This window comes from Streptomyces sp. NBC_01089 (assembly GCF_045162975.1).
Lineage (GTDB): Bacteria > Actinomycetota > Actinomycetes > Streptomycetales > Streptomycetaceae > Streptomyces.
This window is the reverse complement of the sequence record NZ_CP108660.1, coordinates 5,647,568-5,705,238: the sequence shown is the minus strand read 5'-3', so window position 1 is coordinate 5,705,238 and position 57,671 is coordinate 5,647,568. Positions and strand designations below refer to the sequence as shown.

The following is a 57,671-nucleotide window of genomic DNA, read 5'->3' as shown; positions in this document are numbered from 1 at the left end:
CGACGGACGCCTGGCTGGAGGGACACCGGGACGCGGCGCCCGCGCTGCGCCGGCTCGTCCTGGAGGCCAGGGACGACCTGGCGCGTGCGCTGCGCGCCCAGGACTGCGACGCCGGAGCGAGCCGGGCTGCCGGCTGAGACCCGGAGCTACAGCCGGAGCGAACGCCGGACCGCGGCCGGGGACTCGGCCCCGTCGCGGCCGGGGACTCAGCCGGACCGCGGCCGGGGACTCAACCCCGGTCGCGGTCCGATAAAACGTCGGCTGCTCCATCGGCGGGCCGTTGCCTGGGCCATCCGGGCGACGGCCCGCTCGGCCGTTGAAGGCGCTTACTTTAGGACGGTGTTGTCCGGTTTTGCCGACAGTTGTGTAACAGGGGTTAGCGGGCGGCAGGAGCATGGGCATCTCCGGTGCATGAACCGCGATACCTCCCTCTGCGGGGAGACCTCGTCCCCGCACTCCCCCCGTTCCCTCTCCCACTCCGCCGGTGTGCACAGCCGGGTGCTCTCGGCACCGCAGCTGCGCGAGCACGGAGTGACGGCGGCCCGCACGGCCGCCCAGTGCCGGCCCGGAGGCCCCTGGCAGCAGCTGCTGCCAGGGGTCTTCGTACTGCACCCGGGTCCGCCGACCGGTGAGGAGCGGCTGCACGCCGCGCTGCTGTACGCCGGGCGGCCACCGGCGGAACGGTCGTCAGGCAAGGTGCCGTCCCAGCCGCGCCAGGGCATGGCGCACGGCGGCGCTGCCGGGCCCCTTCCGTACGGCAACACCATGGTCACCGGTCTCGCGGCGCTCGCGCTGCACCGCTTCTCGGCCGCTCCCCCGCTGATCTCCATCGACCGGATCGATGTGCTGGTGCCGCGCACCCGCAGGCTCCGCTCCACCGGCTGCGCCCGGATCATCCGCGCGCACACCCTGCCGGCCGCCCAGCCGGTCGCGGGGGTGCCGGTGGCGCCCGTGGAGCGGGCGCTGGCCGACGCGGTCGCCGAGCTGCCGGACGCGGACACCGTGCGCCGGCTGCTCACCGAAGCCGTGCGCGGCGGGCACTGCGAACCGGCCGCCCTGGTCAGGGAGCTGACGCTGGCCCGGCTGCTCTCGCGTGCCCAGGTGGCGGACGCGGTCGACTCGCTCCTCGCCGAGGGGCGTTCGCTCGCCGAGGACCGGCTCTACGGCCTGGTGCGCGACCACCGGCTGCCCGACCCGCTGTGGAATGTGGAGTTGCGGCTGCCGGGCGGTCCTTCGCTGGGCGGTGTGGACGTCTACTGGCCCGACGAGGCGGTGGCGGTGGAGCTGGACACCCGGGCGGCGCCCCACGGGCGTACCGGTCAGGGGGCCGGTGGGGCGGCCGGGCATGCGGCCCGCGGCGATGAGGACGTGCTCGATTCGCCGTACGCCCGTAAGCGCGACCATCTGGAGCGGCTCGGCATCACGGTGGTGCATCTGACGCCGGCCAAGCTGCGCGACGCACCCGCGCAGCAGGCGACGGTGGTGCGTACCGCCCTGATGGCCGCCGAGGACCGCGCGCCCGCGGCCCGTGTGGTGATCCTGCCCCGCTGAACCGGAGGCCGGCGGTAGCAGCGATGAGGGGTGAGGACGCGCCGGATCAGCGCTTCTTGAGGACCAGTTCGGTGTTCCGGTCGGCGGCCGCACCCGAGAGGTCCGTACGGGAGCCGGGGGCGTTGAAGGACAGTTCCCGGTAGAGCGCGGCGAGTCCGGTCTGCGAGAGGTCGGTGAAGTCGGTGCGGTGCGGGGCCGCCGACTCGACCAGGGTGGTGAAGAGCGAGAGGGTGCCGTCCTTGTTGTCGGTCAGCTCGAAGACCCGGGCGAGCTGCGGGAAGTCGATGTGCGACGCGGTGGTGACCTCCCAGAAGGAGCCGTGCGGCTGGATCTTGTTGCGGTGGCTGTGGCCGTTGATCCAGGCGATCGCGTTGCGGTGCCTGCCCAGCAGCGCGACGATCTCGGCACCGGAGTGGTTCCGCTCGCCGGGGCGGGCCGGGTCGGGGTGGGTGTTGGTGATGGTCCAGCTGTTGTGGTGGCTGAAGACCAGGGCGTGTTCGCCCGTGTGGGCGGTGAGCGTGCGGTCCAGCCAGTTCAGCTGTGCGGTGCCGACCGTGCCGGTGAAGTGGCCGCCCCTGCCGGTGGTGTCGAGGCTGATCCCGATGACGCCGGGCGCGATCCGGAAGGTGTAGTAGAGGGTGTCGTTGTCGAGGTTGGCCCGGGTGTAGCCGTGTCCCACCGGACCGGCGCCGGCGTGCGCGGGGTCGAGATGGGCGGTGAGGTACTCGCGCGGTGTGAAGGGGGCGCGGGCCGGGTCGGGGGTGATGGGGCGCAGGTCCTTGCCGTGCCTGCGGACCAGGGCGGCGAAGTGGCTGCCGTCGAAGTCCCCGTTCTTCTGGTCCGTGGCCAGCTGGGCGCGCGCCTCGGCGGCCGGGATCTCGTACAGCTTCCGTCCGCCGGCCGCGAAGTCGGCCAGGAAGTGGCCGCGGGCCGCCATGGATCCGCTGCTGAGCGAGTCGTGGTTGCCGACGGTCGAGTACCAGGGCATGCGCAGGCCGGGGCTGTTGACTGAGCGTACGGCCGCCGCGAGGAACCCCTCGATGTGCGGGAAGCCGCGCTGCTTGTCGGTGTCGCGCAGGGCCGAGTCCGGGTGCCAGAAGTGCTTGATGCCGGAGTCCTGGACCCCTTCGTAGCGGCGCGGGTCACCGGTGTTGGGGGTGATGCGTCCGCCACTCATCACCGTGAGGAACCAGCCGAGTTCGGCGTGGGAGTTGTTGTCGGTGTTGTCCCCTGTGGTCATCACGAAGGAGAGCGGCGCCCCGGTGGCGGGGCCGGTGCGCAGCGCGTTGACGCGTTCGACCAGGGAGACGGCGCCGGGCACGGTGAGCGCTTCGTGGGGGCGCCAGGCCGCGGTGTCTGCGGGGCGCAGGAACTCGCCGCGCACCGGGTGCTGGACGTCGGTGAGGTGCAGGTCGGTGAGTTGGACGAAGGCGGCGACGGTGGTGCGCCGGGTGGCGCGGCCGGAGCGGGCGGCGGCGAGCCGGTCCCGTACGACACGGTCCCAGCCGGGGCCTTCGCCCAGCCGCCGGTAGCCGCTGCCCGGGTGGCCGGTGCGGGGGGCCGCCGCGGTGAGCAGGGTGGTGCCGGCCGGTGAAGGGCCGGCGGGCCTGACGGGTGCGGCGGGCGCCGAGCGGAGTGCGGCGGGTACGGCGGCGCCGGGCGTGGCCGGTGCGGGCGCGGGTGCGGCGGAAGCGCCGCCGCCGGTGCCGACGGCTGTGCCGACACCGGCGGCCACGGCTGCGGCGCCTGCGGCGGCGAGAAGAGTGCGGCGGTCGAGTGCGCGGGCGGCGGAACGCATACGTGGCATGGCTCGGTCTCCCCGGTGGCAAGGGCGGCGGGGCTGTTTTCCCCGCTCCTCCGGATGGTTGGCAGCGGGCATGACCTGTGCGTGAACGAGACCGCAACAGGCAACACCGATCACCGCACAGGGATCACCCGCGGTCCGCGGAAGAGACGTACGGCCCGGCGGACCGGAGTTGAGCGGGTCCGTCCCGCTATGCGCGGGGTGGCGTATGGCGGAAGACCGCCAAGGAACATCCACCGGACGGACAACTCTCCCCAAGGGAGAGTCATTTAGGTAAAGATCTGGTCATCAGGCTCCGGATTCCGGACCTTTCCTTCCACATACCAGGGATGCAGATGAGCCTCGAATTCCCCAGCTCCATAACCCGGGCGAGACGCGCGGCGCGGGTCGTGTCCGCCGCAGGCGTGGTGCTCGCCCTCGCCGCGGCAGGCGCCGCGCCCGCGGTCGCCGCCGCGGGTCAGGACCGGCCCGCGCCCCCGGGGGTGAAGACCGTGAAGCCCGCCGATTCCGCCGCGGACAAGCTCGGCGCGTCCGACGCCCAGCTGCTCGGCCGGGCCGAGCAGGACGGCACCAAGTCCGTGACCGTCATGGTGGCGACCGCCCCGGGCGCGACCGGCCAGGTGCGCAAGCAGTTCGACGCCGTACCCGGTGCGATCGTCGGCAGGGCCGACGACAAGCTGGGGTACGTACGGGCCACCCTGCCGACGCCCAGGGCGGGTTCGGCCATCGAAGCGGCCGGGAAGCTGTCCTCCGTCCACGGCATCGACCTCAAGCAGGAGATCGAGCTGGACGACCCGACCCCCGCCGGTGACACCGCGAAGGGCGCCACGGCCCGGGCGTCCGCCGGCCCGTACGCCGCTCCTGGCCGGAAGACCCCGGCCAGGAACCCGTACAACCCGTCCTTCGAGACGGGCGCGGTCGACTTCGTGCGGCAGCACCCGAAGTCCGACGGCCGGGGGGTGACCATCGGCATCCTCGACTCCGGTGTCGACCTGGGCCACCCGGCGCTGCGCAGGACCAGCACCGGCGAACGGAAGATCGTCGACTGGGTGACCGCGACGGACCCGGTCGCCGACGGCGACGGGACCTGGCTGCGGATGAACACCGCCGTCAAGGGCCCGTCCTTCACCGCCGCCGGCCGTACCTGGAAGGCCCCGGCCGGCTCGTACCGCTTCCAGACCTTCGCCGAGAAGGTCACCACCGGCGGCGACGAGGCGGGCGACCTCAACCGGGACGGCGACACCACCGACGTGTGGGGCGTGCTGTACGACCCGGTCGCCGGGACCGTGCGGGTGGACCTCGACGGCGACGGGGACTTCACCGACGACACCGCGATGAAGCCGTACAAGGACAAGTTCCAGATCGGCTACTTCGGCAAGGACGACCCGAGGACCGAGGTGGCCGAGCGGGTCCCCTTCGTGGTCGAGAACCGGAAGAACGTCGTCTACGACGCGGCGGGCAACACGTCGGACTACGTCAACATCGGTGTCATCCAGGGTGAGCACGCCACCCATGTCGCTGGCATCACCGCGGCGAACGGCCTGTTCGGCGGCGCGATGAACGGCGCGGCGCCCGGCGCGAGGATCGTCTCCTCGCGCGCCTGCACCTGGAGCGGCGGCTGCACCAACGTCGCCCTCACCGAAGGCATGATGGACCTGGTCGTCAACCGCGGCGTGGACATCGTGAACATGTCGATCGGCGGGCTGCCCCCGCTCAACGACGGCAACAACGCGCGCGACGAGCTGTACAAGCGGCTCATCGACACCTACGGCGTCCAGCTCGTCATCTCGGCCGGCAACGAGGGCCCCGGTGTGAACACCATCGGCGACCCCGGCCTCGCCGACCATGTGATCTCCGTCGGCGCGACCATCTCCAAGGAGACCTGGGCCGCCGACTACGGGTCCGGTGTGACGAAGAAGAACGACATGATGCCGTTCTCCTCGCGCGGCCCGCGTGAGGACGGCGGCTTCACACCGACGCTCTCCGCGCCGGGCGCCGCCGTCAACTCCACTCAGACCTGGCTGCCCGGCGCTCCGGTGAAGGAGGCGGGTTACCCGCTGCCCGCCGGATACTCGATGCTCCAGGGCACATCGATGGCCGCCCCGCAGGCCGCCGGTGCGAGCGCGCTGCTCCTCTCGGCCGCGAAGCAGCAGCACATCGAGCTGCCCCCGGCCGATCTGCGGACCGCGCTCACCAGCACCGCCACCCACATCAAGGGCGTCCCGGCGCACGCCGAGGGCGCGGGCCTGATCAATATCGTCGGCGCCTGGAAGACCATCAGGAAGGCCGCGGACTCCCGGCAGGGCGCCGCGCACGAGTACACCGTCAAGGCGCCGGTCGACACCGCGATCGACGACGCCCTGAAGACCCCCGGCCACGGCACCGGCGTCTACGACCGCGAGGGCGGTCTCAGGGCCGGGCAGCAGAAGACGTACAAGGTCAGCGTCGTGCGCACCACCGGGCCCGACCGGGCCGTCGCGCACCGGCTGTCCTTCCGGAACAACGACGGCACGTTCTCGCTGGCCGGTCCGGCGCGGGTGTCTCTGCCGCTGGGCCGTGCGGTGACCGTGACCGTCCGCGCGAAGCCCGCTTCGGCGGGGGCGCACAGCGCCATCCTCCAGCTGGACGACCCGGGGACGGCGGGCACCGACCGGCAGATCATGGCCACCGTGGTCGTCTCGAAGCCGCTCGCCAAGCCCTCGTACACCGTCGAGCAGTCCGGCTCGGTGCAGCGCAACGGCACCAAGTCGTACTTCCTGACGGTGCCGGAAGGCGCCAAGGCGCTCGAAGTCGGGATGAGCGCGCTGCGGTCGGGCAGCCAGACCCGGTTCATCTCCATCCACCCGTACGGGGTGCCGGTGGACGACACGTCGACGCCCAGCTGCTACCCGAACTACGACAACCCGGCCAACACCTGCCGCCCGGATCTGCGGTCCTACCCGGACCCGGCGCCCGGTGTCTGGGAGATCGAGGTGGAGGCCCGCCGTACGTCGCCGTACCTCGACAACCCGTTCAAGCTGGACGTGGCGCTGCTGGGCGCCGCATTCGACCCGGCCGTCCAGACCCTCCCCGAGGCGAAGGCCGGCACTCCGGCGCCCGTCGAGTGGACGGTCCGCAACGGCTACGCCGCCATCGACGGCACACTGAAGGGCGGCCCGCTCGGCTCGTCCGCCGAGGCCACCCCGACGGTCGGGGAAGGCCAGAGCAGGACCACCACGGTCACCGTCCCCGAGGGCGTCGACCGGTTCGACGTCTCCATCGGCGGGACCTCGGACACCGGCGCCGACCTGGACCTCTACGTCTACCGGGACGGCGCCCAGGTCGGCTCGTCCGCGGCCGGCGGCTCCGACGAGTCGGTCAGCCTGCTCAAGCCGGCCGCCGGCACGTACACGGTCGAGGTGGACGCCTACGCGGTCCCGGCCGGGTCGACGACGTACAGCTACCGCGATGTGTACTTCGCGCCGTCGCTCGGCTCGGTGCAGGTCGACGCGGCCAAGAAGGTGAAGCTCGCCACCGGGGCCTCGGCGGAGCTCGGTGCCCGGATCGTCGCCGCGGGACCCGCGCCCGCCGGGCGTGAGCTCTTCGGCCAGGTCCAGCTGCTGAACGCCCGCGGCACGGTCGCGGGAACGGGCAGCGTCCGGATCGCGAAGGTCACACCGTAACTGTGCGAAACGCCGCAACCGTGCGGAATAAGGTGTGAACAACAGGGGAGCGGGGCAGGCGCCAGGATCGGCGCCCGCCCCGCTGTCCGTTCCCCGGACAATGGATTGGACAAGGCGCCGCCGGTCGTACGCATGATGGTGCGGCCAGCCGTGGCCGCCATGGCCAGCAATGACGCGCAGCAGGTGCGCAGTGAGTACGGAGGAGTCACCGTGAGGGTCGGAATCGTCGGAGCCACCGGTCAGGTCGGCACAGTCATGCGCAAGATCCTCGCTGAGCGGGAGTTCCCGGTCGACGAGCTGCGGCTGTTCGCCTCCGTGCGCTCCGCGGGCACCACCCTCGCCTGGCAGAGCAAGGGCGTCACCGTCGAGGACGCGGCCACGGCCGACTACTCCGGGCTGGACATCGTGCTCTTCTCGGCCGGCGGCGCCACCTCCAAGGCGCTCGCCGAGAAGGTCGCGGCGCAGGGCCCCGTCGTGATCGACAACTCCTCCGCCTGGCGCCGCGACCCCGAGGTCCCCCTGGTGGTCTCCGAGGTCAACCCGCACGCCATCGCCGACCGCCCCAAGGGCATCATCGCCAACCCGAACTGCACGACGATGGCCGCGATGCCGGTGCTGCGCCCGCTGCACGACGAGGCCGGTCTCGAAGCGCTGACCGTCGCCACCTACCAGGCCGTGTCCGGCTCGGGTGTGGCCGGTGTCGCCGAGCTGCACGACCAGGCGGCCAAGGTCGTCCCCGACGCCGACCGGCTGACCCACGACGGCGGCGCTGTGGACTTCCCCGAGCCCGGCGTCTACAAGCGCCCCATCGCCTTCAACGTGCTGCCGCTGGCCGGCTCGATCGTCGACGACGGCTCGTACGAGACGGACGAGGAGCAGAAGCTCCGCAACGAGTCCCGCAAGATCCTGGAGATCCCGGAGCTGAAGGTCTCCGGCACCTGCGTCCGGGTCCCGGTCTTCTCCGGCCACTCCCTCCAGATCAACGCCCGCTTCGCCCGCCCCCTCACGGTGGAGCGCGCCTACGAGCTGCTGAAGGCGGCCCCCGGCGTGGAGATCTCCGAGATCCCCACCCCCCTGCAGGCCGCCGGTACCGACCCGTCGTACGTGGGCCGTATCCGTAACGACGAGACCGTGGAGAACGGCCTGGCCCTCTTCGTCTCGAACGACAACCTCCGCAAGGGCGCCGCGCTGAACGCCGTCCAGATCGCGGAGCTGGTGGCGGCGGAGCTCAGCGCCTGAGCCCACCGCAGCACTTCCGGGGCCGTACGGGCCCCACAGCGAGCGCACAGCCCCGCAGCCCCGCCCCGCCGGGGCCGCTGGACTGTGCGCTCCGTCGTATCCGCCCGGTCCGGCCCACTCGTCCGCCTGCGGGCGTGGAAGGATGAGCGGAAACGTCACATACCGAGGAGATGACCCGGGTGCCCGGCACAAATCTGACCCGCGAAGAGGCACGGCAGCGTGCGAGCCTGCTCACCGTCGATTCGTACGGGATCGACCTCGACCTCAGCGGCGCGCAGGAGGGAGGCACCTACCGGTCCGTGACCACGGTGCGCTTCCGGAGCGCGGAGGCCGGGGCCGATACCTTCATCGACCTCATCGCGCCGGCCGTCCACGAGGCCGTCCTGAACGGCACGCCCCTGGACACCGACGCCGTGTTCAAGGACTCGCGCATCGCGCTCTCCGGGCTGCTCGCCGGGGAGAACGAGCTGCGGGTCGTCGCGGACTGCGCGTACACCAACACCGGTGAGGGCCTGCACCGCTTCGTCGACCCGGTCGACGACCAGGCTTATCTGTACACCCAGTTCGAGGTCGCCGACGCACGGCGGGTCTTCGCCAACTTCGAGCAGCCCGACCTGAAGGCGACCTTCCAGTTCACCGTGAAGGCCCCCGAGGGCTGGACCGTGATCTCCAACTCGCCGACGCCCGAACCCCGCGACCACGTCTGGGAGTTCGAGGCGACGCCGCGCATCTCGACGTACATCACGGCGCTCATCGTCGGCCCGTACCACTCGGTGCACAGCAGCTACGAGAAGGACGGCGTGTCCGTCCCGCTGGGGATCTACTGCCGTCCGTCGCTGGCCGAGTTCCTCGACTCGGACGCGATCTTCGACGTGACCCGGCAGGGCTTCGACTGGTTCCAGGAGAAGTTCGACTACGCGTACCCGTTCGCCAAGTACGACCAGCTGTTCGTGCCGGAGTTCAACGCGGGCGCCATGGAGAACGCGGGCGCGGTGACCATTCGCGACCAGTACGTCTTCCGCTCGAAGGTCACCGACGCCGCGTACGAGACGCGCGCCGAGACGATCCTGCACGAGCTGGCGCACATGTGGTTCGGCGACCTGGTCACGATGGAGTGGTGGAACGACCTCTGGCTGAACGAGTCGTTCGCCACGTACACCTCCATCGCCTGCCAGGCGTACGCGGACGGGTCCCGGTGGCCGCAGTCCTGGACGACCTTCGCCAACTCCATGAAGACCTGGGCCTACCGCCAGGACCAGCTGCCGTCCACGCACCCGATCATGGCCGACATCACCGACCTGGACGACGTCCTGGTCAACTTCGACGGCATCACGTACGCCAAGGGCGCGTCCGTCCTCAAGCAGCTCGTCGCCTATGTCGGCATGGACGAGTTCTTCCAGGGCGTGCAGGCGTACTTCAAGGAGCACGCCTTCGGCAACACCCGTCTCGCGGACCTGCTGGGCGCGCTGGAGAAGACCTCGGGGCGCGATCTGAAGGCGTGGTCGACGGCGTGGCTGCAGACCGCGGGGATCAACATCCTGCGCCCGGAGATCGAGGTCGACGGCGCCGGCCACATCACCTCCTTCGCCGTGCGCCAGGAGGCCCCCGAGCTGCCCGCGGGAGCGAAGGGCGAGCCGACGCTGCGCCCGCACCGCATCGCGATCGGCTGCTACGACCTGGACGAGGACGGCAGGCTCGTCCGGACGAACCGGATCGAGCTGGACATCGAGGGTGAGCGCACCGAGGTGCCGTTCCCGCAGGACACCCCGCGCCCCGCGGTGATCCTGCTCAACGACGACGACCTGTCGTACGCGAAGGTGCGCCTCGACGAGGAGTCGCTGCGCGTCGTCACCGAGCACCTCGGCGACTTCGCCGAGTCGCTGCCGCGCGCCCTGTCCTGGGCCTCCGCCTGGGACATGACGCGCGACGGCGAGCTGGCCACCCGTGACTACCTGGCACTCGTGCTCTCGGGCATCTCCAAGGAGTCGGACATCGGCGTGGTGCAGTCGCTGCACCGCCAGGTGAAGCTGGCGCTCGACCTGTACGCGGACCCGGCCTGGCGCGAGGCGGGGCTGAGCCAGTGGACCGAGGCGACGCTGGCGCATCTGCGGGCCGCCGAAGCGGGCAGCGACCACCAGCTGGCGTGGGCCCGCGCCTTCGCCACGACGGCGCGCACCCCGCTCCAGCTGGATCTGCTCAGCTCGCTGCTGGAGGGCGAGGAGTCGATCGAGGGTCTGGCCGTCGACACCGAGCTGCGCTGGGCGTTCGTGCACCGGCTGGCCGCTGTCGGCCGGTTCGACGAGGAGGAGATCGCGGCCGAGCTGCAGCGTGACCGGACGTCGGCGGGTGAGCGGCACGCGGCGAGCGCCCGTGCCGCGCGTCCGACGGAGGCCGCCAAGGCGGAGGCGTGGGCGTCGGTCGTGGAGTCGGACCAGCTCCCCAACGCCGTGCAGGAAGCGGTGATCGGCGGCTTCGTCCAGACCGACCAGCACGAGGTGCTCGCTCCGTACACGGAGAAGTACTTCGCCGCGGTCGAGGGTGTCTGGGAGTCCCGCAGCCACGAGATGGCCCAGCAGGTCGCGGTCGGCCTGTACCCGGCGCTCCAGGTGTCGCAGGAGACGCTGGACGCGACGGACGCCTGGCTGGAGTCCGCAGGGCCGAACGCCGCGCTGCGGCGGCTGGTGTCCGAGTCGCGCTCGGGCGTGGAGCGGGCGCTCAGGGCCCAGGCGGCGGACGCGGCCGCGGCGCGCGCCTAGGGCTGTCGCGCGCACCCGGGAATGAGTGCGGGGCGGGTGCTCGGGGTCCGGCAGGACCTCGACCACCCGCCCCTTCCCTCTGTGCGGGTTTCCCCCCGGCCTCCGGACAGAGGTGTCAGCGGTGTCGGCGGTGTCGGCGGTGTCGGCGGTGTCGGCGGTGTCGGCGGTGCGTGCGGGTCAGGACCCGTTGTACCGGCGGCGCAGCTCCGCCGTGCCCGCATCGGTGAACGTGCCGTGCAGGCGCATCCGCGCCACACCGCCGTCCGGGAAGGTGTCGAGGCGTACGTGTGTGACGACCGACTCGGCGGCGAGCTTGAAGCGGTGCAGGGTGTCGGGCTGGAGCTTGGTGCGCGGGATGATCTCGAACCACTCGCCGGACTCGCCGTCGCGGCCGCTCAGCGCGATCCAGCCGGCGGCGTTGCCCTTGAGGTAGGCCGTGTCGATCTCCACGGCGCGGACGGCGCCCTGGGCGGCCAGCCGGAACCGCACCCAGTCGTTGGTGTCGCGGACGCGGCGGCGGCGGTTCTCCCAGCCGTCGTCCATCTTGCGGGAGGTGCCGGGCAGGATGATCTGGGTCGGCGACGAGTAGAAGCGGTCCGAAGCGTCCTCGTACGCGGCGCCGTTGAGCACCGAGGCCAGGTCGACCGTGGAGAGCAGGCCGAGCCACTCGGGGTCGGGGACGACCTCGCCGTGCACGCGGAGGCGGGCGACGCCGCCGTCGGGGTGCTGGCAGAGCCTGACGTGGGTGTAGACGCGCTCACCGGTGATCTCGAAGGCGTTGGCCGCGTGGCCGAGCACGGGGGACCGCGGGATGATCTCCTCCCACTTCACGTCGTCGGCGAGCAGCTCGTCGGGGCTCGGGGAGCCTTCCACCGTGGCGCCCTGGACCGATATCTGCTGCGGGTAGTTGCCGCGGAAGTGGGCGGTGTCCACGATGATGCCGCGGATGATGCCGGGGGCACCGAGCCGGACGAGCGCCCAGTCGTGGTCGTCGGGGGTCGGGAAGGGCGTCTCGGCGGACGCTCCGCGCCGGCGGCGGGTCTCCCAGCCGTCCATGATCTTGCCCTTGTGACCGAAGTGCTCGGGGTCGAAGACGGCACGCTCACGGACGAGCAGGTTCTCGCGCTCGGCGAAGAACTCGTCATTGGCGGCGACGACACCGGCACCGAGGCGGCGGTCGGCCAGGTCGACCAGCTCGGTGAAGGCGTGGTCCCCCGAGCGGTAGTCGGCGTACGGGTCGCCACCGCCGTACGGGGCCGCGTCGTTGGCGTGGGGGTCCTGGGAGCTCGCTGCATCGGTGGAAGTCATGCTCCGACTCTCACCCAGAACCACCGATCACGTCCATCGAAAGTTTCCACAGGATCCATTCAGTGGAACTGAACGATGCTACGGGTGGCCGCCCCGGTCCCCCGCGACCTCGCGGAGCGCGTCCAGCACCCGCCCGACCGCAGTGCCCCCTTCGGCCCCGCGCCGCACCGCGGCGATCACATGGCGCTGCGGCTGGTCGGCGCTGAGTACCCGTGTCACCACCCCGGGACGGCGCTCCCCGCCCACCGCCATCCTGGGCACGAGCGCGACGCCCATCTCCGCCTCCACCATGGCCAGGATCGCCGTCCAGCCGGCCGCGCTGTGCGCCTGCTCGGGGACGAAACCGGCGGCCTCGCAGGCCGCCGTGGTGATCTCCGACCAGGGGCCGCTGCCGCCGAAGATCCATGCCTCGCCGGAGAGGTCGGCGAGCCGCAGCCCCTCGGCGGCGGCCAGCGGGTGCCCGGCGGGCAGCGCCACGTCCAGCGGGTCGGCCAGCAGGGGCAGACGGGTGAAGCGCGGATCGCGGGCGGTCGGGGCGTGGGCGGCGAGGGAGATCGCCAGATCGACGTCGCCGCCCGAGAGCAGTTCGTACGCCTCGGCCGCCTCGGCCTCCCGGATACGGACCTCGACGGCGGGGTGGCTGCGGCGCAGTGCGGCTACCGCGGGGACCACCAGGGCGGGAACGGCGGTGGAGAAGGCGCCCACCCTGACCTCGCCCGCCTCCCCCTGGAGGTAGCCGGCCAGTTCGGCGTCCGCGCGCTCCAGCTGGGCGAAGACCGCCTCGGCGTGCCGGAGCACCAGATGGGCCGCGTCGGTGAGCCTGACCCGTCTGCCGTGCGCCACGAGGAGCGGTACGCCGAGCTGCTTGGCCAGGTTGGAGAGCTGCTGGGAGACGGCCGACGGGGTCATCCGGAGCACCTCGGCGGTGGCCGTGACGGTGCCCCGCTCGCTCAGCGTGCGGAGGATCTGGAGCTTCCGGATGTCCCACTCGGTCATGCCCGCAACCTATCGCCGCCGGGCGGGGCACCGTCCCGGAGCGGGGCAGAACGCAGCGATGCCGCGGGGCCGGTCGGGCGGCTCCGCGGCACCTCAGGTGAAGAGGGCGGGTGTCACGCCTTCTTGCGGGACTTGTCGAGGACCATCACCAGTCCGGCGATGATCCCGAACAGGACGAGTGGTGTGATCACAAAGAGGCCGATCGTGTCGAAGACACTCAGGCCAGGACCGGGGTCGTCGCCGTCGTCGCGGGTCAGCGCGAGCGCGGGGGACGACATGAGCAGCATCATCAGCGTCGTACCGGCTGCTACGGCTCCGGCGCGCACGGCGTTCTTCTTGTCCACGGACCAAACGTAGCGAACGGCTATACGGTGTGCGCGCCCGGGGGTGCCGTACGCGGCCGGAACTCAGCCATCAGGCGGTGCAGACGGGGCGAAGCGGCCACTTCCTCCAGGGTCATGGGCCTGCCTGCCGGGTCGGCGACCGGCAGGCGCCAGTTGGGGTACTGGTCCCAGGTGCCCGGAAGGTTCTGCGGCCTGCGGTCCCCCACCGCGTCCGGCAGCCAGATGCCGGTCATCCGGGCCGGGGTGCGCAGCAGGAAGCGGTGCACCGCCCGGACTTCCCCCTCCTCGTCGCCCGAGCCCTCGGGCAGCAGCCCGAGCCGGGAGAGCAGGCCGAGCCACTCGGCGAGTTCGGCCTTGTCCTCGGCCTGTTCCTGGCCCAGTGGGCGGGTCAGCAGGCCCAGCCGGTGGCGGAGTTCGACGTGTTCGCCGGTCAGCCGGGCCGCGGTGGAGGGCAGATCGTGGGTGGTCGCGGTCGCCACGCACTCCTCGCGCCACTTCTCCGGCGGCAGCGGCCGGCCCGTACCGCTCCAGTCGCGCTCGAACCAGAGCACCGAAGTGCCCAGTACGCCGCGGCGCGAGAGGGATTCACGGACGCCGGGCTCGACCGTGCCGAGGTCCTCGCCGATGACGGCCGCGCCCGCGAGGTGCGCCTCCAGGGTGAGGACCGCCAGCATCGCGTCGGCGTCATAACGGACATATGTTCCGGTGGTGGGATCGCCGCCCTCCGGTACCCACCAGAGCCGGAAGAGCCCCATCACATGGTCGATCCGGATCGCGCCCGCGTTCCGCAGGATGCCCTTCAGCAGTCCGCGGTAGGGCGCGTAACCGGAGGCGGCGAGCGCGTCGGGGCGCCAGGGCGGCAGACCCCAGTCCTGGCCGCGGGCGTTGAAGGCGTCCGGCGGGGCGCCGACGGACATCCCCGGCGCGAAGGTGTCCTGCTGGGCCCAGGCGTCCGCGCCGTCCGGATGCACCCCGACGGCCAGATCGTGGACCAGGCCGGTCTCCATGCCCGCCGCACGGGCGGCGCGCTGGGCGTCGGCGAGCTGGCCGTCGGTCAGCCAGGCCAGCCACATGTGGAAGTCGACACGGTGCTGGAGCGCCGCGCGGGCGCGGGCCGTCCCGTGCGAGCGGGGGTCGCGGAGCGGCGTGGGCCAGGTGTGCCAGTCGGGCCCGTGCCGTTCGGCCAGCGCGCACCAGGTGGCGTGATCCTCCAGCGGGCGGCCCTGGTCCGCGAGGTAGTCGGCGTAGGCAGCGCGTCTGCCGGGGCCGAGCGGCACCTCGTACACCAGCTCCAGGGCTTCCTTCTTCAGCGCCCACACGGCGTCCCGGTCGATCAGGGCGCCCCCGTCGAGCACGGCTTCGCGCAGCGCGGCGGCCCGGCGCAGATGGCCGCGGTCCTCGATGTACGCGTACTCGGGCACCGCGTCGACCCGCAGATGTACGGGGTCGGGGAAGCGCCGGGACGAAGGCCGGTAGGGCGAGGGGTCGGTGGGCGTCCCGGGCGCCGCCGCGTGCAGCGGATTGACCTGGACGAATCCGGCGCCGTGCACCCGCCCCGACCAGGCGGCCAGCTCGGCGAGGTCGCCGAGGTCGCCCATGCCCCAGGAGCGCGCGGACAGCAGGGAGTAGAGCTGCACCAGGAAGCCGTGGCTGTGGCCCGGGGGCTGTGGCACCCGGTCGGGCGCGACCACGAGTGCGGCCCGCGCGGTGCGTCCGTCGGCCGCTTCGGCACGCAACCGGTGCACGCCGAGCGGCAGTTCCTGCCACTTGTCGAGGGTGCCGCCCTGCTCGGTCTCGATCCGCAGCCGGGTGCCCGGCGGGAGGTCCCGCACGACAGGGGGCCGCTCACCCGGCCTGGCCACCACGGTCGGTGGCAACAGCCGGTCGGCCAGGGCCGCCTCGTGACGGGCGAGCGCCGCGCCGGCCGCCTCCGGTGTCGACGCGTCGATGTCGAGCGCGGCGAGGACAGCGATGACGGTGGTGTCGGAGACCGGCACGGTGACGTCATCGGACGGTGCGTAGCTGGTGGCGACTCCATGCAGCGCGGCGAGCCTGGCAAGGCTCATGCGGACTCCCCGTTCAGGCTGCGGTCAGATCCCGGCAGCCGTTCCGTATGCGGTGGGCTCACTGGTCAACGGGGTGAAGTCGGCGAGCGGCGGCTCGCTGGTGAGGGGTGCGACATCGGAGAGCGGGGGCTCGCTCGTCAGCGGCAGCTCCATGGAGCTGGTGCTCGCGTCGGGGTCGGGCATCAGGTCCGGCACGAGCTCCGGAACGGTCTCCGGGACAGGTTTGGACAGGGCCGAGAGCAGAAGCTGCGCTGAAGCGGCCACGAGAATCTCCGTAAGGTCGGCGACGAGGTTGGACCCAAGCCCTACCCAGCGGGCGCGGCCCCATCCGTATTCGTCTCACCAACGTGCGCCGGGTCACATTCCGTTCCCCGCAGAGGAATTGTCCACACCACCACCGGATCGGGCAATTCCGGCACACCGACCGGGTATCAGCAGGTGAGCGGATGGACTGCTGAGCCGACGGTCCGCTAACCCGACGAACGGCTGAACCGACGAACCGGATAACCGACAACACACATAACCGACAAAGTGACAACGTGACGAAGTCATGAAGTCATGAACTGGTGAGGTGATGAACCGATGATTCGCACGACCCGATGATCCGCACGGCTGACCCGCATGGCCGCATCCGCCCCGCGGCACAGCCCCCGCAGGGCGGAACACAGCGCAGCGGACAGCCCGGAAACAGCCCGGCCCGTCAGGCGGACACGCCGTCGATCCGCGCCATGGCGTCCTCCGCCCCGAACGGCTGCAGATACGGCAGCCAGCGCGGGTCCCGGTGCCCGGTTCCGATGATGCGCCAGGCGAGACCGCTCGGCGGGGCCGGCTGGTGGCGCAGGCGCCAGCCCAGTTCCAGCAGGTGCCGGTCGGCCTTGACGTGGTTGCAGCGGCGGCACGCGGCCACCACGTTGTCCCAGCGGTGCTGTCCGCCGCGGCTGCGCGGAATGACATGGTCGACGCTGGTTGCGACGCCACCGCAGTACATACAGCGGCCGCCGTCCCGCGCGAAGAGCGCACGGCGGGTGAGCGGGACGGGCCCCCGGTAGGGGACCCGCACGAACCGCTTCAGCCGTACGACGCTGGGCGCGGGGACGATGCGGGTGGCACTGTGCATGAAGGCGCCGGATTCCTCCAGGGAGACCGCTTTGTTCTCCAGGACGAGGACGAGCGCGCGACGGAGCGGTACGACGCCGAGCGGCTCGTACGACGCGTTGAGGACCAGGACGTGCGGCACGGTGGATGCCTCCTTGTACGCCGGCGGCGCGTGGCTCGCGCCGGGACGATCTGCTCTCAGTCTCTCCTCATGCCTGATGGAAGCGCCACCAACGTCAGGTAACGGGCTCGGAGTGTTTTCGTCCGCACCTGGCCGTTCCTGAGCGTTCGTGCACGGTTCCCGGCGGTTTTCAGCAGTCTTCAGCGGCCTCCGGTGGGAGCCACGTCCTTCCTGCCGGTCCCCCGCGTGGGATACGTCTCTCCGCCGATCGGGACGGCGGAAGCAGCCGTGATGCGCCGTTAGTGTGGAGGTTCTGCCTGCTTCCCCTGGAGGTTTCCGCTGTGAACGCCGTGCATGCCGTGGCCTGGTCCCTAGCGACGGGTGACAGCTCTCGGCCCGGTACGGCCGACACTCTCGACGACGCCCAGAAGTCCGCGACCAATGCAGCCGACTGGGTGCAGCAGAACTGGTCCACCTGGCTGTCGATCGGACTCCGGATCGTCCTGATCCTGGTCATCGCCACCGTGCTGCGCGCCCTGGTCAGGCGCGCGCTCACCCGGCTGATAGAGCACATGAACCGCAGCGCGACAGCCGTCGAAGGCACCGCGCTCGGCGGCCTGCTGGTCAACCAGGAGCGCCGCCGGCAGCGCTCCGAGGCCATCGGTTCGGTGCTGCGCTCGGTGGCGTCCTTCGTGATCCTGGGCACCGCGGCGCTGATGGTGCTCTCCACGCTCAAGATCGACCTGGCGCCGCTGCTGGCGTCGGCAGGTGTCGCCGGTGTCGCCATCGGCTTCGGCGCCCGGAATCTGGTCACCGACTTCCTCTCCGGCGTCTTCATGATCATGGAAGACCAGTACGGCGTCGGGGACAGCATCGACGCGGGGGTCGCGACCGGCGAGGTGATCGAGGTCGGGCTGCGGGTGACCAAGCTGCGCGGTGAGAACGGCGCGATCTGGTACGTACGCAACGGTGAGATCAAGCGGATCGGCAACCTCAGCCAGGGCTGGGCGACAGCGGCCGTGGACGTCCAGGTGAAGCCGACCGAGAACCTGGAGCGGCTGCGCGAGGTGATCAGCGCGGTCGGACAGGATCTGGCCAAGGACGAACCGTGGAACGAACAGCTCTGGGGCCCGGTCGAGATCCTGGGCCTGGACTCCGTACTGCTGGACTCGATGGTCATCAGGGTCTCCGCCAAGACGATGCCGGGCAAGGCCCTGGGTGTGGAGCGGGAGCTGCGCTGGCGGCTGAAGAACGCACTGGAGGAGGCGGGCATCCTGGTCGTGGGCGGCCCGGTCACCGTCGACACCGAGGAGCCGCCGGTCGACTCGTCGGCCTCCATGTCGGCGCCGTCCGCGCTGGCCAGCCCGAGCTCGCCGCAGTCGCTCGCGGCATCGCCCATCCCGCCGCAGAACCTCTCGAAGTAGCAGAACCTCTCGAAGCGGCGGAGAAAGACGGCCCGGCACGGCGACGCCCCGGGCCCGTCCCCCCGCCGTTCACTCTCCGTACGCAAGAGCGCCCCGCAGAACACGCGGGGCGCTCTTTTCGGCTGCCGAGGTAACGCTTTGGCCGCCGGACCGGGACAGACCATTGACGCCCGGCTGACCTGCGGCCTACGTTCCTCCCACCGAATTGGAAACTTTCCTAACAGTGGTGCGAGGGGCAGGAGCGTACGACATGGCAGGTGGCACGACTCCAGGAACCCCGCGCGTGCTGCGGGCGATGAACGACCGCGCCGCCCTCGACCTGCTCCTTGAGCACGGACCGCTGTCCCGTACGAAGATCGGCAAGCTGACCGGGCTCTCCAAGCCGACCGCCTCCCAGCTGCTGGCGCGTCTGGAGGCAGCCGGGCTCGTGGTGGCCACCGGCACCAGTGAGGGCCGTCCGGGGCCGAGTGCGCAGCTCTACGCGGTCAATGCCGGGGCCGGGCACGCCGCCGGGATCGATGTGAACCCGCAGCGCATCCGGGCCGCCGTCGCCGACATCACCGGCCGCACCGTCGGCGAGTTCCGGCTCGCGACCCCGGGCAGACGCGGTACGGGCGTCGTCCGGCAGGTCACCGAAGCCCTGGACGGCGCCACCAAGGCCGCGGGACTGGTACGGGCCGATCTGCGCCGGGTCGTGGTGGGCACCCCCGGCGCCTTCGACCCGAACACCGGCCGGCTGCGGTACGCCTCCCATCTGCCCGGCTGGCACTCCCCCGCGCTGCTCGACGAGCTGGCGGCGGCGCTGCCGATGCCCGTCGAGTACGAGAACGACGTCAATCTGGCCGCCGTCGCCGAACAGCGGCTGGGCGCGGCCCGCGGCCACGAGGACTTCGTCCTGCTCTGGAACGAGGAGGGCGTCGGCGCCGCCGTCGTACTCGGCGGCCGGCTGCACCGCGGCTTCACCGGCGGCGCGGGCGAGGTCGGCTTCATGCCGGTGCCCGGCGCCCCGCTGGTGCGCCAGGTGACCAAGGCGAACGCGGGCGGCTTCCAGGAGCTCGCGGGCTCCCAGGCGCTGGCCAGGCTGGCCAGGGAGCTGGGCATCGAGGGCATCGGCAGCGGTCCGCACACCGCGGTGGCGAGCGCGCTGATCAGCGAGGCGGCACGGGCCGACGCGGGACCGTACCGGCGTCTCCTGGAGGTCTTCGCCACCGCGGTGGCCACCGGTCTGGCCTCGCTGGTGGCCGTGCTCGACCCCGAACTCCTGGTCCTCTCCGGCGATCTGCTCGTCGCGGGCGGCGAACCGCTGCGTGAACTCGTCCAGCGCGAGCTGGCCGAACTGGCCGCTTCCCGGCCCCGGCTCGTCCTCGGCTCCGTACGGGACCAGCCCGTCCTGCGCGGGGCGCTGGAGAGCGCGCTCGCCACCACCCGCGACGAGGTCTTCGACACCTCGGCGCACTGACCCCGGCGGAGTACCGGCTCCGTTCCCCCCTCCCGTACCCCCGTACTCCCACTCGTTTTCCCCAGCACCCCCGCGCATCCCCCGTAACAGCCCCAGATCCGCCAGAGGGAGATTCCGTCATGCCCAGAAACCGCCGACTGGCCCCGGCCGTCGTCGCTGCCGCGTCCCTGTCCCTGCTCGCCTCGGCCTGTACCGGCCAGAGTTCGGGCGGCGCGGACGACGATGTGAACGCGCGGACCACCCTCACCTTCTGGCACGGCTGGAGCGCCGCGAGCGAGGTCAAGGCGATCCAGGCGGACGTCGACCGCTTCGAGAAGATCCACCCGAACATCACGGTGAAGGTCGTCGGCAACATGACCGACGACAAGATCAACCAGGCGCTGCGGGGCGGCGGTTCGGACGCCCCCGACGTCGTCTCCTCCTTCACCACCGACAACGTCGGCAAGTTCTGCTCGTCCGGTGCCTTCGTGGATCTGAAGCCGTTCCTCGCGAAGTCGAGGATCGACCTGGACAAGACCTTCTCCAAGCCGCTCCAGGACTACACGCAGTTCAACGGGGTGCGCTGCACCCTGCCGCTGCTCAGCGACGCGTACGCGCTCTACTACAACAAGGCCGCGTTCAAGGCCGCCGGGATCACCGCGCCGCCGAAGACCTGGACCGAGTTCGACCGGGACGCCGTCAAGCTGACGAAGCCCCAGGGCGGCTCGTACCGGCAGCTCGGCTTCATGCCGACCTTCCACGGCTACGAGTCGACGCCCAGCCACATGGTGGCGCAGTGGAGCCCCACGTACGTCGGCAAGGACGGCAAGTCCGACGTGGCCAGGGACCCCGCCTTCGCGAGGATGTTCAGCTGGCAGCAGGGCCTGGTGAAGAAGCTGGGCGGCTTCGGCAAACTGGAGAAGTTCCGGGCCACGTTCGGTGACGAGTGGGGCGCCAAGCACCCCTTCCAGACCGGCCAGGTCGCCATGCAGGTCGACGGCGAGTGGCGGCTCGGGATGGCCCAGGACGCCAAGTCCAAGGTGGACATCGGCATCGCCCCGCTGCCGGTCCCCGACGACCAGGCCGCCTCGTACGGCAAGGGCTACATCACCGGCACGATCGCCGGTATCGCGTCGACCAGCAAGAAGCAGAACGCCTCCTGGGAGTTCGTGAAGTACATCACCACCGACACCGACGCGGTCGTGGACTTCGCCAACGACATCCACAACATCCCGTCCACGCTGGCCGCGCTGAAGTCGCCGAAGCTGACGTTCGACCCGCGGCTGAAGACGTTCCTGGACATCGCGCGGAACCCGGCCTCCACCACCACTCCCCCGTCGGTCAACGGCGGCACCTACCAGGTGACCCTCCAGGACTTCGGATACGACTTCGAGTCGGGCAGGGCGAAGGATCTGAAGGCCGGTCTGCGGAAGACCGCGTCGCAGATCGACAAGGACAACGAGAAGGCGAAGTAGCCTCGCCATGACCACGTACACCCCGCGATCGAAGCGCCGCCGGGCGGCGGTGCGCACGGCGGCCTTCATGTCGCCCTGGCTCATCGGGTTCGCTGTCTTCTTCGTCTATCCGCTGGTCTCGACCGTCTACTTCTCCTTCACGAAGTACGACGGCTTCAAGGCCCCGGCGTTCAACGGCCTGACCAACTGGACGTACGTCTTCACCGAGTACCCGGACTTCTGGCCCGCGATGCGCAACACCCTCTGGCTGGTGGTCGTGATGGTCGCCTGCCGGGTGGTCTTCGGGCTCGGCATCGGGATGCTGATCACCAAGATCAAGACGGGGGCCGGGATCTTCCGGACCCTCTTCTATCTGCCGTATCTGGCGCCGCCGGTGGCCGCGACGCTGGCCTTCGTCTTCCTGCTCAACCCGGGGACCGGGCCGGTCAATTCGATCCTCGGTGACATCGGGCTGCCGACGCCCGGCTGGTTCACCGACGCCACCTGGTCCAAGCCCGCGCTCACCATGCTGGCGGTGTGGGGCATCGGCGACCTGATGGTGATCTTCATGGCCGCGCTCCTCGACGTACCGAAGGAGCAGTACGAGGCGGCGGAGCTGGACGGCGCGTCCCCGGTGCAGCGCTTCCGGTTCGTGACGCTGCCGAACATCGCGCCGATCATCATGTTCGCCGTGGTCACCGGGGTCATCCAGGCGATGCAGTACTACACCCAGCCACTGGTGGCCGGGAAGGTCGCATCGGGGATCATCGGCGGCTCCGGGCAGCAGTTCTCGCCCGGCTTCCCCGACAAATCGACCCTGACCCTGCCGCAGCTCGTCTACACGCTCGGCTTCCAGCGCTTCGACTACGGGTCAGCCTGTGTGGTCGCGCTCGTCCTCTTCGCCCTGGCCATGGCGTTCACCGCACTGCTGATGCGGCGCCGCAGCGGGCTCGTACAGGCAGGTGACTGACCGTCATGACACAGCTCACCCAGGCCGCCGGAGGCCCGGCCGCCGTCCTCGGGGCCGACCGGGCGCAGCGGACCGCCCGCCGCAGGACCCTGCTGCACTGGATCGCCGTGCACGCGCTGGGCGTGGCGGCGGCGCTCTTCTTCGTGCTGCCGTTCGTCTTCGTGATCCTCACCTCGCTGATGAGCGACCAGCAGGCGCTCACCCGCGACCTGTGGCCGCACACCTTCGAGTGGTCCAACTACCGCAAGGTCTTCGACACCCCGGGCTTTCTGTCCTGGTGGCGGAACACCCTGCTGTACGCGGGGCTCGGCACCGTACTGACCGTGGTGTCGTCCCTGCCCGTGGCGTACGCCCTCGCCAAGTTCCGCTTCCGGGGCCGGCATCTGTCGCTGATGCTCGTCATCTCGATGATGATGCTGCCGCCGCAGGTCGTCATCATCCCGATGTACCTGTTCTGGGCGAAGCAGCTCGATCTGTCGGGGACGCTCTGGCCGCTGATCATCCCGATGGCGTTCGGCGACGCGTTCTCCATCTTCCTGCTGCGGCAGTTCCTGCTGACCATCCCCGACGAGTACATCGACGCGGCCAAGGTCGACGGCTGCGGGGAACTGCGCACCCTGCTGAAGGTCATCGTCCCGATGGCCAGACCGGGGATCGCCGCCGTCGCGCTCTTCCAGTTCTTCTACGCCTGGAACGACTACTTCGGCCCGCAGATCTACACCTCGGAGAACCCGGCCGCCTGGACGCTCTCCTACGGCCTGGAGTCCTTCAAGGGCGCACACCATACCGACTGGAATCTGACCATGGCCGCGACCGTCCTGGTCATGGCCCCTGTGATCCTCGTCTTCTTCTTCGCACAGAAGGCATTCGTCGAGGGCGTCACACTGACCGGAGTGAAGGGTTAGCTGAAATGAAGCTCGCAGTAGTGGGGGGCGGGTCCACCTACACGCCCGAACTCATCGACGGTTTCGCGCGGTTGCGGGACACACTGCCGATCACTGAGCTGGTGCTCGTCGACCCGGCGGCCGACCGTCTTGAGCTGGTGGGCGGTCTCGCCCGGCGGATCTTCGCCAAGCAGGGGCACCCGGGCGTCATCACGACGACGTCGGACCTCGACGCGGGCGTCGAAGGCGCCGCGGCGGTCCTGCTCCAGCTGCGCGTCGGCGGTCAGGCCGCCCGGCAGCAGGACGAGACCTGGCCGCTGGAGTGCGGCTGCGTCGGGCAGGAGACGACCGGCGCGGGCGGCCTGGCCAAGGCCATGCGCACGGTGCCGGTGGTACTGGACATCGCCGAGCGCGTACGGCGCACCAACCCGGACGCCTGGATCATCGACTTCACCAACCCGGTGGGCATCGTCACGCGGGCGCTGCTCCAGGCCGGGCACAAGGCCGTCGGGCTCTGCAACGTGGCCATCGGCTTCCAGCGGAAGTTCGCCGCGCACCTCGATGTCGCGCCGTCCGATGTGTTCCTCGACCATGTCGGGCTCAACCACCTCAGCTGGGAGCTGGGTGTCCGCATCGGCGGCCCCGAAGGCACCGACGTCCTGCCGAAGCTGCTGGACGAGCACGGCGACGCGATCGCCGGCGACCTGCGGCTGCCGCGCCCGGTGCTGGACCGGCTCGGCGTGGTGCCCTCGTACTACCTGCGCTACTTCTACGCGCACGACGAGGTCGTCAGGGAGCTGGGCAGCAAGCCGTCGCGGGCCGCCGAGGTGGCCGCGATGGAGAAGGAGCTGCTCACCATGTACGGCGACCCGAAGCTGGCCGAGAAGCCCGCGCTGCTGGCCAAGCGGGGCGGCGCCTTCTACTCGGAGGCGGCGGTCGACCTGGCGTCCTCGCTGCTGGGGTCGGGAGGATCGCGGTTCCAGGTCGTCAACACGTACAACAACGGGACGCTGCCGTTCCTCCCCGACGACGCCGTGATCGAGGTGCAGGCGACGGTGGACGGCAACGGCGCGACACCGCTGGCCGTGCCCGCGCTCGACCCGCTGTACGCCGGTCTCGTCGCGAACGTCACGGCGTACGAGGACCTCGCCCTGGAAGCGGCGCTGCGCGGCGGCCGCGACCGGGTGTTCCGGGCGCTCCTCGCGCACCCGTTGATCGGGCAGTACGCGTACGCAGACGAGCTGACGGACAAGCTCGTCGCGCACAACCGGGAGCACTTCGCGTGGGCCTGACAGCAGGTGTGCTGGCGATCGACGCCGGCAACAGCAAGACGGACGTGGCCGTCATCGCCGCGGACGGCACCGTCCTGGGCCGGGGCCGCTCGGGCGGCTTCCAGCCGCCGGTGGTGGGGGTCGAGGCGGCGGTGGACGTGCTGGCCGCGGCGGTGGGGGCTGCGGTCGCGGAGGCGGCGGGGGTGGAGGCGGCGGGGGTCGCGGAGGCTGCGGGGGCGCGCGCCGGGGCGCCCGTGGTGACCGGGGTCGGTTTCAGCTCCGGCTCCGGCTCCGGCTCCGGCTCCGGGGCAGCACGCGACAGGGCGGGCGGCCCGCCGTACGCCTCCTTCGTCTCCGCCTGTCTGGCCAACGCCGATCTCCCGGTCGAGGAGCGTGACCTGGCCGCCGCGATCGGGGCACGCGGCTGGGGCCCGGCGGTCGAGGTACGCAACGACACCTTCGCGATCCTGCGCGCGGGCGTGGACGAGCCGCGCGGGGTGGCCGTCGTGTGCGGGGCCGGCATCAACTGTGTCGGGATGACCCCGGACGGGCGCACCGCACGCTTCCCCGCGATCGGCCGGATATCCGGCGACTGGGGAGGCGGCGGCGGTCTGGCCGAGGAGGCGCTGTGGCACGCGGCGCGCGCCGAGGACGGGCGCGGCGTGCGTACCGAGCTGATGCGGGCGGTACCGGCGCACTTCGGGCTGCCGACGATGTACGCGGTGATCGAGGCGCTGCACCTGAGCCGTATCCCGGCTGACCGTAAACACGAACTGACACCGGTCCTCTTCGCGACCGCGGCGGCCGGTGACCCGGTCGCCCGCTCGGTCGTCGAGCGGCAGGCGGAGGAAGTGGTCTCGCTCGCCGCGGTGGCGCTGGGCAGGCTCGGGCTGCTCGACGAGGAGACCCCGGTACTGCTGGGCGGGAGCGTACTGGCCGCGCGGCACCCGCAGTTGGACGAGCGCATCAGGCAACTGCTGGCCGACCGCGCGCCGAAGGCCGTCCCCCGGGTGGTGTCGGCCGCCCCGGTGCTCGGCGCCGCGCTGCTGGGTCTCGACCGGATCGCGGCCCCCGCGGAGTCCTATGCGCGGGTGCGGGAGCAGTACGCCTGAGGGGCGGGTCTGAGGCGCGGGTCTGAGGGGCGGGTCTTGATGCGCTGAGGGCTGAGGGGGTTGTGTTCCGCGCGGTGCGGCGCACAGCCCCCTTGTGACACCCGGACGAGTTGACACCCGGACGAGGAGGCTCGAACGGGAACCGAATTGCCCCCGGCGGCGTATTCAAGGTGAAGGCGGACACGGGGCGGACTCCGGGCAGACATCGGGCTGACGCCGGACGGACACGGGGCGGGACGGGGCAGTACGGGGCAGGCGCAGGCGACAGATCGATCAAGATCCAGCCAAGGCCGCTGTGCGTGCGGGGCCCCTGCGGCCATACTGCTGGCCGGGCACTTGTCGTCCCACGCCGGGGAGTTCGCAGGACCGTGACATCGCGAGAGACGCGAAGGACAGGGGGAGGTCGAGTGGTACACCCGCCGAACGGGGGCACGGTGCAGGGCCCACCGCCCGCCCAGGCGCCTCCGCCCGCATCACCCGTGCGCGCGCCCGCGCCGCCCGCGCACGCGCCCGTCCCACCGGCGCGGCGCGGCGTCTGGACCGGGTCGCGGGACCGGCTGCGCGCCGCCGCGACCACGGAGCCGGGCCGGCTGTGGATCATGGGGACGCTGGTGGCCGCGCTGGTCGTGGCCTTCGGAGCGGTGACCGCCTTCGAGATCTCCGACCGGGCGGACTCCGCCGACGACGTGGTCAGCCGCAGCCAGCCCCTCAGCGCGGACGCCGCGAACATCTACCGCTCACTGGCCGACGCGGACACCGCGGCCGCGAGCGGCTTCCTCGCGGGTTCGGTGGAGCCGGCGGACGTCCACGCCCGGTACGACAGCGATATCGCGACCGCGTCCCGGCTGCTGGTGAAAGCCGCTTCCCACACCGACAGTTCGACGGAGTCCGGGCGCCAGATCGCCCAGCTCAACGAGCAACTCCCCCGATACACGGGGCTGGTGGAGCGCGCCCGAGCCAACAACCGGCAGGGGCTGCCGCTCGGCGGCGCCTATCTGCGGTACGCCAACCAGCAGATGAGCACGGCGCTGCTGCCCGCGGCGGAGAAGCTCTACGACGCGGAGACGGGCCGGCTGTACGACGACTACGACTCGGCGACGCTCTGGCCGTACCTCGGCACCGCCGTGGGGATCCTGGCCCTGGGCGGCCTCTGCTATGTCCAGCGGCGCAACTATCTGCGGACCAACCGGGTGTTCAACCACGGCCTGCTGGCCGCGTCGGCGGCGTCCGTCGCCGTGCTGCTGTGGCTGGTGGCGGGGCATCTGGTCGCGTCCGCCGATCTGCACACGTCGCGGACGCACGGCCAGGAGTCGCTGAAGGTGCTCAACGACGCGCGGATCAGTTCGCTGAAGGCCCGCTCCAACGAGAACCTCACGCTGGTCTCGCGCGGTTCCGTGCTGACCAAGGACGGCAAGCACGATCAGTACGAGTCCGACTATGCCACGGACATGGCAGCCCTGGTCAGCGGACTCGACAAGGCGAAGAGCCTGGCGGCGGGCGACAGCGCGGGCAGCGGTCCGGTGGATGCCGCGCGGGCCGACGTGACCACCTGGAAGCACCGGCATGCCGCGGCACGCCGCACCGACGACAGCGGCGACTACGAGGACGCTCTGACCCAGGTCATCGGCAGGACGAACTCGACCGGCCAGTCCTTCGACCAGGTGGACAAGGCGCTGGACCAGGCGCTCGGCCATGAGCAGCGGGAGTTCACCCGGGCCGCGTCGGACGGCCGGGGCGCGCTGACCGGGCTCCCGGTGGGTGCGGCGGTGCTGGCCGTACTGGGCGCGGCGGCCGCGGGACTCGGCATCAGCCGCAGGCTTTCGGAGTACAGATGACCAGGGGCCGGGTGAGCAAGGGCCGGGTGAGCAGGGGTCTGGTGAGCAGGGGTCTGGTGAGCAGGGGCCAGGTGAGGAGGGGCAGCGTGCTGAATCGGAGGAGCGGCAGGCTCCACGGCTGGGGCGGCGTCACGGCGATGGCCGCGGCGTGCGCGCTGACGGCGGCCGCCACCATGATCCCGCTCGCCCTGGGCGGCGGCTCCGGCGACGGTACGCCGTCCGCCGGGCAGCGGGTGGCGCAGGCAGCCCCGGTGAAGGCCGCTCCGGGGAAGGCCGAGAGCTGTACCGACCCGGAGGCGAGCCTCACGCCGTCCAGCGCCGACGGCCCCACCATCGACCGGATCAAGAAAGCCGGCCACCTGGTCGTCGGTGTCGACCAGAACAGCTACCGCTGGGGCTACCGCGATCCGGCCAACGACAGGCTGGACGGCTTCGACATCGCTCTCGTCCGGGCCATCGCGAAGAACCTCCTGGGCAGCGAGGACAAGGTCACCTACCGCGCCATCCCCACCAACCAGCGGATCGAGGCGCTGCAGGAGAACAAGGTCGACATCGTCGTGCGGACGATGACGATCAACTGTGAGCGGGTCAAACAAGTCGCGTTCTCCACGGCGTACTTCCAGGCCGGCCAGCAGGTGCTCGCCCCCAAGGGCTCCACGATCACCGGGTACAACGACACGCTCAAGGGCAAGAAGGTCTGCACGGCGACGGGCTCGACGGCGTACGACGCGCTGAAGGCCAAGTCGTACGGCGCGGTCTTCGCGGACACTCCGACCGAGCAGCGGACCGTGCCCAACCAGCTGGACTGCCTGGTCAAGCTCCAACTGGGCCTGGTCGACGCGGTGGTCACGGACAACGCCCTGGCCGCGGGCCAAGCGGCGCAGGACCCGGCCGTCGACCTCAAGGGCGGCCCGTTCACCACCGAGTACTACGGCGTGGCGACGAAGCTGGGCAACGACGATCTGGTGCGCCGGATCAATCAGGTGCTCGTCGACTACCGCAGCGGCGGATCCGAAAGCCCCTGGATGAAGGCGTACCGGAAGTGGCTCTCGGCGGATCTGAAGGGAATAACCGGCCCCCCGGCACCGAAGTACCGGTAGAACAGCACAGCCACGGGCAGAACTTGACACTGTAGGCAGCACAGAACACCGCGGTGCGGAACGCCGCGGCACAGAACAGCGCGGTACAGAACAACAACACCGCACAGGCCGGTGGAGCGGAGAGGTGATCGATGGGCGTCGCGGGTTCCGTCCCCAGTCCCGGCGGGCCGGGGAGCGCCGCCCCCGGGCCGGTGATGGACCGGGACGAGGTGGACCGTGCGCTGGCGCGGCTCGTCGCCGAGCACGAGGCCATCGAGACCTCGCTCATCGCCCTGCAGGACCACGCGGGGCGCCGGCTCCTCGAAGGCGCCGAGCTGACCGGGGTCACCAAGGACCGCTGGGCCGACACCGAGCAGGCGATCTCGGTGCTGTGGACGTACTTCGACGCGTACGCGAAGGCGCTGGAAGGGGCCCGCACGCTGCGTTCCCGGCGGCGCTGGCCCGGCCGGGAGGAACTGGCCGAGCTCACCGGCGTGTTGCGCGGCCGGGCCGTCACCCTGGCGAGCACCGCAGGCCGGCTCCCGGCCTCGCTCACCGGGCCCGTGGAACTCACCGAGCAGTTCACGCTCGAAGAGCTGGTGAGCCGGATGAACGAGCTGTACGCGCGGTCGCTGGACATGATCGTCGCGGCGGACTCGGTGTGGTCCGCGCTGCCCGCCCGTATCGACCTGCTCGCGGCGGAGCTGGGCCGTACCCGTTCGCTGGCCCACTCGGTCGGCGTACGCCCCGGTGAGCACCCGGCGGGCGACGACCTGGAGTCGATCACGCAGGAGCTGACCGCGCTGCGCGCCGGAGTGATATCCGATCCGCTGGCCTACTGGGTCGCCACACAGGGCAGTTCGGCCCCGGGCGGCGGGCGCGCCGACACCGGCCGCTACGACCGGGCCGCGCGCGCCCTGGAGGAGATCCGCCGCGAGATCGACGCGGTGCTCACCGTCCGCCAGGACGCGGAGCAGCGCCTGCTGCGGCTGCGGGATGTGCTGACCCGCGCCGACCGCACGCTCACCGAGGCCAGATCGGCGCGCGGTGAGGTGCTGGCGAAGATCGCCGCGTCCGAGGTACCGGCCGTGAGCGGTCCTTCGACGGTGCTCCAGGAGCAGCTGCGCACGGCCGCCGAGTACCGCAGGCACGCCCAGTGGCACCGGCTCTCGCCGCTGCTTGAATCCCTCGAACAGGAAGCCGACGACGAGCTGCGGCGGGCCCGGGACTCGCTGTCCGCGGTCACCGCCCCGCTCGCCGTCCGCGCGGAGCTGCGGGGCCGGCTTGACGCGTACCGGGCGAAGGTCGCCCGGCACGGAATGGCCGAGGATCCCCTGCTGATCGAGCGGTACGACGCGGCCCGCAGAATGCTGTGGAGCGCGCCGTGCGATCTGCGCGTCGCCGAACAGGCGGTGCTCCGCTATCAGCAGGCCACGGCGGAGGTTCTGGTCCCGAGACAGCCCGGGCCCGCCGACCACAGGGGGAACGCGTGAGGGATGCGGGATGAGCGAACAGCAGGAGTGCCAGCGCCCCGGGTGCGAGGGCAGCTATGAGGACATGGGCGGCGGTGAGCTGTACTGCGACACCTGCGGTCTGGCGCCGGTGGTGTCGCCCAGCGGCCTGGTGAGTTCACCGCCGACCGGAATCGCCGGAGGGGCGCGCGGGAGCAACAGCGCGCGCTCCGGCAGCGCTTCGGTGCGCGGCGGTTCCGGCTCGTCCTCGCGGTCCTCGACATCACCGTCCTCGACGTCCCGGTCCTCGACATCACGGTCCTCGACATCGCGCAGGTCCGTCTCCGGGCGGCTCTCACGCTCGCTGTCGGGCCAGGGGTCGGCGCGTTCGGTCTCGGTGCGCAGTTCGGGGGCTTCGGCGAGTTCGTCGGGCCGTAACCGGCTGGGCGCCGGTCTGGTGACGATCCCCGATGTGCCGCGCCCCGATCCGCAGTCCGCGGTGATGGCCAGCCCCGAGGTGCCGGAGCGCAAGCGATTCTGCTCACGGTCCGACTGCGGCGCCCAGGTGGGCCGTTCGCGCGGTGCGCGCCCCGGGCGTACGGAGGGGTTCTGCACCAAGTGCGGCCACCCCTACTCGTTCGTACCGAAGCTGGACACCGGCGATGTCGTGCACGGGCAGTACGAGGTGGTGGGCTGTCTGGCCCACGGCGGTCTCGGCTGGGTCTATCTCGCCGTCGACCGTGCCGTCTCCGACCGCTGGGTGGTGCTCAAGGGCCTCCTGGACACGGGTGACCAGGACGCGATGGCCGCGGCGATCTCGGAGCGGCGCTTCCTCGCCGAGATCGAGCACTCCAACATCGTGCGCATCTACAACTTCGTGGAACACCTCGACCAGCGCACCGGCTCCATGGACGGCTACATCGTCATGGAGTACGTCGGCGGCAAGTCGCTCAAGGAGATCGCCAACGAGCGGCGCGGCCCGTCGGGCCGGCGGGACCCGCTGCCGGTCGAGCAGGCATGCGCGTACGGGATCGAGGCCCTGGAGGCGCTCGGCCATCTGCACAGCCGCTCGCTGCTGTACTGCGACTTCAAGGTCGACAACGCGATACAGCAGCAGGACCAGCTGAAGCTCATCGACATGGGCGCGGTGCGGCGGATGGGCGACGACGAGTCGGCCATCTACGGCACGGTCGGCTACCAGGCGCCCGAGGTCGCCGAGGTCGGGCCGTCGGTCGCCTCCGACCTGTACACGGTGGCGCGGACCCTCGCCGTGCTGACCTTCGACTTCCAGGGCTACACGAATGTGTTCGCGGACAGCCTCCCCGACCCGGACAACATCGAGGTGTTCCGGCGGTACGAGTCGTTCTACCGGCTGCTCGTCCGGGCGACGGACCCGGACCCGGCCCGCAGGTTCGCATCGGCCGCCGAGATGGCGGAGCAGCTCACCGGGGTACTGCGGGAGGTCGTCGCCGTCCAGACGGGCCGGCCGCGGCCGTCGCTCTCGACGCTGTTCGGGCCCGAGGTACGGGTCACCGACACGGCTCTCTTCGCCGAGCTGACGGGGGACGCCTCGCTGCTCGGCGCACGCGAACTCCCCGCAGGCCGCCGGGGAGCGAAGGCAGTCCTCCCCGCCCAGCGCTCCCCGCAGCCCGCCGGGCCGGCCGCCGGGCAGCCGGCCGGGCAGCCGACATCCTGGCCGCCTGCCGCCGCCCCGCAGCCGGGCCAGTCCCCCACGTCCGGCGTCTCCGGCGTCCCCGCCTTCGGCGCTTCCAGCCCGGGCGGCCCGGCCAGTGCGTCCGGCCCGTTCCTGGCCGGTCTCGACGCGGGCGCCACCGCGCTGGCGCTGCCCGTGCCGCGCATCGATCCGCACGACCCGAACGCCGGTCTGCTGGCGGGTCTGCTGGCCGCGGCGCCCGGCGAGCTGATCGCCGCGCTGGAGTCCGCACCGACCCCGTCGCTGGAACGCAGCCTCCGACAGGCGCGCGCCCTCCTCGACAACCGGGACACGTACACCGCGGTCGACATGGTCACCGCGCTGGAGAGCGAGTACCCGCACGACTGGCGGGTCGTCTGGTACCGCGGCCTCACCTCGCTGGTCACCGGCGACCGGGAGACCGCAGCGCTCTCCTTCGACGCGATCTACGACGCGTTCCCCGGGGAGCCCGCGCCGAAGCTGGCGCTCGGGGTCTGCGCCGAGGTGCTCGGCCAGCTGGACAACGCGGCGGAGTACTACCGCCTCGTGTGGACGACCGACCCCAGCTACGTCAGCGCGGCGTTCGGCCTCGCCAGGGTGCAGCTCGCGGCCGGTGACCGCACGGCGGCCGTCCACACGCTGGAGTCGGTGCCCGAGGCGTCGATCCACTACACGGCGGCGCGCGTCGCCGCGGTGCGCGCCCGGCTGCGCCGCCGTGTCCCGACCGACCCCCTGGTGGACGACCTGCGGTCGGCCGCCGACCAGGTGGCCGCGCTCCAGCAGTTCGGCATCGACGCCGTACGGCAGGAGCAGCTCACCACCGAAGTACTGGGCACCGCCCTGGACTGGGTACTCTCCGGAGGCCGGGGCGGCCAGGTGGTGCAGTCCACCACCCTGCTCGGCAGTCCACTCGACGAGCGTGGCCTGCGCTTCGGACTCGAACGCTCGTACCGGGTACTCGCCCGGCTCGCCCAGCGTGGCGAGGAGAGGATCGACCTGGTGGAGCGGGCCAACCGTTTCCGCCCCCGGACGTGGGTGTGAATTGATGTCCCAGACGAATCCGACCGTGTGCCCCAGCTGCGAGGAGCCGCTGGAGTCAGGCGACTTGTTCTGCGGCGCGTGCGGGTACGACCTGTCGGCGGCGCCCGAGCCGCCGGACCGCCGTCCCGCGAACGCGGCCGGCGGCGCGAGCCCCGCGGGTGCCCCGACGGCCGCCTGGCCCGCCGCCACCGACCGGGACAGCTCCGGCCGCCCGGCGCCCGTCCAGGCCGCCTCCGATGTGCCGGGTATCACATCGGACGGCGGTGAACTGCCCAGTGGTGAACCGCACAGCGGTGAACTGCACAGCGGCGTACGGTTCGACGGCCCGCCGTCGCCCGAGGAGTACGCGCTGCCCGCACCGGACCCCAGGACCGCGGCAGCCGCAGCTGCCACGGCGGAGGTCCCGGCCGGCGCCACCGCGGCAGCGGCCACGGCGGAGGCCCCTGCGACGGCGGAGAACGCGAAGGTCTGTGTCGCCTGCCGCACGGGCCGGATCGACGGCGACGGCTACTGCGAGAACTGCGGTCACGCCCAGCCCCGCGAGCGTGACCACATGGAGCAGGAGCTGGAAGCGGTGGCAGCGGTGAGCGACCGCGGGCTGCGCCACCACAGGAACGAGGACGCCTTCGCGGTGTCGTCGGTGAACCTGCCGGACGGCTCGGCCGCCACGGTGGCGATCGTCTGTGACGGGGTGTCGTCGGCGACCCGCCCCGACGAGGCGTCAGCCGCCGCCGCGGAGGCCGCCAATGAGGCGCTGCTGGCTTCGCTGCCCGCGGGCACGCATCCCCAGCAGGCCCTGCACGAGGCGATCATCGCCGCGTCGGAAGCGGTCAACGCCCTTGCCGCCGAGCCCACCGGGGCCATGGAGCACGACGCGCGCCGCCATCAGAACGCCCCGGCCTGCACCCTGGTCGCCTCCATCACGGTGGGCGGGCTGCTCGTCGTCGGCTGGGTGGGCGACAGCCGGGTGTACTGGGTGCCCGACGACCGCACCACCCACCCGTCCCGGCTCACCGAGGACGACTCCTGGGCGGCGCAGATGGTCGCCAACGGGCTGATGGGCGAGGCGCAGGCGTACGCGGACGAGCGGGCGCACGCCATCACGGGCTGGCTCGGCGCGGACGCGTACGAACTGGAGCCGCACACCGCGTCCTTCAAGCCGGACCGGGCCGGTGTGGTGGTGGTCTGCTCGGACGGCCTGTGGAACTACGCGGAGTCGGCCGAGCAGATGGCGCGGATCGTCCCGCCGGACGCGGCGACCCGGGCACTGCACAGTGCGCAGGTGCTCGTGGGCCATGCGCTCGACGGCGGGGGCCACGACAACGTAACAGTGGCCGTCGTGCCGTTCCCGATGCCACCGAAGAGGGCAGGATCCGCCCACACGAAGGCGTGAAGGCACGGAAGCATGAGGCGTAAGGCGTGAATTCGACCCTGTCCCGTTGACTCGGCTGTCCCCGTCGGCCCAGCTGTCTCGTTGATCCAGCTGTCTCGTTAACTCTGTTGAAATTGCCGCGTTGTCGTCAAGGAGCCCGTCAGATGGCCAACTTCTCCAAATCCAACGTGCCGCAATTCTCCGTAGACGTGTACCAGAACGAGTACCTGCCGGAGGGCGGGCGCGAGGTGAACGCGATCGTCACGGTCACATCGACCGGCGGCGGAACGAGCGGCTCCGCCCTCGCGGGCGCGAACACCGGGTCCGTACCGGGTCCGGGACAGGCACCCGCCGCCGTGGTGATCATGGTGGACTGCTCGGGTTCGATGGACTACCCGCCGACGAAGATGCGCAACGCCCGGGAAGCGACGGCGGCCGCGATCGACGCCCTGCGGGACGGCACCGCGTTCTCCGTGGTGGCGGGCACCCATGTGGCGAAGGACATCTATCCGGGCAACGGCCGGCTGGCCGTCGCGAGCCGGGCCACGCGCGCCCAGGCAAGGGAGGCGCTGCGCAAGCTGAGCGCCGGCGGAGGCACGGCGATCGGCACCTGGCTGCGCCTCGCCGACCGGCTGCTCAACACCCCGGACGCGGCCGGCGGCGCCGTACCGCAGATCCGGCACGGCATCCTGCTGACCGACGGCCGCAACGAACACGAGGCGCCGGAGGATCTGCGGGCCGCACTGGACGCCGCGGCCGGCCGCTTCACCTGTGACGCCCGCGGGGTCGGTACGGACTGGGAGGTCAAGGAGGTCACCGGTATCGCGTCGGCGCTCCTCGGCACGGCCGACATCGTGGCCGACCCCTCGGGGCTCTCCGCGGACTTCACGCGGATGATGGAGGACGCGATGGGCAAGGAGATCGCCGACGTCGCGCTGCGGCTCTGGACACCGGTCGGCGTGGAGATCAAGTTCGTCAAGCAAGTGGCGCCCAGCGTCGAGCAGCTGACGGGCCGTCGGACCGAAGCCGGGCCGCGCGCCGGTGACTACCCGACCGGCTCGTGGGGGGACGAATCCCGCGACTATCACGTCTGCGTCCAGGTGCCGGAGGCGGGAATCGGCCAGGAGATGCTCGCCGCCCGGGTCTCGCTCGTCCTGCCCGACCCCGCCGGGGGAATGCCGCAGACGCTTTCGCAGGGCCTGGTACGCGCGGTGTGGACGGACGACATGACCGCATCGACCTCCATCAACCCGCAGGTCGCGCACTACACGGGCCAGGCGGAACTGGCCCAAGTCATTCAACAAGGTTTGGATGCCCGCAAGTCGGGCAATCTGGACGGCGCGACGGCGAAGCTCGGCCGTGCGGTGCAGCTTGCGGCAGCCTCGGGGAACGCGGACACTGCGAAACTGCTCGCGAAGGTGGTGGACGTCGTCGACGAAGCGACCGGTACTGTGCGACTGAAGGCAAAGGTGGCGGAGGCGGACGAGATGACCCTCGAAACGCGCTCCACCAAGACAGTTCGCGTCAAGAAGTAACAGAAAAAGCACCATAAGCAGCAGAAGTGACGTTTTGCGGCCTCCGGGCCGGACGAGGAGAGGGGGAAGCGACTCCATGCCGACCTGCCCGAACGGACACCAGTCGGGATCCGACGACTGGTGCGAGGTCTGCGGCCATCGCATGGGCGCCGTGCCGCCGCCTCCCCCGCCGCCCACGCCGTACGCAGGCGGTGGCGTGCCCCAGCAGCCCGCACACCAGCAGCCCGCGTCCCAGCAGCCCCCACCGCAGCAGCAGCCACCGCGCGGGAACCCGGCGGCCGGTTACGGCTATCCGCCGGAGCCCACGGCGCAGGCGGAGATCTGCCCGCAGTGCCGTACGCCGCGTGAGTCCGGGGCGCCCTTCTGCGAAGAGTGCCGCTGGAACTTCCTGACCAACACCGCGACCTCGTACACACCGGTGGCCCCGAATCTGCCGCCGGGCCTCCAGGCCCAGCAGCAGCCGCCCAGGCCGCCGGACTCGTTCGAGTACCAGAGCTCGCGGCCCTCGCAGATCAACCGTCCCGCCGAGCCGCTGACCAACGCGCCGAGCGGCCGGCCGGCCCCGCCGCCTCCGCCCCCGGCGTACCAGCGGCAGTCGCCTCCGCCGCCGCCCTCGTTCGCCCAGCCGCCGAGGGCACCGCAGGCCCCGCAGCCTCCCGAGCAGCCGAACGCGGCGGACGACTGGCTGCTCCCGCCGCCGTCCCAGCCCCAGCCCCAGCCCCAGGGGCCGGATCGGGGACAGGACCAGGCACCTCAGCAGCATCAGCCGCCCCAGCCCCCGCAGCAGTTCCAGCCCCCGCAGCCGCAGCCGCAGCCGCAGTCCCAGCCGCAGCAGCCGCCTCAGCAGGGGCCCGGACGGCCGGACCAGCAAGGCCGGCAGGGCCACCCAGGTCAGCCCTCCCCCGCGGCCGAGCAGGCCCAGTCCCAGGCCCCGGCCGGCTGGTCGGTCACGGTGGGCCCCGACCGTGAGTACTTCATGGCGATGATGCAGCGCAGCGGCCCCGAGGCCACCGGGCTCAATCTGCCGGCCTACTCCCCCGAGCAGCGGCTTCCGCTCTCCGGCAACCAGATCACCATCGGCCGGCGCAGGCACTCCACGGGCGAGTCACCCGACGTCGACCTGTCGGTCCCGCCCGAGGACCCCGGGGTGTCGCACCAGCACGCGGTCCTGGTGCAGCAGCCCGACGGCTCCTGGGCCGTCGTCGACCAGAACTCGACGAACGGCACCACGGTCAACGGCGCCGAGGACCCGATCCAGCCCTACGTACCGATCCCGCTCGAAGAGGGCGACCGGGTGCACGTCGGCGCCTGGACGACGATCAGGATCCACCGGGGGCAGTAGCCACCGGACGGTGAGCCGGGGGGACGAGCGGCCAGGTGTACGGCCCTTCGGGGTCGTCCAGCCAGGCCCACTCGTGCTCCCCGCTCACCGTCACCCCGAACCGTTCCCGCTGGGGGCGCCCCTCGCGCTCCCACAGGGAGAACGCCTCCACCGGGTCGAGGCTGCCCGCGGTCAGCGTGAGGACGAAGCGGAAGAGCGCGTCGTTCAGCACGCTGGGCGGCAGCCCGCCGCCCCTCAGCACCTGCTCGGACCCGGCTGTGCCACGCAGCGGTACGAAGTAGGCCGGCTTCTCCAGGAACCGCCCCTGCGCGTACTGCTCGTCCCGCACCCGCAGCACGATCAGCCCGGTGGCGAGCGGGGCGAGAATCCGTGCGCCAGGACGGCACTGCGCGAGCCAGGCCCTCGGTACGGACGGGACCGCGCAGGTCACGATGACCGCGTCGAACGGGGCCCGCGCGGGGCAGCCCAGCGCACCGTCCCCGGTGACGACGGCCGGGGCAGCGCCGGCGGCCGACAGATGGGTCCGCGCCGATTCGGTGATCTCCGGGTCGATGTCGACGGTCGTGACCAGCGAGTCGTCCAGCCGGTGGGCCAGCAGAGCCGCGTTGTAACCGCTGCCCGCCCCGATCTCCAGCACGGCGTCCCCGTCACGCACCGCGAGCCCGTCCAGCATCCGCGCCATCAGCGAGGGCTGGCTGCTGGACGAGATCAGCTCGCCGTCCCGGATCCGGGTCGCCAGCGGCTGATCGGTGTAGACACCCTCCAGCCAGCGCCTGCGCCGCTCGGGGTCCGGGTCCTCACCCCACAGCCGCTCACGGCGGCCCACGCCCTCCTCGCCGTCCACGAAGAAGTACGGCACGAAGAGATGCCTCGGCACCGCGGCGAACGCCTCCCGCCAGGCCGGATCCGGCAGTGCGCCGCTCTCCGCGATCTCGCGCACCAGCGCCGCCCGCAATGCCTGGTCTGCACCCATATCTCCACTCTGCTGCGCCCCGCACGGGGAAGCGAACCCGAAGGGTCCGGTCGGCGGCCGGATCCGGACGACACGATCCGTACACACTGATCCGCGCGATCCGTACCCACTGATCCCCACGATCCGTACGGCCTGATCCCCACGATCCGTACGGCCTGATCCCCGGCGGAGGGCCGACCTCCGCCGTGACGTCTGCGACCATGGAGGGGTGACAGAGATCCCGCGCGGCACGCTTCAGGAGCAGACCTTCTACGAGCAGGTCGGCGGCGAGGAGACCTTCCGGCGCCTGGTCCACCACTTCTACCAGGGCGTCGCGGGAGATCCCCTGCTGCGGCCGATGTACCCGGAGGAGGACCTCGGCCCGGCCGAGGAACGGCTCGCCCTCTTCCTGATGCAGTACTGGGGTGGCCCCCGTACCTACAGCGACAACCGCGGCCACCCCCGGCTGCGCATGCGCCACGCCCCTTTCCAGGTGGACCGGGCCGCGCACGACGCCTGGCTGAAGCACATGCGGGCCGCGGTGGACGAGCTCGGCCTGGCCGAGGAGCACGAGCGGCAGCTCTGGAAGTACCTGACGTACGCGGCGGCCTCCATGGTGAACACCGAAGGCTAGAGGCTGCCGGGACCGGACGGCGACAGCCCCTGCAGAGCCTCTTACGGCGGGCAGCCCTACGCGGGCGTGACGCTCAGCCCGCCCAGGCCGGATGCCTCGCGGACGGCGGTCGAGCCGTACGGGGTGCGCAGCCGGAGCCAGGAGCCGGCGCCGAGCAGCGTGTAAGGCCCGGAGTGGCCGCTGTCGCCGAGGGGACCGGTACCGCTGCCGGTGGAGAGGTCGGGAACGGCCACCCGGACCGGGCGCAGAAAGCCGAGCGAGTGGGCGGCGTGTGCCGCGCGGACCGGGAGGGCGGTGTCGCCGACCGGCCGGGACCAGATCTCCCGCCCGATCCGGTCCAGTTCGGCACGGGTACGCCGGTCGGCGGGCAACTCCTCGGTACGCACCCGGAATTCGGCGACCACGGCCGCCACAGCGGAGTGCAGCGCGTCGGGCGACGGAAGTCCGGGCAGTTGCCGCCAGCCGCTGCGGGGCGGCAGCAGACCGGCCCACGGAGGACCGGTGACAGCGCCGGGGACGGTGGCCGCCGCGCCCTGCTCGTCGATGGATTCGAGGAGTTCGCCCGCCGAGACGGTGCTGTCCAGCTCGGCCGGGGCGGCCAGCCGCGCCGTCCGGACGGCCAGCACCTCGAACGAGGGCGGCCGCCCGAAGACGGCCAGGCTCTGCTCCGTACCGCCGTCGGCGCGTGCCTGCAGCCGCACCGCCGCCGCACGGTCGTAGTGGATCAGCCGGGCCAGGAAGGCGGCGAGATCGGCCGCCTCCCCGGCGTCGGCGAAGACCAGCCGCAGCGGGAGCCCCGTCATGCCGCGAGTACTCCCGGCTGGTCCAGATACTCCTGGAGGAAGGACTTCTCGTCGGCGGTGATCCGCCGCGGCCGCTGCGCCTCCAGGTCGTACGGGACGACGACCGTCGACGCCCGTACGTACACCTGGTCCTCGTCCTTCACCTCGTAGGCGATGGTCAGGGACGCGGCGCTGATCTTCGTCACCCAGGACTCGACGGTGACCGGCGCATGCCGGTGCACCAGAGGGCGCACATAGTCGATCTCGTGCCGGGCGACGACGGACCCGCCGGAGAACGACGGCGAACCGTCCCCCGGCGCCAGCCGGAACATGAAGTCGATCCGCGCCTCTTCCAGATACCGCAGGAAGACGACGTTGTTGACGTGCCCGAAGGCGTCCATGTCCGACCAGCGCAGGGGGCAGGAGTAGATGTGCCGCACGGTCAGCCTCGCGTCAGCTTCTTGTACGTGGCACGGTGCGGGCGGGCCGCGTCGGCACCGAGGCGTTCGACCTTGTTCTTCTCGTACGACTCGAAGTTGCCCTCGAACCAGTACCACCGGGAGTCGCCCTCGTACGCCAGGATGTGCGTGGCGACGCGGTCGAGGAACCAGCGGTCGTGGGAGATGACCACGGCCGCACCGGGGAATTCGAGCAGCGCGTTCTCCAGGGAGGAGAGCGTCTCGACGTCCAGGTCGTTGGTGGGCTCGTCGAGGAGCAGCAGGTTGCCGCCCTCCTTGAGAGTCAGCGCCAGGTTGAGGCGGTTGCGCTCACCACCGGAGAGGACACCGGCCGGCTTCTGCTGGTCCGGGCCCTTGAAGCCGAACGCGGAGACGTACGCCCGCGAGGGCATCTCGACCTGGCCGACGTTGATGTAGTCCAGCTCGTCCGACACGACCGCCCAGAGGGTCTTCTTGGGGTCGATGTTGGCGCGGCTCTGGTCGACGTAGGAGATCTTGACCGTGTCGCCGACCTTGATGGCGCCGGAGTCCGGCGACTCCAGGCCCTGGATCATCTTGAACAGCGTGGTCTTGCCCGCGCCGTTCGGACCGATGACACCGACGATGCCGTTGCGCGGCAGCGTGAAGGACAGGTCGTCGATGAGGACCTTGTCGCCGAACGCCTTCGAGAGGTTCTCGACCTCGACCACGATGGAACCGAGCCGCGGGCCCGGCGGGATCTGGATCTCCTCGAAGTCCAGCTTCCGCATCTTGTCGGCCTCGGCCGCCATCTCCTCGTAACGGGCGAGGCGGGCCTTGGACTTGGTCTGGCGGCCCTTGGCGTTGGAGCGGACCCACTCCAGCTCTTCCTTGAGCCGCTTGGCGCGCTTCTCGTCCTTGCGGCCCTCGACCTTGAGGCGGGTCGCCTTCTTGTCGAGGTACGTGGAGTAGTTGCCCTCGTAGGGGAGCGCACGGCCGCGGTCGAGTTCGAGGATCCACTCGGCGACGTTGTTCAGGAAGTACCGGTCGTGGGTGACGGCCACCACAGCACCCGGGTACTTCGAGAGGTGCTGCTCCAGCCAGTTCACCGACTCGGCGTCCAGGTGGTTGGTGGGCTCGTCGAGGAGGAGCAGGTCGGGCGCCTCGATCAGCAGCTTGCAGAGCGCGACGCGGCGCTTCTCACCGCCGGAGAGGTTCACGACGGGCCAGTCGCCGGGCGGGCAGCCCAGGGCGTCCATGGCCTGCTCCAGCTGGGCGTCCAGGTCCCAGGCGTTGGCGTGGTCCAGGTCCTCCTGGAGCTTGCCCATCTCGTCCATGAGCGCGTCGGTGTAGTCGGTCGCCATCAGCTCGGCGACCTCGTTGAAGCGCTTGAGCTTGCCCATGATCTCGGCGGCGCCGTCCTGCACGTTCTCCAGGACGGTCTTCGACTCGTCCAGCTCCGGCTCCTGCATGAGGATGCCGACGCTGAATCCGGGCGAGATGTATGCCTCACCGTTGGAGGGCTGCTCAAGGCCCGCCATGATCTTCAGAACCGTGGACTTACCGGCACCGTTGGGGCCCACCACACCGATCTTCGCGCCGGGCAGGAAGTTCAGGGTGACGTCGTCGAGAATCACCTTGTCGCCGTGCGCCTTACGCGTCTTGCGCATGGTGTAGATGTACTCAGCCAAGAGAAACCGTCCGGCAATCGATGTGTGGGCAGATGTACTCCATCTTGCCTGACAGCCACCCGGAGACGGAAACCGCCTGCCCTTGCCCAGCACGCACCCGGCTGACCTGCGGCGGCCCGAGGCAGATTCGTCGCTGTCTGTCAATGTTGGTCACCCGCAGCCCCCTTTCGTACGTGCTGCCCGGTACGCGGCCGGGCGGTACTCGAGCGGCCGGTACGCGGGCGCCGAGGCAAGTACGCGAACGGTGGGCAGGCAGACGGTGAGCACGCAGACGGCCCCGGTACGCCGATGCGTACCGGGGCCGCTGTACCACGGTCACTTCGCTTGCTCAGTCACGCTCCGGTGACCGGTCCACGGGGTCAGTGACCCGCGGTGTTCTTCCTGCGGAGCATGAAGACCGCACCGCCGCCGAGCACCACGAGGGCGATCGCCACACCGGCGATCACCGGGGTGGAGCTGGAGCTGCCGGTCTCGGCCAGGTCGCCGCTGCCACCGTGCGTGCCCGAGGAGCTACCGCCGGCCGAGGCCGCGCTGGGCTTCGGCGCCGGGGTGGCGCTGTGGGTGGGCGTGCTGCCCGCCGTCTTGCAGTCGAGGACGCCCTGGAAGCGCTTCTCGAAGCCGTTCGGGCCCTTGATCGTGAAGTCGTACGCCTGATCCTCGGCGACCGGGACGGTCACCGTCTCGGACTTGCCGGCCTCGATCGTGTGCTTCTGGCCCGCGAGCTCGAAGGCGAACGCCTCATCGCCCTTGTTGCCGGCGGTGATGTCGACGCCGCCCTTGGCGCAGTCCTTCTTGGCGGAGAGGGCCGGGATGGCGCCCTTGCTGGCCCAGTTGGCCGAGGCGACCGCACCGACCGACGCGGTGCTGGTGCCCGCGAGGATCTGCGTCTGGCTCTTGGAGTCACTGACGAAGGCACGGCCGATCGGCACCGTGGTCTGCGCGGTGACGTTCAGCTTGGCCGAGCCGGGCTGGGCGCCGGCCGGGACCTTGAAGAAGAGCTGGGTGCCATTGACCGCGCTGGTGACGGGCTTGCCGTCCTTGCCGACGACGGTGACGCCCTGCGGCGCGTCGGGGGCGAGGGAGACCTCGGCCTTGGCGGCGTTGGTGGAGACCGTCACCGGGCCGATCGACTCGCCCGGGTGGCCCGCCACGTCGGCCGGGCCGAGCGAGAGCGAGGCGGCGGGCTCGGCGACATTGGCCGCGGACTTCTCCAGGTACTCGGTCAGCTTCCGGCCGGCCTCGTCCTTCGGCACCGCGTCGACGTGGTCCGAGAAGTGCCAGATCGCGGCCTGGGTGGCGGCCGCGGCCGTGGCGTCGGTCAGCGTGACATTGAGGTTCGCACCCAGCGACGCGGGCGTCACCTGCGGGTAGGAGTGCTCAAGGATCCAGCGGATCTTGCCCGCGTCGTTGTTGTGCGCGAGCGAGGACTCGGCCCAAGTGACCTCACGGTAGGAGGTGTTGGCCTGAGTGTGGTTGTGCAGGTCGATGCAGTACGTCTTGATGGACCCGCCGCCGTCGACCTTGAGCTCGAAGAGCCCGGCCGTCTCGTTGGCGCCGTCGATCACGACCTTGTCCCCGACCGACACCCCGGGGTTGTCCAGGGTGGCGGTGACGCCGGAGGAGTTGGCGGGAGCGTCATCGGCGAAAGCAGGCCCGGCAGTTGCCATCGCACCACCGGCGACCAGCCCCGCAGTCAGGGCCGCGGCGGCCAGCCGGGAGGTGCCCAGCCGCCGTATGCGGGAATCAGGACCCGCAGAAAACACAGAAACCGCAGAAAACACAGAATTCCCCTTCGGGCAAGGACTCTTCGCGCGATGCGCCTCGTGGCGCGCGTGGGGGAAGTTCCTCGCCGGCAGACTCAAATGCCCCGTGAGTATCTGCGAATTCTAAGGACGCAGGAGCAACACAGTCTCCACACATGGGCTCTGATAACCATTCCGAATCGGAATCGTTACCGCACTCCCGTCCGTACCCCCACCCGCACCCCATCGACGCGCCGACGATATCGACAAATCACCACCCCCCAGGGCCTGGTGGCATCCCGGCACAGCCCCAGACCCGATCTCAATCCCGACCCCGGACCCGGCTCCGGACCCGGTCGGGCCACCACCCCCGGTCAGGCCACCAGATCTTTCGGGCGCTCCGTCAGAGACGTATCCGCCCTGGCCACACGCTTGAAGGCACTGGTGCCGCGCGTCAGGTCGTGTCCCACCGCCAGCGCCTCGATATCGGCCGAGAATCTGCGCTGTCCGTCCTTGTCCTCTTCGCGCACCTTCAACCTGCCGTGGACGACGAGTGGTTCGCCGACGGACACGGAACCGGACAGATTCGCGGCCAGCGTCCGCCAGGCCCACACCGTGTAGAAGCTCGTCGGCCCGTCGGTCCAGGACTGTTTCTCCCGGTCCCAGCGGCGTGCGGTGACCGCGAAGCGAAATCGCACCATTCCCCCGGTGACCGAATCCCGGTATTCAGGCTGCGTCGCCACATTTCCCACCAATGTCACCAAGGTGTCGTTCATGAGCCCTGCCTCCCCGTACCAGCCATGTCCCGCGGGGCCGTCCCGTGACGGCCCCGGTTTCCATGCTGGCCCGGGGAGATCCGCTCCGCTCGCGCCTGTGGACTACTTGCCGGTTGTGGACAACCCGTTCACCGTCACGTACTGCTCACGTACCTCCCGGTACCGCAGCAGCTCGGCCCCGACCGGGTCGAGCACCTTCGCCCTGCCGCACGCGGCGGCCGCCTCCCGGAGCCTGCGCTCGGCCTCCTGCCCGTACCGGTGAGCGGGCCCCCGTACCGCCACCCCGCACGCCCACTCCACGAGCGGGCCGCCCACGGTCCCGGCCAGCATGACCAGGACGGGCGTCAGCGGAGCGACGTCGAGCACGCCCACCACCACACCGACCAGCCAGAGCACCCCGAGGATCTGGTGGACGGTCATCATCACCTGGGCCAGCACCGCAGCCGGCCACCAGGCAGGCCGCCCCGAGCGGCCCCCGGGCTCCTGCGCGACGGTGGTCGCAGCCAGCTCGTCCAGGGCCTCGGGCAGCCCCTCGGCCCCGCGTGCGGCCGCCTCACGCACCGCCTGCGCCCACGGCGCGGGGAGCCCGTCGGCCGCCTCGTCGGCGACCGTACGCACGGCCTGCTCCACCTCCTGCCTGGCGGTGGCCTCGGTACCGGCGGGCTCAGGGCCGGTCTCCACCAGCAGCGGTTCGGGGCCTCCGGGCGCGCGCGTGGACTCGTACCAGTGCCAGAGCCGCAGCCACGGCGTCCCGCACGCCTTCACGGCGTTCCGGCTCCACCCGCGCTCCGCGGCCTCGCCCACGGCCAGGGCGCCGACCGCGTCGCCGAGCCGCTCGCCGAACTGCTCGCGGGCCGGCTCACTCAGCCCCGCGTGCCCCTCGGCGACGTACACCGAGCGCAGACCGTCCGCCGCCGCGTCCACATCGGCCGCAAGCCGGCGCGCAGGCGCGCCCCGCTCCCGGACGAACCGGCCGATCAGCTCACGCAGTTCGCCCACCCCTTCGCCGGTGAGCGCCGACAGCGCGAGCACCGTGGCTCCCGGCTCGCCGTGCTCGCCCAGGGCCATACCGTCCTCGTCGAGCAGCCGCCGCAGGTCGTCGAGCACCTGGTCGGCGGCCTCGCCCGGCAGCCGGTCGATCTGGTTGAGCACCACGAAGGTGATCTCGGCGTGGCCGGCGAGCGGCTTGAGATAGCGGTCGTGGAGCGCGGCGTCCGCGTACTTCTCCGGGTCGACCACCCAGATCACCGCGTCCACCAGCTCCATCGCCCGGTCCACCTGGTCGCGGTGCGCGGTCAGGGCCGAGTCGTGGTCGGGCAGGTCGATGAGGACCAGCCCGTGCAGTTCGTCACCGGGCCCCGCGCTCATCCAGGGCCTGCGGCGCAGCCGTCCGGGGATGGCGAGCCGGTCGAGCAGCCCGGCTGCGCCGTCGGTCCAGCTGCAGGCGAGCGGCGCGGATGTGGTGGGCCTGCGCACCCCGGTCTCGGAGATCGCCACCCCGGCAAGGGCGTTGAAGAGGGTGGACTTGCCGCTGCCGGTCGCGCCCGCGATGGCGACGACGGTGTGCTGAGAGGAGAGCCGCTGCCGGGCCGACGCCTCGTCCAGTACCCGTCCGGCCTCGGCGAGCGTCGGCCCTTCGAGGCGCGTACGGGAGAGGCCGACCAGTTCCCGCAGGGCGTCCAGCCGGGCGCGCAGCTCGGCGCCGTACGACACGGAGCGCGGGAAGTCCTCGTACGACGCGGGCAGCGGGCCCAGGTTGAACTCGCGCGCGCTGCCGGGCGCGCTCTCCCGGTCGGCCGCGCGCCGGGCGATGAACCCGTCGTCCCAGTGGTGACCACCCTGCCCGGGCATCCTGACCTCGCCGGACGGCACGGACGGCACGGCGGGCACGGACAGATCGGCGGGCGCGGACGGATCGGACGACGGAGTGGGTGAGGCGGGCGCGGACGGAACGGACGGCGGAGTGGGTGAGGCGGACGGGGTGCACGAGGCGGACGGATCGGCCGCAGGTGTACGCGGCTCCCGGCTCCCCTGCTCCGCCGACCGCTCGGCATTCGCATGCCCGTCCGCGCGCACGTGCGAGTCCCGGTGCGCATCCAAGTCCGAGTCCGGACCGGAGCCCAAGCCAGAGCCCGAGCCCGAGTTCAAACCCGGGCCCGGGCCCGAGTCCGAGGCCGGGCCCGAAGCCGCGTCCGAGTCGGGTGCCCTCACCCCCCGGGCCTCGTCAGCCACCTCGCTCCCACCCGTCACCGCAACCACTTCCGCCACTTCCGCCGCTCCGGTCGCCCGGGTCACCCCGGTCGCCCCGGTCGCCCCGGTCGCCTCAGTCCCTTCGGTCGTCTCGTTCATCGCGGCCACTTCTCCTTCTGCAGTACGGACAGCGCGGCGATCAGTTCGGCCTGCGACTCGGGCCCCACGTCCAGGGCGTCGAGCGGTGCGAGCCGGCGGTCACGCTCCGCGCCGAGCACGTCGTCGATGTACGTACGGACCAGCTCCGCGCCCTTGTCACGCAGCCTCAGCGCCCCCTGCGCGCCGATCCGTTCGGCCAGCCGCTCCCCCGCCTTGCGCGTACGGCGCCCGCCCAGCAGTGCGGCGGCCAGCAGCGCCGCGACCGCCTCGGGCTCCGGCGCGGCCGAGCGCTCCAGCTCCGCCACCTCCTCCTCGGCCAGCTCCTCCAGGACCCGCCGCCAGCGCCGTACCGCGAGGCCGACCCGCTCGCCGGCCTCCCCCGCCCCTGACGCCAGCCCCGCGGCCGCGGGCTCGCGCCCCCAGCTCTCCCTGACCCGTTCGTCGGCGGCGGCCACCGCGCACTGCAGCAGGACCGCGAGGCTCTGCGAGAGCGCGTCGAGCAGCTCGCCCGGTGAACTGTCCAGCGGATAGCCGCGCCACCGGGTCCTGGCGTCCCCCGCCAGCGCGGCGCCCGCCTTGAGCCGCGCCCGTACCCGCCTGCCCTCGGCCTCGTACGCCTCCTCGACGGTGCCGGTCAGCCGTACCGCTGCCGAGTACTGCGTGGCAACGGCCGCGGCCAGCTCGGGCATCCGGGCGCCGAGCGAATCGATCACCCCGCTCGCCGTACGGTCCAGCGACTGCTGCCTGGCCGCCGGATCCTGCGCCCGCTGGCTCAGCCACGCGCGCAGCGGCGCCACGGCGGTGGTGGGCAGCAGTCCGCTGCCGCCGCCCGCGGACTCGGGCAGTTCGGGGATCGTGAAGCGCGGCGCGTCCCCGAGCCCCGCCCGGGTGAGCAGCGCGCCGTACTGCCGTGACACCTCGGCGACGACCTGGTGGGGCACCCGGTCGAGGACGGTGACGAGCGTCGCGTTGTACTCCTTCGCGGTACGCAGCAGATGCCAGGGCACGGCGTCGGCGTACCGGGACGCGGTGGTCACCATGACCCAGACGTCGGCGGCGCAGATCAACTCGGCTGCCAGCGCCCGGTTGCCCGCGACGAGCGAGTCGATGTCGGGGGCGTCGAGCAGGGCGAGGCCGCGCGGCAGGTTCGCCGCGGTTTCGACGCGCAGCGCGCCGCCGACCGGCCCGTGCGGTTCCGGTGGGCCGTCGTCGTCGCCGGTGTCGTCCTGCTGCGGGAGCCATACGCGGGTGAGGCGCGGCAGCACGCGCAGCCCCGAGAACCAGTGGTGGTCGTCCGGGTGGCAGACCAGGACGGGTGTCCGTGTGGTGGGCCGCAGCACGCCGGCCTCACTGACCCGGCGTCCGACCAGCGAATTGACGAGTGTGGACTTCCCCGCTCCGGTCGAGCCGCCGATCACGGCGAGCAGGGGGGCCTCCGGGGCTCTGAGCCGGGGCACCAGATAGTCGTCGAGCTGTGCGAGCAGCTCGGTCCGTGTCCGGCGGGCGCGCGGGGCGCCCGGCAAGGGGAGCGGAAGGCGCACGGCGGCGACCCGGTCACGCAGGGCGGAGAGTGCGTCAATCAGCTGAGGCCGTACATCCAAGGTCACCACATGCGAAGAATGCCCAATTTAGTTGGCTTTTTGAAGCGTATAGCCACTTGTGCGCGCCAATCGGGGGCTATCAGGGCCGTTCGGACACCCGGGACACTCGGGACGAGTGGGACGCAGGCATAACGACTGCACAACACCCGGGATCCGAGGGGCCAAAAGCGGTGCACGATCCGCACTCGCCTGCGATTATCAGTTCGCTTCACTGAACCTCCACATCGTGCCACGGAGGTGAAGCAACGGGGAGCAGGTGAATGGAGCCCTATCCTGGTCCCCGGCAAGGTCACGCACCCGTACAACCGGGGCTCCAGGCCGCCGAGGCCACGATCCGGCCCCCGTAGCTCAGTGGATAGAGCAGGCGCCTTCTAAGCGCTTGGCCGCAGGTTCGAGTCCTGCCGGGGGCACTCTCGCCGCAGCGCGGCCGGGCCCTCCCACCGGGAGGGCCTTTTTTCAGGTCTGGGGAACGTAGCGGGAACGACGTAGTGGCGGCGTAAGGGCCGACTGACCCGGGCGACTCAGAAGCGGATGATCGTGGACAGCGGCGGGAGGCTGTTGCCGAGTTCGTAGCCGCCGATGTAGACGTTCTTCGCGTCGATGGGGTCGTGGGAGGCGAAGGTCCGGGCGTTGCGCCAGTAGCGGTCGTAGCGGTACGTGTGGGAGGTGCTGCGCGCACCCGTGATCTCGTGGATCTCGGAAGCGGCCGCGAGAGAGGCTTCGACGGCGGCGACCTTGGCCCGGAAGCAGTCGACGGTAATGGCGTCCATGTCCTCGTCGTCCCCGGCCTCCAGCCGGTCCGCCGAGCTGTGCAGCAGGGCGCGGGAGGCGGCCAGCTTGCTGGAGAGGGCGCCGATGCGGCGCAGGATCAGCGGGTCGTCGGCCGGAGTGGCGAACCGGGGCAGTGATCCGCGCTTCATGGTGCGCGTGTGCTGGACGAGCGCGTCCAGGGCGCCCTCACCGATGCCCTGCATCAACCCGGCGTGCAGCAGCATCGCCGCGCCCAGGAAGACCGGCGAGAACTGTCCGGCCGGCTGGTGTCGGCCGTCAGGTACGAAGACATCCCGGTAGGTGGCCGTTCGGCTGCGCGTGCCGCGCTGGCCCATGTTGTCCCAGTCGTCGTGCAACTCGACCCGGGCGTGGTTCAGGTCCACCAGAACCTGGTGGGGCGCGGGCTGTTCGCCTTCCAGCACGCAGCGGACCAGGGCCATGCCCTGTCCGCCGCTGTTGGAGTTGAAGGACTTCGTGCCGTTGAGTACGACGCCGCCCTCGACGGGTCGTGCGGTTGTCCGGCCCGTCACGCCCGTCTCCGCGACGGAGGAGACGAGCCTGAGGCCGTCGTCGAGTATCCGGCCCGCCAGCTCACCGCGGGCCGACTCCGCGAAGCCGCTGCCGGGCCCGAACAGCTCGCGGGCCACCAGGACGGTCGTGAGCCAGTTCTGCCCCGTGGGGCCGTCGCCCGCGCTGACCTCCCGCAGCGCGCGGATGACCGCGCCCCAACCGCCGCGCTCCGTGCCGTCCCAGAGTCCCCCGTACTCACTCGGGACCGCGAGCCGAGCCGCCCCGAGCCCGGCCAGCAGCGCCAGGTTGGCGGCGGGGTCGGCGTTGTCACGGTCGCTGACGAACCCGCCTTCGGCCAGTTCCTCCCGGCTCTCCCGGATGGCGGCGATCAGGGTGCGGGCTTCCGCCGCGCTGTCCAACTGCGTTGACATGAGGGGCTCCTCGACATGGCCAGTACAAGAATGCGAACGGACATTCGCATCTTAGGGACGCGAGCGCGACGCTTGTCAAGGACGTCTCCGGGCCACCGCCGATACCATGCGCACCATGACCGATGAGCCGATTCGCCGAGCGCACTACCGGGAGCCCCGGCAGGCCCGCAGCGCCGCGACACTGGCTCGCGTCCTGCAGGCGGCCGAGGAGCTCGCGTCCTCGGCCGGCCTGGAGGAGATGACCATCACCGGCGTCGCAGAGCGCGCCGGCGTCTCGGTCGGTTCGATCTACCGGCGCTTCGAGGGCAAGGACCAGCTGATCGCCGCGCTGACCGAGCAGATGCTGGAGCGGCGCGAGGAGTACGTGGCCGAGCGGCTGCGCCTGGCCGAGCCGTCGCTGCGCGGCGTCATGGACGCCTACGCGCACGCGCTGTTGCAGTCCTTCGCCGACACCAGCAACCTCTTCCCTGAGCTGCTGCGCGCACGGGGCACCGGTGCGCTGGACCGCGGCGCCCGCACCATCACCGAGATCCACCGCCTCCTGCTCGAAGCGGCAGCTCCGCACACGGGTCAGATCCGGCGTTCCGACCCGGGGGAAGCGCTGGACACCGCGGCCCGCGCCGTCCTCGGCGCCTGCTTCCACAACTCCGTACGCCCCGACAGCCGCACGGGCGAGGCCCGGAGGGTGTACGCGGACGAGCTCAGCGACATGGCGATGGCTTACCTGCTCAGCCCCGACCGTCACCGCGCCGAACAGCCGCCCGCCTGCGGGTGAGCGGTCGTCCGCCGCCGAACCTGAAGGCGTCTTCAGGATGCTTCAGGTCAGCTTCAGGATGCCTCCGGCAGGGTGGAACCCATCGACGCGGACCACCCCGGAAGGCCGGGCCGGCAGAGAGCCCCCGAGCCGCCGGAGTCCAACTGATCGGCAGGAGAAGTCATGAGCATCGCAACGGCAACGTGTTCCAGGACCGAGACCGGCGACCTGTGGGCGAACGGTGGCCAGTTCGAGCTGCGCACCGTGCCGCTCGACCCCGAGGTGATCGTGAAGCTCGCCGAGGTGCAGGTGCCGATCCCGCAGTCCGTCCTCATCGGCTGGGTGGACGTGCCCGCCGGTGACCCCCGCGGAGCGACCCAGCACGCGCTCTACCTCACCGCCGGCGGCTACGCCTACCGGGTCACCACCTACCTCGACGGCCGCCGCGTCAACGGCGAGAGCCCCAACTGAGCCTGCCCGTAAGGCGGCCCGGCCCCGTCCGGCCCCGTCACTCCCCCCGCTGCGGTCACTCCCGTTTCCGTCACTCCCCGCTGTCGTCGAGGTGTTCGGCGATACGGAGCAGGGCGGGCAGCGCCGCACGCACCGTGTCGCGGTCCGCGTCGCCCAGAGCCGCGAGGGCTGCGCCCAGACGGCGTTCGTGGGCCTGCGCCCAGGCGGTGAGCTGGGCGCGGCCCGCGTCGGTGAGGACGACCACCGAGGCCCTGCGGTCGGCCGAGTCGACATCGCGGGTCACCAGACCGGCCGTGATCATCTGGCCGATCAGCCCCGAGACCGTGCTGGCCGCCAGATGCTGGCGGGTTGCCAGGTCGCTGATGCGGGCCGGTGAGTGTTCCGCGAGCACCTGGAGCAGCTCGACCTGCGCCATGGGCAGGGTCTCCCACGGGTAGTCGGTGCGGATCGACGCCCGCAGGGAACGGCGCAGGCGCGTGACGGCCTCGGTGAGCAGCCGGGCGTCGGACGTGTGGTCCTTCGCGGACGTGTGGTCCTTCGGCGGCTTACGGGTCCCGGAGCGGGGCTGGGGCGGCATACGCGAACTTTACTGACCCCCGGTGCGGGGGTCACAGACTCGGGTGCGCAACGGCGGCAGCGGCACGGGCCCTCGCCGGCCGGCACGGCCCCTCACCGGCACAGGCGCCCTCACCGGCATGATGCCCCTCGATGGCACAGGCCCGCGGCGGCAGGGGTCACAGGCGGAAGGTTCGGTGACCGAGGTAATCTCGTCCGGGTTACTCCGGCCCCGGTCGGCAACCTCACGTCGAGAGCGGTCCCGCCGATGAACCTGGCGTACCTTCCCAGCCCTTCCCAGGGCGTCTGGCATCTCGGGCCCTTCCCGATCCGGGCGTACGCGCTGTGCATCATCGCCGGGATCTTCGCCGGCGTGTGGCTGACGGGCCGCCGCTGGGCGGCCCGTGGCGGCAACCGGGACCACATCGCCGACATTGCGCTGTGGGCGGTGCCGTTCGGTGTGCTGGGCGGGCGCCTCTACCACGTGATCACGGACCCCGAGCTGTACTTCGCCGCCGGGAAGCAGCCCATCCGCGCCCTGTACATTTGGGACGGCGGGCTCGGTATCCCCGGCGCCGTCGCCCTCGGCGCGGTGGGCGCCTGGCTGGGATGCAGGCGCCGTGGGATCGCGCTGGCCGACTTCGCGGACGCCGCGGCTCCCGGACTGGTGCTGGCGCAGGCGATCGGCCGGTGGGGCAACTACTTCAACCAGGAGCTGTTCGGCAGCCCCACCCATCTGCCCTGGGCCCTGCTGATCGATCCCGCGCACCGGCCCGACACCAGCCCGAACGTGGCCTTCTACCATCCGACGTTCCTCTACGAGTCCCTGTGGGATCTCGGCGTGATGGCCCTGCTGCTCTGGCTCGACCGGCGCTACCGGCCGCGCAGGGGACGGCTGTTCGCCTGCTACGTGCTCGCGTACACGGCCGGGCGGGCCTGGATCGAAGCCCTGCGGATCGACCACGCCAACCACTTCCTGGGCCTGCGGCTGAACGACTGGGTCTCCGCCCTGCTGTTCGCCGGGGCGCTGGCCTATCTGATCGCCACCCACCGGCGTACGGGTGCAAGTACGGGTGCAAGTACGAGTACGAGTGACACGGACAGCGACGGCGACGGCGACGGCGTTTCAGAGGCGGAGACCGACGCCCCGCAGGCCGCTTCTCCGCCCGACCGCGACCGTAACCGCGACCGCGATCCGACGGACAAGTGACGCACGCACGACTCCCGCCCTCACGGACGCGGCCGAACCCCCGCCCGAGCCCCCGCCCTGGGCCCCGAGCACGCCGCGTACACCGCCGCCAGCGCCGCCACAAGCAGGACGATCACGGCCCAGCGCGGCCCGTCCGGCACCCCGTGCGGCGGGGCGAGGTGCAGCGCCAGCGTCACCAGCGCGACGCCCAGAGCCGTGCCCAGGCCGCGGGCCATGTTGACCAGTCCACCACCGGTACCCGATGAACGTGCCGGGATCGCCCCCATGATCAGCGTGTTGTTGGCCGGGGTGAAGATACCGAGGCCCAGCCCCAGCACCGCGAGCAGCAGCACCAGCGGGCCCGGGGTCAGCGGCGCCAGGGCCATCGCCACCAGCGCGGCCGCGCAGACCAGCGCGCCCAGGACACAGCGGCCCCGGTCGCCCAGCGCCGGGGGCAGCGCCCGGTCCGCCGCGGTCGCCGCGACCGCGAACCCGACCGGCAGCGCGGTCAGTACGAGGCCCGCCGTCAGCTCCGACGAGCCGCCACCGGTCAGCACGATCGGCACCAGCACCAGCGGCCCGAAGAGCACCAGGTAGCCGCAGAGCGCGCCGGTCAGCCCGGACGACACCGCCCGTACGCGCAGCAGCGCCAGGTCGAGGAGCGGCACCGCCGCCACCCGCTGCCGCACCACGAACGCCCATCCGGCCCCCGCGGCCAGCACGAAGAGCCCTGCGACACCCCAGCCGGGCACCGGCAGCCCCGAAGCGGCCGAGAGCCCGAGGAGCCCGCCGGTCGTCGCCACGACCAGCAGTGCGAGGCCGGACCGGTCGAAGCCGTCCGACCGCTGCCTGCTGCGCGTCCTCGGCAGCAGATAGTGGCCCGCGACCAGCGCGACCAGACCGATCGGCACATTGATCCCGAAGACCCAGCGCCAGCCCAGCGTCGCCACCAGCGCGCCTCCGACCGTCGGCCCCAGCGCGAGACCGAGCGCCTGGGCTGCGGCCTGGACGCCGAGCGCGGTCCGCATCCGCTCCCTCGGCGCGCTGGTGGCCACCAGCGCCACACTGTTGGCCTGCATCATCGCCGCGCCCGCCGCCTGCACCACCCGGAAGGCGACCAGCGTCGCCAGCGACGGGGCGAGCCCGCAGGCGGCCGATGCCGCGGTGAAGACCACGAAGCCGTAGAGATAGAAGAGCTTGCGCCCGTACGCGTCGGACAGCCGCCCGATCGGGACCAGCAGCGCGACCAGCGTGAGCAGATACGCCAGGGACACCCACTCGACGGCGGCCAGGGACGTGTGGAACTCCGTCCGCACGCTCCCGTAGGTCAGCGTCACGATGCTCGCGTCGAGCTGGCCCATGAACGCGCCGAAGCACACCGTGGCCACCGCGAGCCACCAGGCGCCCGGCCGCTGCCTGATCCGCTCCGGGCGGGCGCGCTCGCGCAGGAGGACGGCCGTCCAGGGGTGCCGTTCACCGGGAAGCGCCATGCGCCTGCTCACGTCTCCTCCACTCGCACGCCGGGTGCCGGGACGCGCGTCCCCGCGAGCACGACGGCAGGAGCCGTCGTCGGGGTGCGTCCCACAGAAGAAGATTACATCGGATACCGAAATACTTTGTTGCCGATGCGTGTGAGCGGTGGCGCGCTACGGGCGGCGGCCCGCCGGCCCGTCCTGCTCCCGTGCCCCGCGCACCCGCCGGCCCGCGAGCAGCAGATAGGCCGCCCCCGAGACGATGATCGGCAGGAACCAGGAGAGGTCGGCGCCGCCCAGCTGCCCGCTCAGCCAGCTGTGCAGGAGAGGCGAGTTGATGGTGAGCAGGCCGGTGGCCATGCCGCAGGCGAGCGCGATCAGGCCCTGGACGTGGACACCGCCGACGCCCCAGTAGCGGCTGGTGCGGTCGCTGGTGTGGATGTCGTGCTGGTCGTAGTGCCAGCGGCGCAGGATGCCGTCCACGATCCAGACGGCCGCGAACGGCCCGGCCCAGACGTTGACCAGGGACAGGAACTCGTTCAGCGCGGTCTCGAAGTCGTACACGAAGAGGATCAGCAGCACCGCCGCGAGCGCCAGCGTGGCGTCCAGGGCCGTGGCGAGCCAGCGCTTGAGCGGGATGCCGATGGCCTGGATGGCGAGCCCCGACGAGTAGAACACCGAGGCGTTGTTGGAGATCGAGCCCAGGAAGCAGGCGGCGATGTAGAGGACGTACAGCCAGCCAGGCACCAGCGGCCGGACGCCCGCCACCGGGTCGGTGAGGTCCGTACGGGTCGCGACCAGGACACCCGCGATGCCCAGGTAGACGGCCATTCCCGCGCCGCCGCCGAGCACCCGCGGGAAGACCTTGCGGACCGGGGTGTCGGAGGGGAGGTAGCGGGCGTAGTCCGGCGAGACCACCAGGTACGACAGGGAGCCGGAGGCGATCAGCGCGGCGGCGGAGACGACCAGCGCGAGCCAGTGGCCGCCGCCTCCCGCGGTGTGGTGCGGCGGGTGCCAGTTCCAGTCCACGCCGCCGATCGTGAAGCAGAGCAGCAGCGCGAAGATCACGGCCACCGCCACCGCGAAGTACGGCTGGACCTTGACCAGCAGCCGGTGCCCGGTGACCGCGATGACGATGGCCACGCCCAGCACCAGCAGGGTCGCCAGGACCTTGCCCGGGGCGCCGGAGTGGTGCCAGCCCAGCCGGTCGAAGAAGGCGAGCACGGCGAAGACGCCGAGGAGGCCGTTGACCGTCTTGAAGCCCAGCGACATCGCCCAGGTGAACAGGGCGTTGACGCGGTTGCCGAACACCCCGAACGGCGCCCGGCTCAGCGTGAGCGCGGGCAGCCCCGCGCGCGGCCCGGCGATCGAGCTGTACGCGACGAGAGCGAACAGCGCGTTGCCCGCCACCACCGCGACCAGGGCCTGGACGAGGGAGAGGCCGAGGGCGATGGCGCCCGCGCCGAGGACGAAGAAGAACTGGTAGGAGTTGATTCCCGCCCAGAAGAAGCCCAGTTGGCGCGGGGTCATATAGCGCTCGGACTCGGGGATGAAGTCGTATCCGTGCTGTTCGACCGCGCCCGCTGCGGGGCCGCCGCCGGCGCGTTCGGCCGTGCCGGTCCCCGGCCGGTCCGGCTGTGCGGTGGTGCTCATCGGTGGTGCTCCTTCACGGTGGCGGCCGCCGGTGCGGGCGGGCGCGGTGTGCCGTCATCGGTGAACAGCCTGGGTTCGGTGGACGGTGGACGGGGGGATCCCGGGCCGGTCAGGCCGTGGCGGACCAGACCTGACGGGCGCCGATCCAGGTCTCGTCGACGCCTGCCGTGGCGAGCTGGGCGAGGTCGTCGGTCCGGTAGGGGTCGGCGGCCGTGATGACGAAGTCGGCGAACGCTCCGGTGCGCAGGCTGCCCACCTCGTTCTCACGGTGCAGCGCCCGTGCTCCGCCCAGTGTGTGCGCGCGGATGCCGTCGGCGACGGCGAGCCGCATCTCCGGGGTGCCGAGCCGGGTGCCGAGCACGGTCTCGCGGCTCGCGGCGGCGGCGACCGCCTCGAAGGGCCGGGGCGGGGCGACGGGCGCGTCCGAGCTGAACGCGAACTCCGTGCCTGCCGACTGGAGCAGACCCGCCGGGTTGTAGCGGTGGCCCATCTCGCCGATCGCGGTGAGCGTGCCGTCGCCGGTGCGGAGGTGGTGCTGCGGCTGGAGCACGGCGTGCACGCCCAGCTCCCGCATGCGGGTGATCTCGTCGTCGGTGGGCAGCCCGCAGTGTTCGACACGGTGCCGGGGGTCGGTGCGGGGGGTGTCGGCGAGCGCCTTCCCCACGGCGTCCAGGACCATGCCGATCGCGTACGGGGACTGCGCGTGGGTCGCGGTCTGGAAGCCGGCCCGGTGGGCGCGCAGCACCAGATCCGCGTACTCGGCGGGGTCGTGGTAGAGCTGCCCGTGGTTGCAGCAGTCGGCCGCGTACCCCTCGGGGAAGTACGCGGTCCAGCCGCCCAGCGTGCCGTCGGCGTAGAGCTTGACGCCCTGGATCCGCAGCTGGTCGTCGCCGAGCTCGCTGCCGAGACCGAGGTCGAGGGCGGTGTCGAGCAGGGCCGACGTCAGATAGACGGAGGTGCGCATGCGCAGGTCACCGGCGTCGCGGGCGCGCAGGTACGTGGAGAGTTCGCGGCGGGACGCCTGGGCGTCGCCGATGGTGGTGACCCCGGCGGCGAGGAAGGTCTGCTGGGCGCGGAGCAGATGGCCGCGCATGATGTCGGCGGGGTCGTCGAGGTGGAAGTTCGGGCCGTGGTTGGTGATCTTCACACCGTCGGGCCCGGTCAGCAGATCGCAGGCGCCGTCCCACAGCTCGCCGTTGGGCTCACCGGACGGCGTACGGCCGATGCGGCCGCCGACCGGGTCGGGGGTGCCGGCGGTGATGCCGTACTTGTGCAGGGTGTACGTGTTCACGACGCCGCCGTGGCCGGAGGCGTTCATCACGTACACCTCGCGGTCGGTGGCGACCCGGTCGAGATCCTGGCAGGTGGGGTGGCGGCCCTCGGCCAGCCTGCGGTGCTCGTAGCCGAAGCCGCGCAGCGGGGCGTCCTGGCGGAGCCCTTCCGCGTGCCGGCGCAGTGCGGCGACCAGCGCGTCGATGTCCGCGACCGTCTCGGGCCGTACGTCGGCCCACGCCAGGTTCTGTCCGTACATCACCGGGTGGCAGTGCGCGTCGACGAAGCCGGGCATCAGCTGCCGTCCGCCGAGGTCCAGCCGCTCGTCCACCCGGCCGTCCAGTGCGGCGCCGCACTCCTCGGCGGTGCCCGCGTGCACGATGCGCTCACCGCGCACCGCGAGGGCCTCGGCGCGGCCCGCCGGGGTGAGGGTGTGGACGGTGCCGCCGGTGACGAGAAGGGTGCGGTCCTGCTGTGCTGCGGGCGTGGTGGCCATATGGGTGCTCCGGTCGTACGGGGAGGGCGTGCGGCCCAGGCGGGCGGGCGCTGCTGCCGGGGCGGGGCGGCGGCGCATGCGGTTCGGCAGGCACCGGGCGACCCGGCGCCGCGGAAGCGGATCGACGCCTGAGAAAGACGTGTGCGAGCGATTCGCTGACTGAGACAGTACGACGCAAGCGAAAGATTATCCAGAGGAGTGTGTTATGAACTTTTCGCTTGCGGTGGAGGGTATCGACGAGCGAAGCGCGTGCGGCCGGAGAGCGGGCGCGGTGAGGAAGGTGAGGAAACGGGAGGGGTAACGGGAGGGGT

43 protein-coding genes and 1 tRNA gene (1 of these 44 cut by a window edge) are annotated in these 57,671 nt (G+C 71.6%); 24 read left to right on the top strand and 20 right to left on the bottom strand.

Annotated features, from left to right (window positions below; translation table 11 throughout):
• Positions 1–137: the end of an aminopeptidase N gene (gene pepN / locus OG510_RS25600; protein ID WP_406139857.1), read on the top strand. Its footprint begins 2,449 nt before the window's first position; the window shows 137 of its 2,586 coding nt (coding positions 2,450–2,586); the start codon falls outside the window, past its left edge; its stop codon occupies positions 135–137.
• Between the two features lie 274 nt (positions 138–411).
• The gene (locus OG510_RS25595) at positions 412–1,551 is read left to right on the top strand and encodes a hypothetical protein (RefSeq protein ID WP_406139855.1); all 1,140 of its coding nucleotides are present in this window, start codon (positions 412–414) and stop codon (positions 1,549–1,551) included.
• A gap of 46 nt (positions 1,552–1,597) precedes the next feature.
• On the opposite strand, the gene OG510_RS25590 is transcribed toward OG510_RS25595, so the two are convergent.
• Complete coding sequence (locus tag OG510_RS25590) at positions 1,598–3,358, bottom strand: TIGR03767 family metallophosphoesterase (protein ID WP_406139854.1); 1,761 nt, start codon at positions 3,356–3,358, stop codon at positions 1,598–1,600.
• Positions 3,359–3,684: 326 nt separating this feature from the next.
• Between OG510_RS25590 and OG510_RS25585 the strand changes: the two genes are divergently transcribed.
• The 3 genes from OG510_RS25585 (at position 3,685) to pepN (OG510_RS25575) (ending at position 11,012) form a co-directional block, all read left to right on the top strand.
• Positions 3,685–7,017 (top strand): S8 family serine peptidase, encoded by a 3,333-nt coding sequence (locus tag OG510_RS25585; RefSeq protein ID WP_406139852.1) that lies wholly within the window; start codon positions 3,685–3,687, stop codon positions 7,015–7,017.
• 210 nt (positions 7,018–7,227) lie between these two features.
• Entirely contained in the window at positions 7,228–8,256 is a 1,029-nt protein-coding gene (locus OG510_RS25580; RefSeq protein ID WP_164265246.1) for an aspartate-semialdehyde dehydrogenase, read from the top strand.
• Between the two features lie 179 nt (positions 8,257–8,435).
• Positions 8,436–11,012 (top strand): aminopeptidase N, encoded by a 2,577-nt coding sequence (gene pepN / locus OG510_RS25575; protein WP_406139850.1) that lies wholly within the window; start codon positions 8,436–8,438, stop codon positions 11,010–11,012.
• 177 nt (positions 11,013–11,189) lie between these two features.
• Here pepN (OG510_RS25575) and alc read toward each other — a convergent pair whose 3' ends face one another.
• The 6 genes from alc to OG510_RS25545 form a co-directional block, all read right to left on the bottom strand.
• A complete protein-coding gene (alc, locus tag OG510_RS25570; protein WP_406139848.1) occupies positions 11,190–12,320 on the bottom strand; it encodes an allantoicase in 1,131 nt (376 codons plus the stop codon).
• A 78-nt stretch (positions 12,321–12,398) separates the two neighbouring features.
• Positions 12,399–13,316: a LysR family transcriptional regulator gene (locus OG510_RS25565; RefSeq protein ID WP_164265243.1), complete on the bottom strand. Its 918-nt coding sequence runs from the start codon at positions 13,314–13,316 to the stop codon at positions 12,399–12,401.
• 113 nt (positions 13,317–13,429) lie between these two features.
• Complete coding sequence (locus OG510_RS25560) at positions 13,430–13,660, bottom strand: hypothetical protein (RefSeq protein ID WP_164265242.1); 231 nt, start codon at positions 13,658–13,660, stop codon at positions 13,430–13,432.
• Between the two features lie 20 nt (positions 13,661–13,680).
• Complete coding sequence (gene malQ, locus OG510_RS25555) at positions 13,681–15,726, bottom strand: 4-alpha-glucanotransferase (protein ID WP_406139847.1); 2,046 nt, start codon at positions 15,724–15,726, stop codon at positions 13,681–13,683.
• Between the two features lie 24 nt (positions 15,727–15,750).
• Positions 15,751–15,990 carry a hypothetical protein gene (locus OG510_RS25550; RefSeq protein WP_164265240.1) on the bottom strand — a complete coding sequence of 80 codons (240 nt, stop codon included), beginning with the start codon at positions 15,988–15,990 and terminating at the stop codon, positions 15,751–15,753.
• Between the two features lie 436 nt (positions 15,991–16,426).
• Positions 16,427–16,963 carry an HNH endonuclease gene (locus OG510_RS25545; protein WP_164265239.1) on the bottom strand — a complete coding sequence of 179 codons (537 nt, stop codon included), beginning with the start codon at positions 16,961–16,963 and terminating at the stop codon, positions 16,427–16,429.
• A gap of 338 nt (positions 16,964–17,301) precedes the next feature.
• Between OG510_RS25545 and OG510_RS25540 the strand changes: the two genes are divergently transcribed.
• From OG510_RS25540 to OG510_RS25475, 14 genes are all read left to right on the top strand, one after another.
• The gene (locus OG510_RS25540; RefSeq protein WP_406142548.1) at positions 17,302–18,366 is read left to right on the top strand and encodes a mechanosensitive ion channel family protein; all 1,065 of its coding nucleotides are present in this window, start codon (positions 17,302–17,304) and stop codon (positions 18,364–18,366) included.
• A 250-nt stretch (positions 18,367–18,616) separates the two neighbouring features.
• Entirely contained in the window at positions 18,617–19,825 is a 1,209-nt protein-coding gene (locus OG510_RS25535; RefSeq protein ID WP_406139845.1) for an ROK family protein, read from the top strand.
• Positions 19,826–19,944: 119 nt separating this feature from the next.
• Positions 19,945–21,279: an ABC transporter substrate-binding protein gene (locus tag OG510_RS25530; protein WP_406139844.1), complete on the top strand. Its 1,335-nt coding sequence runs from the start codon at positions 19,945–19,947 to the stop codon at positions 21,277–21,279.
• Positions 21,280–21,286: 7 nt separating this feature from the next.
• Entirely contained in the window at positions 21,287–22,228 is a 942-nt protein-coding gene (locus OG510_RS25525) for a carbohydrate ABC transporter permease (protein ID WP_406139843.1), read from the top strand.
• A gap of 5 nt (positions 22,229–22,233) precedes the next feature.
• Positions 22,234–23,133, top strand: a complete 900-nt coding sequence (locus OG510_RS25520) for a carbohydrate ABC transporter permease (RefSeq protein ID WP_406139841.1) — start codon at positions 22,234–22,236, stop codon at positions 23,131–23,133.
• Between the two features lie 5 nt (positions 23,134–23,138).
• The gene (locus tag OG510_RS25515) at positions 23,139–24,404 is read left to right on the top strand and encodes a 6-phospho-beta-glucosidase (protein ID WP_406139840.1); all 1,266 of its coding nucleotides are present in this window, start codon (positions 23,139–23,141) and stop codon (positions 24,402–24,404) included.
• Positions 24,395–25,495 carry an N-acetylglucosamine kinase gene (locus OG510_RS25510; RefSeq protein WP_406139838.1) on the top strand — a complete coding sequence of 367 codons (1,101 nt, stop codon included), beginning with the start codon at positions 24,395–24,397 and terminating at the stop codon, positions 25,493–25,495. The genes OG510_RS25515 and OG510_RS25510 overlap by 10 nt, the downstream gene beginning before the upstream one ends.
• A 407-nt stretch (positions 25,496–25,902) precedes the next feature.
• Positions 25,903–27,330 carry a hypothetical protein gene (locus OG510_RS25505; protein ID WP_406139836.1) on the top strand — a complete coding sequence of 476 codons (1,428 nt, stop codon included), beginning with the start codon at positions 25,903–25,905 and terminating at the stop codon, positions 27,328–27,330.
• Positions 27,331–27,467: 137 nt separating this feature from the next.
• Entirely contained in the window at positions 27,468–28,430 is a 963-nt protein-coding gene (locus OG510_RS25500; RefSeq protein WP_406142546.1) for a glutamate ABC transporter substrate-binding protein, read from the top strand.
• A gap of 131 nt (positions 28,431–28,561) precedes the next feature.
• The gene (locus OG510_RS25495; RefSeq protein ID WP_406139834.1) at positions 28,562–29,902 is read left to right on the top strand and encodes a hypothetical protein; all 1,341 of its coding nucleotides are present in this window, start codon (positions 28,562–28,564) and stop codon (positions 29,900–29,902) included.
• 10 nt (positions 29,903–29,912) lie between these two features.
• On the top strand, positions 29,913–32,594 hold the full coding sequence (locus OG510_RS25490) for a tetratricopeptide repeat protein (RefSeq protein ID WP_406139832.1): 2,682 nt from the start codon (positions 29,913–29,915) through the stop codon (positions 32,592–32,594).
• A gap of 4 nt (positions 32,595–32,598) precedes the next feature.
• Positions 32,599–33,987 (top strand): PP2C family serine/threonine-protein phosphatase, encoded by a 1,389-nt coding sequence (locus tag OG510_RS25485; protein ID WP_406139831.1) that lies wholly within the window; start codon positions 32,599–32,601, stop codon positions 33,985–33,987.
• Positions 33,988–34,130: 143 nt separating this feature from the next.
• The gene (locus tag OG510_RS25480; protein WP_406139829.1) at positions 34,131–35,501 is read left to right on the top strand and encodes a vWA domain-containing protein; all 1,371 of its coding nucleotides are present in this window, start codon (positions 34,131–34,133) and stop codon (positions 35,499–35,501) included.
• 76 nt (positions 35,502–35,577) lie between these two features.
• Positions 35,578–36,843, top strand: coding sequence for an FHA domain-containing protein (locus tag OG510_RS25475; RefSeq protein WP_406139827.1), 1,266 nt, complete (start codon positions 35,578–35,580; stop codon positions 36,841–36,843).
• On the opposite strand, the gene OG510_RS25470 is transcribed toward OG510_RS25475, so the two are convergent.
• On the bottom strand, positions 36,821–37,816 hold the full coding sequence (locus OG510_RS25470) for a methyltransferase domain-containing protein (RefSeq protein WP_406139826.1): 996 nt from the start codon (positions 37,814–37,816) through the stop codon (positions 36,821–36,823). The genes OG510_RS25475 and OG510_RS25470 overlap by 23 nt on opposite strands.
• A 208-nt stretch (positions 37,817–38,024) precedes the next feature.
• Between OG510_RS25470 and OG510_RS25465 the strand changes: the two genes are divergently transcribed.
• A complete protein-coding gene (locus OG510_RS25465) occupies positions 38,025–38,429 on the top strand; it encodes a globin (RefSeq protein WP_164266792.1) in 405 nt (134 codons plus the stop codon).
• Between the two features lie 56 nt (positions 38,430–38,485).
• On the opposite strand, the gene OG510_RS25460 is transcribed toward OG510_RS25465, so the two are convergent.
• The 7 genes from OG510_RS25460 to OG510_RS25430 all read right to left on the bottom strand — a co-directional run bounded on the left by OG510_RS25460 (position 38,486) and on the right by OG510_RS25430 (position 47,786).
• On the bottom strand, positions 38,486–39,232 hold the full coding sequence (locus OG510_RS25460; RefSeq protein WP_406139824.1) for a hypothetical protein: 747 nt from the start codon (positions 39,230–39,232) through the stop codon (positions 38,486–38,488).
• Positions 39,229–39,651 (bottom strand): thioesterase family protein, encoded by a 423-nt coding sequence (locus tag OG510_RS25455; RefSeq protein WP_164266794.1) that lies wholly within the window; start codon positions 39,649–39,651, stop codon positions 39,229–39,231. Before OG510_RS25455 ends, OG510_RS25460 begins: the two co-directional genes overlap by 4 nt.
• A gap of 2 nt (positions 39,652–39,653) precedes the next feature.
• Entirely contained in the window at positions 39,654–41,318 is a 1,665-nt protein-coding gene (gene ettA, locus OG510_RS25450) for an energy-dependent translational throttle protein EttA (protein WP_406139822.1), read from the bottom strand.
• A gap of 359 nt (positions 41,319–41,677) precedes the next feature.
• Positions 41,678–42,985 (bottom strand): LAETG motif-containing sortase-dependent surface protein, encoded by a 1,308-nt coding sequence (locus OG510_RS25445; protein ID WP_406139820.1) that lies wholly within the window; start codon positions 42,983–42,985, stop codon positions 41,678–41,680.
• Between the two features lie 449 nt (positions 42,986–43,434).
• Complete coding sequence (locus OG510_RS25440) at positions 43,435–43,836, bottom strand: single-stranded DNA-binding protein (RefSeq protein ID WP_406139819.1); 402 nt, start codon at positions 43,834–43,836, stop codon at positions 43,435–43,437.
• A gap of 102 nt (positions 43,837–43,938) precedes the next feature.
• A complete protein-coding gene (locus OG510_RS25435) occupies positions 43,939–45,687 on the bottom strand; it encodes a GTPase (RefSeq protein ID WP_406142544.1) in 1,749 nt (582 codons plus the stop codon).
• A 494-nt stretch (positions 45,688–46,181) separates the two neighbouring features.
• Positions 46,182–47,786, bottom strand: a complete 1,605-nt coding sequence (locus OG510_RS25430) for a dynamin family protein (RefSeq protein WP_406142543.1) — start codon at positions 47,784–47,786, stop codon at positions 46,182–46,184.
• Positions 47,787–48,123: 337 nt separating this feature from the next.
• Here OG510_RS25430 and OG510_RS25425 point away from each other — a divergent pair.
• Positions 48,124–48,196: transfer RNA gene (locus OG510_RS25425), tRNA-Arg, on the top strand.
• A gap of 111 nt (positions 48,197–48,307) precedes the next feature.
• On the opposite strand, the gene OG510_RS25420 is transcribed toward OG510_RS25425, so the two are convergent.
• Positions 48,308–49,498, bottom strand: coding sequence for an acyl-CoA dehydrogenase family protein (locus tag OG510_RS25420; RefSeq protein WP_406139818.1), 1,191 nt, complete (start codon positions 49,496–49,498; stop codon positions 48,308–48,310).
• Between the two features lie 115 nt (positions 49,499–49,613).
• Here OG510_RS25420 and OG510_RS25415 point away from each other — a divergent pair, with 115 nt between their 5' ends.
• The gene (locus tag OG510_RS25415) at positions 49,614–50,273 is read left to right on the top strand and encodes a TetR/AcrR family transcriptional regulator (RefSeq protein ID WP_406139816.1); all 660 of its coding nucleotides are present in this window, start codon (positions 49,614–49,616) and stop codon (positions 50,271–50,273) included.
• A gap of 162 nt (positions 50,274–50,435) precedes the next feature.
• The gene (locus OG510_RS25410; protein ID WP_406139814.1) at positions 50,436–50,723 is read left to right on the top strand and encodes a hypothetical protein; all 288 of its coding nucleotides are present in this window, start codon (positions 50,436–50,438) and stop codon (positions 50,721–50,723) included.
• Between the two features lie 70 nt (positions 50,724–50,793).
• On the opposite strand, the gene OG510_RS25405 is transcribed toward OG510_RS25410, so the two are convergent.
• Positions 50,794–51,300 (bottom strand): MarR family winged helix-turn-helix transcriptional regulator, encoded by a 507-nt coding sequence (locus tag OG510_RS25405; protein ID WP_406139813.1) that lies wholly within the window; start codon positions 51,298–51,300, stop codon positions 50,794–50,796.
• Between the two features lie 246 nt (positions 51,301–51,546).
• On the opposite strand from OG510_RS25405, the gene lgt reads away from it, so the two are divergent.
• Complete coding sequence (gene lgt, locus OG510_RS25400) at positions 51,547–52,488, top strand: prolipoprotein diacylglyceryl transferase (protein ID WP_406139812.1); 942 nt, start codon at positions 51,547–51,549, stop codon at positions 52,486–52,488.
• A 20-nt stretch (positions 52,489–52,508) separates the two neighbouring features.
• Here lgt and OG510_RS25395 read toward each other — a convergent pair whose 3' ends face one another.
• From OG510_RS25395 to OG510_RS25385, 3 genes are all read right to left on the bottom strand, one after another.
• On the bottom strand, positions 52,509–53,957 hold the full coding sequence (locus OG510_RS25395; protein ID WP_406142541.1) for an MFS transporter: 1,449 nt from the start codon (positions 53,955–53,957) through the stop codon (positions 52,509–52,511).
• Positions 53,958–54,113: 156 nt separating this feature from the next.
• Positions 54,114–55,592: a purine-cytosine permease family protein gene (locus tag OG510_RS25390; protein ID WP_406139810.1), complete on the bottom strand. Its 1,479-nt coding sequence runs from the start codon at positions 55,590–55,592 to the stop codon at positions 54,114–54,116.
• A 109-nt stretch (positions 55,593–55,701) separates the two neighbouring features.
• The gene (locus tag OG510_RS25385) at positions 55,702–57,360 is read right to left on the bottom strand and encodes an amidohydrolase (protein WP_406139809.1); all 1,659 of its coding nucleotides are present in this window, start codon (positions 57,358–57,360) and stop codon (positions 55,702–55,704) included.
• Between the last annotated feature and the right edge of the window lie 311 nt (positions 57,361–57,671).

Excerpts from the sequence above, each read along its gene's own strand:
- OG510_RS25410 (WP_406139814.1), top strand. The coding sequence starts at position 50,436 with ATGAGCATCGCAACGGCAACGTGTTCCAGGACCGAGACCGGCGACCTG.
- OG510_RS25440 (WP_406139819.1), bottom strand. The coding sequence starts at position 43,836 with ATGAACGACACCTTGGTGACATTGGTGGGAAATGTGGCGACGCAGCCT.
- OG510_RS25485 (WP_406139831.1), top strand. The coding sequence starts at position 32,599 with ATGTCCCAGACGAATCCGACCGTGTGCCCCAGCTGCGAGGAGCCGCTG.
- OG510_RS25385 (WP_406139809.1), bottom strand. The coding sequence starts at position 57,360 with ATGGCCACCACGCCCGCAGCACAGCAGGACCGCACCCTTCTCGTCACC.
- malQ (WP_406139847.1), bottom strand. The coding sequence starts at position 15,726 with ATGAGCCTTGCCAGGCTCGCCGCGCTGCATGGAGTCGCCACCAGCTAC.
- OG510_RS25435 (WP_406142544.1), bottom strand. The coding sequence starts at position 45,687 with ATGCCCGGGCAGGGTGGTCACCACTGGGACGACGGGTTCATCGCCCGG.
- OG510_RS25595 (WP_406139855.1), top strand. The coding sequence starts at position 412 with ATGAACCGCGATACCTCCCTCTGCGGGGAGACCTCGTCCCCGCACTCC.
- OG510_RS25565 (WP_164265243.1), bottom strand. The coding sequence starts at position 13,316 with ATGACCGAGTGGGACATCCGGAAGCTCCAGATCCTCCGCACGCTGAGC.
- OG510_RS25470 (WP_406139826.1), bottom strand. The coding sequence starts at position 37,816 with ATGGGTGCAGACCAGGCATTGCGGGCGGCGCTGGTGCGCGAGATCGCG.
- lgt (WP_406139812.1), top strand. The coding sequence starts at position 51,547 with ATGAACCTGGCGTACCTTCCCAGCCCTTCCCAGGGCGTCTGGCATCTC.
- OG510_RS25515 (WP_406139840.1), top strand. The coding sequence starts at position 23,139 with ATGAAGCTCGCAGTAGTGGGGGGCGGGTCCACCTACACGCCCGAACTC.
- alc (WP_406139848.1), bottom strand. The coding sequence starts at position 12,320 with ATGACTTCCACCGATGCAGCGAGCTCCCAGGACCCCCACGCCAACGAC.
- OG510_RS25535 (WP_406139845.1), top strand. The coding sequence starts at position 18,617 with ATGGCAGGTGGCACGACTCCAGGAACCCCGCGCGTGCTGCGGGCGATG.
- OG510_RS25415 (WP_406139816.1), top strand. The coding sequence starts at position 49,614 with ATGACCGATGAGCCGATTCGCCGAGCGCACTACCGGGAGCCCCGGCAG.
- OG510_RS25590 (WP_406139854.1), bottom strand. The coding sequence starts at position 3,358 with ATGCCACGTATGCGTTCCGCCGCCCGCGCACTCGACCGCCGCACTCTT.
- OG510_RS25530 (WP_406139844.1), top strand. The coding sequence starts at position 19,945 with ATGCCCAGAAACCGCCGACTGGCCCCGGCCGTCGTCGCTGCCGCGTCC.
- OG510_RS25490 (WP_406139832.1), top strand. The coding sequence starts at position 29,913 with ATGAGCGAACAGCAGGAGTGCCAGCGCCCCGGGTGCGAGGGCAGCTAT.
- OG510_RS25480 (WP_406139829.1), top strand. The coding sequence starts at position 34,131 with ATGGCCAACTTCTCCAAATCCAACGTGCCGCAATTCTCCGTAGACGTG.
- OG510_RS25500 (WP_406142546.1), top strand. The coding sequence starts at position 27,468 with ATGGCCGCGGCGTGCGCGCTGACGGCGGCCGCCACCATGATCCCGCTC.
- OG510_RS25525 (WP_406139843.1), top strand. The coding sequence starts at position 21,287 with ATGACCACGTACACCCCGCGATCGAAGCGCCGCCGGGCGGCGGTGCGC.
- OG510_RS25420 (WP_406139818.1), bottom strand. The coding sequence starts at position 49,498 with ATGTCAACGCAGTTGGACAGCGCGGCGGAAGCCCGCACCCTGATCGCC.
- OG510_RS25520 (WP_406139841.1), top strand. The coding sequence starts at position 22,234 with ATGACACAGCTCACCCAGGCCGCCGGAGGCCCGGCCGCCGTCCTCGGG.
- OG510_RS25460 (WP_406139824.1), bottom strand. The coding sequence starts at position 39,232 with ATGACGGGGCTCCCGCTGCGGCTGGTCTTCGCCGACGCCGGGGAGGCG.
- OG510_RS25475 (WP_406139827.1), top strand. The coding sequence starts at position 35,578 with ATGCCGACCTGCCCGAACGGACACCAGTCGGGATCCGACGACTGGTGC.
- OG510_RS25395 (WP_406142541.1), bottom strand. The coding sequence starts at position 53,957 with ATGGCGCTTCCCGGTGAACGGCACCCCTGGACGGCCGTCCTCCTGCGC.
- OG510_RS25405 (WP_406139813.1), bottom strand. The coding sequence starts at position 51,300 with ATGCCGCCCCAGCCCCGCTCCGGGACCCGTAAGCCGCCGAAGGACCAC.
- OG510_RS25390 (WP_406139810.1), bottom strand. The coding sequence starts at position 55,592 with ATGAGCACCACCGCACAGCCGGACCGGCCGGGGACCGGCACGGCCGAA.
- OG510_RS25585 (WP_406139852.1), top strand. The coding sequence starts at position 3,685 with ATGCAGATGAGCCTCGAATTCCCCAGCTCCATAACCCGGGCGAGACGC.
- OG510_RS25445 (WP_406139820.1), bottom strand. The coding sequence starts at position 42,985 with ATGGCAACTGCCGGGCCTGCTTTCGCCGATGACGCTCCCGCCAACTCC.
- OG510_RS25495 (WP_406139834.1), top strand. The coding sequence starts at position 28,562 with ATGGGCGTCGCGGGTTCCGTCCCCAGTCCCGGCGGGCCGGGGAGCGCC.